This window comes from Caproicibacter fermentans (assembly GCF_009746625.1).
GTDB classification, from domain to species: domain Bacteria; phylum Bacillota; class Clostridia; order Oscillospirales; family Acutalibacteraceae; genus Caproicibacter; species Caproicibacter fermentans.
In genome coordinates this window covers 114,978-172,648 of sequence record NZ_VWXL01000047.1, presented here as the reverse complement: position 1 = coordinate 172,648, position 57,671 = coordinate 114,978, and the positions used below count along the sequence as shown (strand labels likewise).

Below are 57,671 nucleotides of genomic sequence, written 5' to 3'. Positions count from 1 at the left end.
GTGACAATTCTAATTCACTGGATAAAGAGGTCTTGGAGCAGGCGCAAAAGATAAGCGGTGTAAAACGCGCCTTTGGCCGTAGGATTAAAGGTGATTTATCTATAGCAAGCGTCAATGGTAACGCTAAAGTCAACTTAATCTCTTACGAAGAAAATCAATTTAAATGGGCGAAACAGGAATTGGTCTCCGGCGATATTGATACCGTGATAAATGAAAACAATGCTGTTTTAGTCGTGCATTCGGATAACTTTAACTTGCAAGTTGGTGACACTTTTACAATAAAAACGGCTCATGGCGAAAATACCGCCCATGTTGCCGGGGTACTTTCAAACAGTTCATTTGTCAGTGAAGCAGGGATACAGACCGTTATTTGTTCCGAGCAGACATTTCAAGGTTTAACTGGAGAACAAGGATATTCGGTAATAGATATGCAGCTTGCAAGAAATGCAAACGAGGATACAGTCACACAACTACGCGGGCTTACTTCATCGGAACAGACTTTTTCAGACCGGCGAGAAGCCAATACAGGAGCCAAAGCGGCATACTACTCGTTTGCATTGTTTATTTATGGCTTTCTGGTAATAATTGCGTCCATTACGGTATTCAATATCATTAACAGTATGAACAACAGCATTTCTAACAGAATAAACAAATATGGTGTAATGAAAGCAATCGGGATGACGGGAAAGCAACTCCATCATATGGTGATTGTCGAAGCGGCAACCTATGCGACATGCGGTTGTCTGGCCGGACTTATGATCGGTCTGCCTGTTCACAGGTTGATATTTCAAATGATGATAACTTCAAAATGGGGGCTTAATTGGCAAATACCCTTTGGGATGCTTGCAATTATAATCGGCCTTACTATATTATCAACGGTTTTGTCTGTCATACGTCCGGTAAAAACACTTAATAAAATGAGCGTTACAGATATTGTCAACGCACAATAAAGTGTATCAAAACGTGGTGAGCAATGAAAGATATACGGAAAATCCGAATCATCGAGGATGACAGCACTATTCGCACTATCCTATCGCATGTATCACTGTGCAGCTAATACTTTCCGATAATATACATTTTGTACCCTCCAACGGTAATAAGGCTGTTGTTTTGGCGGTGGTATGGCTGTGCCTTTTAGAACAACAATGTCTAACGGCGGTTTTGAAATAAACATTCAAAGCCGCCGTGTTCTTTTTTAAAAATTGAATTGCGGAGGGTGTATTAGCTTTCGTATTTATCTCGACCCAGATAAAAGCCGTGAGTATCTGTTTTCCCGGAATAGGCGAAGGGATACGGGTTTGTGACCGACGACGCGGGATGTAGGGGTTTGTTTGATAAAGAATAGAGTTCAGATGGACATTATTATCAGTTCTTATTATGACATCAGCTTTATTTGCAATTTATTTTACCGCACGCAGGAATGATTCTTAGGATAGTTTTCAAGGAACGCCCTTACAATAAAATGAGACTGTATATTTTCATCATACTATTCGGAACAATATCATGCAAAATTACAGATTTATATTGCATATTATTCCGATAGCGGCGTATAATGAAATTGTTGAAAATCAGGAGGTGATCTGTTTTGAATTATATCAGTGTAGGGCAGGCAGCGGAACAATGGGGAATTTCCGACCGTCGTGTTCGAGTGCTTTGCGGGCAGGGGGAGATTCTCGGTGTAGTGAGAGAGGGAAGGTCTTACCGGATTCCTGCGGACGCGGTGAAGCCTGCCGACAGGCGCAGGACGCGACATAAAGATATTCCAAGGAAATATGCCCCTTCGTTCGCCAGAATTGACGGTTTGAAAGAGCAGTTGGATCAACGCCGTCCGCTGACTTCTGGAGAACTTCAGCGTCTGCGTGACGAGTTTATGGTGGAATACACCTATAACTCCAATGCGATTGAGGGCAACACCCTGACTTTGCGGGAAACCGCGCTTGTTCTGGAAGGTGTCACCATTGATAAAAAACCGTTGAAGGATCATATGGAAGCGGTCGGTCACCGGGATGCGTTCCTTTATGTACAGGAGTTTGTACAGAATAAGGGAACCTTCTCTGAATCCATTATTAAACAGATTCACACGCTGGTACTAATGGACGGACCGGAAGACCGTGGCGTTTACCGGCGTATTCCAGTGCGGATTATGGGCGCTTTCCATGAGCTGCCCGATCCCGTAATGGTGCCGGAGTTGATGGAGAAACTCGCTGCGGAATTTGATAATAAAAAACTGCACCCCATTGAGAGTGCAGCGCTGTTTCATCTGAAATTTGAGGGGATTCATCCTTTTGTTGACGGCAACGGCCGTACCGGGCGGTTGATTCTGAATTTGTTCCTGATGCAAAACGGTTATCCTCCTGTTAATGTAAAATTTGCGGACCGCAGACGGTACTATGATTGCTTTGATTCTTTTTATCGCGACGACAATGCGGCACCCATGGTCAAGATGGTAGCGGAGTATGTGGAAGAACGGCTGCGTTGGTATCTAAATCATACGGCATAACATTCTGTCATTCATGATATTGCGGAACGGAGTAAATTCGGTGTCGCCCTCGTCGCTGTCCATGCCGTCCGAAACGGCAAGCAGCCATATATCGTGGGCGGGGAAAAATACTTCGGTATAATAGCCTGCTTTCAGATAACCGCGCCCGAGGCGGGAGAGGTCTTTCACATGAACAGCCGAAATGTAATCTGCTTGAATTTATCATTTGATGAAAATCGGGACGGTCGAGCGTCGTACCGCTGATCCCATCATCAACGAAAAACAAGGGATCGGCATAGTCTTCCCCTTGCCACCTTTTTCAGCAGGTTTTTCTGATCGGTGATGCTGGTGGGCTCGCTGCCCAGATTATCGTTGCGGCTCAATCCGCAATACAGGGCGGCGGTATTGATCACGTGCTTTTTGCTGTTTGACTGTTCCAAAGCAGCCTCCTTTCCGGCAGTCAAACAAGCGTATTTACACTTATAGGAACCCGCTTCCGTCCGCCCGTGTTAAGGATGCCGCCGCACAAACCCGTTCCGTATCAGCTTCCTGTGTTGCCGCGTGGTCGCCATCTGTGCCAGAGCCTGCATATTACTCGGCATAAGCTTTCCTCCTCAAAAAAAAATAAGCCGACTGGCAGAAACCAATCGGCTATGTACGGAATATTCAATTATGTGTTCAACCCGAGAAACGGGAATTTGTCAGTTACTGTCCTGTTCCGTGATAAGCTCAGCCCATGCTGGTAAGAAACCCGCTTTTATAGCGACACGCTGTGATGCGATATGCGAAAGCGCGGTTCCGTAAAACGGCAATATTCCCTTATCAAGCACTGCGTTTTTCAGTATTTCTACAAGCGCAGTGCCTATGCCGTTTCCTCTGGCTTCCGGTATGGTATTGATGCCTATTTGATACATTTTCGGACTGTCGCTGCTTGCTCCCGACATTCCCACTATGCGGCCATCCCGATATGCCGCAGCGCCGAGAACATCCGGTGCGGTTTTACTAAAGGCAAAAGCTTCATCAAATCTGCTGTCGCCAGCAAATTGTAAAATTTCATCTTGCGTATACCATACTATATCGAAATCATTCGCTGTAACGATAGTCTTTTCAGCCGCGACGAAAAACGGATGCGCTTGTTTGATGTGAAAACCGTAATCGGAAATCATTTTATTCAGTTTTGCAAGTGCTTTTGCTTCCATAAACCATTGGCCGTCAGCATTTTTTAATTCTTTGGAGAGGACAGATATAATATCTTCACGTCCGCAGCAAAGGATTTTCCCGTTTGCCGCGGCGATTTTTAGAAAACATTTACCGTCATCATCAAATCTTCGTTGTCCTTCGGAAGCGTGGAAAACGGTAAATATGTTTGTACCGTTCAATACGTCTCCAAACGTGCAGCAGTAGTCAGATGCCAATTGAGAAGCCACGATTCTATCCATTCATTTTTCCTCTCAAATTCCGATTTATAGGACAGAAGCCCCGAATAGCTTCTACTATATTTTACCGCGACACTGTATCTTTTTCTACCGTTTATTCATCAAAATCCGGGAATAGGTGAGCAGCGGCATACAGCCGCTGCTACGGAAAATTCATCAATGCGGATGATGTCAGCATTTTAGGGGCAACACACCACCATCCTCAAATTTTAGGCTGGAATTATTCAATGCCAAAGCTTTTCTCATAACCGGGAGTTTTCGTATGACAAAAAAGGCTTTTCATCCAAACTGTTTTTTGTCTTTATTCCCCTATGCCGGAATCGATCAGGGCGACAAGACCTTCGACGGCCTTTCGTTCGTCCTCGCCTTCCGCGCTGATTTTTACACGGTTACCATTCGCAAGGCCAAGCGTTAAAATCATGATGATCGACTTGGCGCTGCATGAAACGCCGCTTTCCAGGTTGGAAACAGTAATTTCGGACTTATACTTTCCCGCTGCTTTTACAAAATCGGAAGCCGGACGGGCATGCAGCCCGGTCGGATTAATAATTTTAGTTGTTTTCTCGTACATGGATAGGCTCCTTTTTCCTTATTATTCCGGCAGAAAATCTGCAAGCTGTCTTTTTAAATACACCTGCGCTTCCTCCGCCGTGTCCATTTCACAGACCGATTGCGCCAACTCGGCGGCGCGCCGTGCGTCCATGGCGCAAATGTTCTTTTTGATCTGCGCCGCATTCGATAGCCCCATGCTGAGGCGGCGTATGCCAAGTCCTAGCAGAACGACGGAGGCGAGCGGGTCTCCGCCCATCTCTCCGCAAACACCGACGGGTTTGCCCTCCGCGCGAAACGCGTCCGCCGCCAGACGTATCAGACGAAACAGCGCGGGGTCATACATCCGGCAGTACTGGCCTACCTTCGGATTCATCCGGTCCGCCGCCATAGTATACTGCATCAGGTCATTTGTGCCTATGCTGGCAAAATCCGCCGCCCGCGCCGCCTTATCAGCCATGAGTGCAATCGATGGAATTTCGACCATGATGCCGACTTTTATGTTATCCGCATAAGGAATGTGGCTACGGTCCAACTCTTCTTTCGCCTTCTGGAGAAATTCTTTTGCGCGGCGTAGATCGGAAAGGCCTCCCACCATAGGGAACATCAGCCATAGTTCCCCATGGATGCTCGCGCGCAGCATGGCCCGCAGTTGCGTCATGAAAAGGTCGGGATATTCGAAGCACAGGCGGAGCGCGCGGACGCCGAGAAAGGGATTTTCTTCAGCCGGCAGCTCCAGACAATCCAGCTTTTTATCCCCGCCGACATCGAGAGTACGAATGGTAACCGGCTTCCCCTGAAATGCCTGAAGCACTCGCGAATAAGCCACTGTCTGCTCTTCTTCACTTGGAAGCGTGTCTCGGCCCATATAGAGAAATTCCGTGCGATACAACCCTACGCCGTCTAGGCTATCGGCCTGCGCCAGTTCCTGAGGAGTGGCCCGGCCTATATTCAGCTCAATATGGACCCGCTCTCCGTCTTTCATTCTGGGTTCCGCCGTTATCCACGCGCGCGTAAGTTCCCGCCGCCGGTTAAACCGCGCTTCTTTTTCCCTGTATGCTTGCAGCAGCGTCTCGTCCGGGTCCAACAAAATTTTGCCTTGCGTCGCATCCACAACGACCAAATTGCCCGGCTGAACTTTCCCGGTGATTCCGGCAATGCCGAGTACCGCCGGAATTCCGTAGCTGCGCGCGATAATTGCGCTGTGGCTGGTTGTGTTGCCGTCTTCGGTAAGGACCGCAAGAATTTTTTGGGGGTCCAGCGACGCCGTGTCGGAGGGTAACAAATCATGTGCAACAAGGATGACGGGCTTCTCAAGCGCGGAAAGGTCCCGTTCCGGCACTCCCTGCATGCACCGAAGCAGCCTTATCCGCACATCCAGAAGGTCGGCGCTTCTTTCTCGGATGACGGGATCGGGCGCCTGAGCCACCTGTTTGGCGTAGGCACCGAAAACCTGATAAACGGCTTCCTGTGCCGAAAAGGAATTTGATATGTTTTGCCGAATTTCTTCGCCGATTGCTGCGTCGCATAACATATCTTTGTGAGCGTCGAAAATCTTTGCCTTTTCCGGGTCGTTCTTTTTCATTCCGGAGCAGATTTTTTCCAGTTCTTTTTCGGCGGCGGCAAGACCGTCCTCGAACCGCCGCAACTCATCTTCCACGCGGCCTTTTTCTACCTTTTTCTGCCAAGGCCCGGGAACAAAAGGCTCATAGAGCAATGGCATACCGATCGCGATGCCCGGTGAAACGGGGATTCCCAGAAACATGGTTTTTCCTCCTTCCGGAACAGCTCTTTGTGACTTTACCATTCCGCCATAGTACCATCGTAATTGTGCCACTTGGGGTTTGTCCAACGCAACCCTTCCGCGGCCACTTTTTTGACCGTTTCCTCATCTATTTCTATGCCGAGGCCCGGCTTCTCCGGCACTTCCACAAAACCGTCTTTATATTGAAATATGTCTTTGTTTTTCACAAAATCGAGCAGATCAAATCCCCTGTTGTAATGAATGCCAAGGCTTTGCTCCTGAATAAACACATTGGGAGAACAGACGTCCACCTGAAGCGTGGCTGCAAGAGCAATCGGGCCGTAGGGTGCGTGAGGAGCCGCCGCCATATCGAAGGCTTCCGCCATTGAAATAATTTTTTTGGTTTCCAAAATGCCGCCCACCATTGCCACATCCGGTTGAATAATGTCGATTATGCCCTCTTGAAACAAGTTTTTGTACTGCCAGCGACTGGTTAGCCTCTCTCCGGTGGCAAGCGGTGTGGAAACGTGCAGCGCAACCTCGCGAAAGGCTTCTTCGTTTTCCGGCAGAACGACTTCCTCCAGGAACATCAGCTTATAAGGCTCCAGTTCATGAGCCAGCACCTTCGCCATCGGCTTGTGGACGCGTCCGTGAAAATCGACGCCGATGCCGAAATCATAGCCGCAGGCTTCTCGAATGGAAGCCACGCGGTCCACAACGGCTTGCACCTTTGCGAAGGAGTCGATGTAGTGCAGTTCTTCCGTCGCATTCATTTTCACCGCGTCGAATCCTCGGTTCTTGCGGTCTATCGCTTCACGTGCCACATCATCCGGGCGATCGCCGCCAACCCAGGAATACACTTTAATGCGGTCACGCGCTTTTCCGCCGAGGAATTCGTAAACGGGCAGTTTGCAGAATTTCCCCTTGATATCCCACAGCGCCATTTCAAGCCCCGATACAATCGTGCCGTTAATCGGGCCGCCGCGAAAAAAGGATTTATACAGCTCCTGCCACAGGCGCTCGATCTCAAAAGGATTCCGCCCTACGAGATATTCCCCCATCTCCTTGGCGCCTGCGACAACAGTTTCTGTTTTGGTGCCGGAAATCATCTCGCCCCAACCGTCGATGCCCTCGTCGGTGCTGAGTTTGACAAAAATCCAGCGTGGTTTTACTTTGTACACGGTAATTCCAGTGATTTTCATAGTTACCTCCCGGTTAACAGGAAAGCCGGACAGCGCAGTTTTACGCCGTCCGGGTTTAAATATGTTGTTTTAAAAGCTGTTAATGGAACAGTCCGGAAATTAGGTTCAGCAGGTAAGAAAGCAAATGGGTTCCGGCGTCCTCTGTCGATACAAGCGATGCACCCGCAAGGTTGTAGCCGCCCGCAACCGCAAGTGACGTGTGAACAGGGGCCAGAGCAGTGGCGATAAAAAGCATTATGCAGGTAAAAATTACACATGAGATGTAGCTGCGCACCACGTTGCCCTTGCTGAAAGCCACCGGATAAGCGGAAAGCCACATGGCCTGATAGGCGATATCCGAAATTGGCAGCAAACGGTTAAAGGGCAGGGCGGCCGCCAGAAGAATAGTGGTCGGAACCATCAGGATGCCGACCGCGATGCAGCTTGGATTCGCAATGGTCAGAGCGGCGTCGATTCCAATATGAAAGTTATTGCCGGCAAATTTGCTGTTCAGCAATTCTTTAATTGCGTCCGCGAAAGGGATCAGGCCTTCCATCAGAACCTGCATCATCTTCGGTGTCAGGACCATGGTCGCGGCGGTATACATGGCGACTTTCAGAACGCCGCCCACATCGTTGCCGCCCAAAATGCCGAAAGCCGCGCCAAGAATTGTTCCGATCATCAGAGGTTCACCCAAAACGCCGAATTTCTTCTGAATGGACTCCGGGTCGGCGTTTACCTTATTCAGGCCGGGGATACGGTCATACAGCTTATTGAGCAGATAAGCCAACGGCGCCCAGCTGATGCTGTTGGATGTTGGGAACGAGACGCCGGGTAATCCGAACGCTTTCTCAACGACCGGCTGGGTCCAGTCCGCAAGTTTAAAGGTGATTGCCGCGCAGACCGCGCCGGCAACAAGGCCCACAATGGCGCTGCCGGAAGCATAATAACAGATGGCGGCGCAGAAGATAAAGTGGTTGTAGCTCCAGAAATCGACCATGACGCAGTTCGTCAGTTTCAAAACAAGCATCAGGATATTCAGGCCCAGAATAACGAAAACGACAACCGCGGCCAAAGGATACGCCCAGGTGGCGGCGGCGCGCGCGGGCCAGCCCACATCCATGATATCCGTGTGCAGTCCGAAGCGCTTTACCATTTCGGTCACACTCGGGCCGACCTCGCTGATAAATGTGTTAATAATCAGATTAACCCCGCAGAAACCGACGCCGGTGGTGATGCTGCTTTTTAGCAGTGTGCTGAGTTTGACCCTCATGCACAGACCGATCACGAACATGATAATCGGCATCATACACATGGGCCCAAGGCCTGCAATCCAGTTTAAACCATCAATGACAACCTTCATAATACAAATTCCTCCATTTTTATTTGGCAGCGGGAAAAATCCGCAGCGCCGCTAAGTAAAAAACACCTGTGCTTCCATCTGAACGATTCAGGATTTCTTCAGGATTTCCAGAATCCGGTCAATCGCTTCCTTTTCACCTACACCGGTTACAAAGCATGTGCCCCGCACCACAGGAACGGAGTCTGTCAGGCTATCCTTGAGGGCGCCGGTGGGTACAATCACATTAGGATGCTCCATTTTAACAAGACTCTGCACTTCGGCAAACTTGCATTGGATAAATTTCACATCCGATATACCCGCGTCGCTTACAACCTTTTTGAGCTTGTTAATCGCCAGGGTCGAAGTAATCATAGACGATCCGCAGCAAACCATAATCTTTTTCATAACGCTTAACCTACCTTTCTAAGAATCATTTCAATCTCTTCCGGCGAACCGGCCTTCAGAATTGCGTGAATCATATCTTTTTCCAGCACCATTTTCATGATGCTCTGCAGCACTTCAATCTGCTTTCCCTCTCTGCCCAGTGCGATGTTGAAGATAATCCGGACTTCCGTCGTCAGGTCGTGGTTATCCATCTGCCGGAATAAGACCGGCTCGCGCAGAACCGCTATGCCAAGAGCGGAAGAATTCACATGCTCCGGAACCACATGCGGAATTGCAACATTGCAGTGCGGCAAAGCCAATCCGGTGGGGTATTCGGTTTCGCGCTTTAAAACGGCGTTATAGAAGGACTCTTTTACTTTTCGGGCCTTATAGAGCGCTTCAAAGATCTGCCTGAGGGCGTCTTCTTGATCGGCAGCCCGCACATCCGTCAAAATGCAGTCACGGAAAATCATGTCTTTCAGTGTCATTCTCTCATCTCCTTACAGTTACAGTTTCAGGGCAGTCTCAAAGGCACGGACGGATTCCCGCATGGCACTCGTATTTCCCGCGGCGACGTCTTCCCAGCGGAACATTCCAGACCCGATGCCGAGATATTCGGCGCCGGCGCCGATAAATTCCGCCGCGTTATCAGCGCTGATACCGCCCACCGCCATCAGGCGCCGATGCCCCATCGGACCGGACAGCTGCTTGAAATAAGAAGGGCCCACCGTGACCGCAGGAAAAATTTTTACAATATCCGCGCCGCGCTCGAACTGTGCCGCGACTTCGCTCGGGGAGAAAGCGCCCGGCACACTGATAACGTTCTTTTCCCTGCAATACCGCAGCATTTCACGCGTGAAGGTGACGGGAGAAAGAACAAAATCAACACCCGCGTCCACCACATCTTCCAAGGCTTCCTGACAGGTAACCGTTCCCGCGCCGAACAGAATACGGTCGCCGTATTTTTGAATCGAATCCCTAAGAATTCTGCTGGCATCCGGCGTGTTATAAGCAATTTCGACAGAACGTATTTTACTCCTGCAAAGAATTACAAGAATACGATCCGTCTCCTGTGCGGAAAATCCGCGCAGAATACAGGTGACGCGCGGAAACTGGTCCAAACTCGACTTCATTGACACGCTCCTCTCAAGGGTAAAAAAATAGATAGACATAAGCGGATCGCTCACATCTATCTATAAAAGAGCAAATACTATGCCAGATTATTGGCTGTTTTTGTTCAGCTTGTCATAATTTCATATATTTTTGCAGATGATTCGGCGTGGCGCAGGCTGTAGAGCCGTTGTTCATCCTGAATTATCCGGTGAAAAATTTGTACGGCCTGCGTGCAGCTTTCATCCAGAGCGAACAAAAACACCAAGTCAGGCACAAAATCTTCCGCCCATTCGATGGGCCGGCGGGTTTTTGCGACACAGATTGCAGGTTTTGTGACAAAAGCCGTGTCCCCATGAGGAATGGCAATTCCACCTGAGAGGCAGGTTACCCCCATATTTTCCCTTTTGTAAACGCTGAGCAGATAATCCGAAGTGACACATCCCGAACGGAAAAGCTTCTCCGTCAAAAAGTCAATCGCCTCGTTTTTATCCGTGAAGTCGACATCACAGAAAATCAGTTCCGGCCGAAGTAGCCCCGAAAGACCGCTTCGAACCTGGCCGCAGTCGGCAAGCAGGTTGGTCAGAGTCATCGTTCCATGACCGGAAAACACATAATTCATGGAAAGGAAAGGGATTCCGGGCAGATCCGGATTCATAGTGCCCACGACGACAAGCACATCATATTCTTTTCTGATCCGCGCCAATTTTTCGAGCATTGCGCGTCGGTCCATAATGCCGAGCTCAATAATATGAATGCTGCTGCATTCCGGAATCGTGGCTTCCATAAAGCCGCGGATTTTGCGCGCGTTTCCCTCGCCGGTCGCGCACACGGTCAGAACCGCAGACGGTTTTCCGGTGCGTCTGTCACTGCGGAAATAACCCGCGTTCAGCCGCCCGGATTCCAGCGCGTCGGCCATCTCGTCCAGTGTGCATTCCTCGCTCAGCCCCGCGCGCCTTACGGCATCCAGAACCATCAGGGTATCCACACGGGCAACGCAACGCACCGGGATTCCGGTGCGAAGTTCAATTTCCGGCGCGAAAGTCGCCGGAGAACCCATATCCACCAAAAGCAGGCAGCCCTTTCCCTCATCGATCTCCCGTATCTTGCAGACGGCGTGTTCCAGAGCCTGATCGCGCTTTTCATCGAGTCCCATCGCAATACCGACGGCATTGTCATCCCGAAGCAGTCTGTTTGCCACATCCGCCATAGCCGGCCCAACTTCTCCGTGGGTCAGCACGACAATTCGGACCCTGCTGGCAGGCTGACTGGAGGAAAAAGCATGCAGGTACATCGTTAGAATTACAGTCTCTTCTTCCGGCAGGTTCAGACCGATCTGTCTGGAGCAGGACTCAAGCATCGCGCGGGATGCCCTGTATTCCTTCGGGTATTTTTTTCGTAAATTCGCGGGGTCTTCCTTCGGGCTGTACGTGCCGGACGCCAGATTCCGCACAACGGCATCCAGATGAATGGCAAGAACGCTCTGCAGGTTTTCGTCCAGGTGGGAAAATTCCGATTTCAACGGTTCCACCGCCTGCTGCACAGCAAACCACACCGTCGGGTCCACCAAGCTGCTCAGCATTTGTTCGCCGTCCTGCGGCCCGGCGCCGCTTTCCCTTTGGTCCTGGTAAAACAGGCGAATCTGCCGGGAGAGTCTGGCTCTTGCCACGCGGAGGCCCTCCTCGTCGTTCATACCGTTTTTCTGCAGTTCCAGCAGGGTATCTCGGATCATCTGATAGATGCCTTCCTTGGGAAACTGCACTTCCCCGCCGTCCAGTTCGTTCCCCGACAAAACAAGCTCGCGCCAGAAACGCCCGCCGTCCTGTCTGCGGTGACTGCGAAGCTGTGAATCGGTCCGCAGCAGGTATTCCACCAAGTCCGGACCGATTCGAACCTCATTTTGATTTGAGGACATGCTTTCCAGAAACGCGTTCGCACAGCACACCTGAATATCGCTGTGAAGTTGGCCGACGTTGCCGGGGCATGGGTATTGCAGCAGAATATTGACGGCCTGCGGGTCGACAATTAAAGTCTTTTTCAGCTTGGCGGCCTCCTGGGCGAAAAAATAACGCAGAATGGCATACCGCTCCTGAACCGATCTGTTTTCAAGATCCGGCATCGTAATCAGCATCGGGATACGCCTGCGAAACGTCAGCAGAAGGCTGGACTCCGGTGCGGAGGTGGTCGCGGCGATCAGTCGGACGCTGACCCTGCGGGCCGGACCGGAATCGCCGAGCCTGCGGTAGGCACCCTTGTCAATCAGATAAAACAGTTGCTCCTGCCCCTCGCTTGGAAGCCGGTGTACCTCATCCAAAAATAGGATTCCTCCGTCCGCTTTTCCCACAAGACCGTCCCTCGTCTCGTTCGCGCCGCTGAACGCCCCTTTCGCATAACCGAAAAGCTGACTGATCAGCAACTGCGGATTATCCGCATAGTCCGCACAGTTAAAAGCAATAAACGGCGCGTCCGGAGGAAGGTATCCTTGATGGACGGCGTATTGGTACATCGTCTCCGCCAGAAATGTTTTACCGGTGCCGGAAGGGCCGATAATGAGTGTGTTCAGCCCGTTGGGAGGATAAGCCACGGCCGCTTTCGCCTGGTTAATCTGGGTTTTCAACCCGCTGTCCCATCCTATGATACCGGAAAAATCCTCTTCTTTTCCCGTCTGATTCTGTGAAGAAGACTGCTTTTTTTCAGTTTTCCCCAAGGAAGGCGCCGGCAGTTCTTTCCGAACCATATTGACAAGATACCGTGAAACAGCGTACCCCATTTCGTTCAGACCTATAGTCAGCGCACGGTCGGAGAGGGAACCATTCTTCTCAAGAAGGGCCGTGCAGTCCTTTCTGAGTACGGGTTTGATTCGCTCTCTGGAATCCGGTATCCCGCTCTCATGACGGAGAGTAACCACACGTTCCCGCCGTATTCCCAGAAGAGATGCCAGCTGACTGTCGGTATACGGTCGGCGCGGATTTTCCTTTTTCAGATATTCCATTAATTTATTCTGCATATCACGTTCCCTCTGCAAAATCCCACAACAGGCCCACCGGCGTTCATTGCCCCGTAAAAAAGCGCCTTGGATTTTCCACAACCATCCGGTCAAATTCGTTTTCTGAAAGATAATGCATAAGCTCCCGCCTGAGCCCCGTAAGGATATATGCAAGCCCCGGGCGGCCGCCGTAAGCCGGAAGATAATTCACCTTGCCCATATCTCCCGACAGGGTAATATGGTCGATACAGCCAGCCTCCAGCAGCTCCAGAATCATCTTCACACGAACCCTGTCGTGATCCGCAAGCTCCCGGCCCACATGGTCGAAGCAGATATTGGCTCCTCTCCTGCACAGATCGATTGCATACCGGGCATCCAGCTTACTGTCGATATGGCAGAGCAAAACATCGGACGGATCCACTCCGAGCTTTTCGAGCCGGTCCAGCTGCTGCATCCCCATGGTGCCCTTATCACAGTGGGTGCTTACCGGAATTCCCGTCTCAAGGTGCGCGCGGGCAGCCAATCGGATGGACCGCTCCTCATTCGGCGTAATCTCGTTCAAACTGGTGCCGAATTTGATAACTCCCGGATGGATCCCGGTTCCGTCCATACCGTTTTCCATGTCGTTCAGCAGCAGGCCGTACAGCTCCTCGTCATTTTTCTCCCCAAACCAGGGCGGCATGAATTCCTGTTTATGAAAACCGGTGCAGCAAATCACCTGGATGCCGGCAGCATGCGCGATTCTTTTACAAGCTGCCGGATCCCGGCCGTAATTGATCGGGGTCATTTCGACGATCGTTTTACCACCCGCTTCCCGAAAGCTTTCGGCTTCCCGAGTGGAAGCCCGTTCATTCTGGAGCGTATAATCGGCAAATCGGGGTTCATCCAGTTGGGGCTTTACCATCAGATGTTCATGGACATAGGTAACGCCCAGCTCATCGGCCCCGACCCACCCGTCCACTGTCATTGCTTTATTCCACTTATGCACAAAAGTCACACCCTTTCCCAGTCAAATCCTATTCAGTATAGCATAGCAAGATTTGCTTTTCAATCACGCACGGCTCCGACCATTTTAGGGACGAAACCTTTTTCATTGCAAGCTTGATTGTATTGAAAAATTTAACATGATATAACGCGGCGGAAGGAAAGCAGGGATAGAACACGGGAGCTCTTGGCGCAGTACCGGGAAAACATTTTTTGGGTTACCGCTATTACGATGCCCGGAAAATTGAGCCGCTGTTCGAGTTTGGTTATCGGTGAATTCCTGAAAACCACCCTGGACCTGAACGGAATTTCCACCCAAAATCTTGCCAGGACCGACCGGGTGCACACCACGCTGGTTTTTGTTCAGCTGGACGAAAAAGGGGACCGGTCCTTTATTTATTGCCGCAATCCAGGTGCGGATATTCTGCTTACGCCGGAGAATGTTCATTCGGATCTGCTGTGCAATACGCAGGTAAAATCCGAACACGGAGGCGGCTGCCCCCTGTTCGGATTTTTTTGTCATGCCAAGCGCCGTTAGGCGGAGCAAAAGGCGGCGTTTCACGCTTTCAGAATAAAAATGGACCCCAGAGCAGTTGAGCATTCGAACGGCGGCTTACCGTGAAAGAAGGAATAGTAATAACGTCACAAAATGACTTGTTTTCCCTATGCGAATTACAGCCCGAAATTAAAACCATTAAGACAATCTCGCAAATTCATAGCCTTCTTCTTTCGCCTTGTCGATAAAGGAACCCAATATATCCGCATTATCTTTGGAAACGGCATGAAGGAGGTAAATTGCTCCGTTATGAAGACTGTCCACCACTTTCTTATACGCCTTATCAGCGCCCATCTGTTTTTGAGGATTCCAGTCGACATAGGCAAAGCTCCAAAAAACAGATTTGTACTTTAGACTTTGTGCTAAAGCAAGCGTTCTTTCAGAGAATTCGCCCATTGGCGGGCGGAATAATGTCATGGTGTAATTGAAATTTTCCTTGATATAGCTATGCATCTTCGTGATTTCATCGGATGCTTTAGAAAGACTCAGAGTCGGCATAGACGGATGGGTATAACTGTGATTTCCAACAATATGCCCTTCTTGAATCATGCGTTGAACCAGGTCCTGGTTCCTCTTTGCATAATCATAAGTCACAAAGAATACGGCGGGTACTTGTTTCTCTTTTAATGAATCCAGTATTTTTGAAGTATATCCGTTTTCATACCCTTCATCAAAAGTCAGGTATATTTTTTTCGTATTGTCCCCGATAAAAACGGCGCTGTATTTTCCATATTTATTTTGAAATTGCGTACAGGATACGGGGCGTTTATCAGAGTCAACCTGCGTACCTTGCCCCCAGCCTTGTTTTGTATTGTCCAAACTCCCTAAATCTGTTAAGGGACCAATGGAGCTTGAGCTTTCATTTTTTGCTTGTGCTACGGCGCTCTTATCTGCGTTTGCTGTCACTGCTGATGACTCTTTTTCCGATGCAGCAGAAGAACTGTTATCGTCAGTAGAATTTTTACCGCATGATGTCAAAAGAATCAACATACAAAATATCAATGGAATCACTGATTTCTTCATCTTTTTCACTTCCCTTCAGTTTAGTATGCATGAATTAAGTTTGATTATTTCTGTGAAAACATGGCAGGTCTCATGCAAAATTGGCGCTGCGGTTGCAACCTTTCTTTATATGGACCCAAAAAATGCGGAAAGGGAACTGATCTGAAAAATATGTTTCGACTTTTGTCTTATAATTGCCATCCAGTATCCTTTCAACGCGGAAGGCAGGCCATTGAGTTAAATATCGCATTTCATCTTCTGAAAATGTTTTATCCGGTAAAATCAGATGCAAGATCAACATGGTAAGCATAAATATAAACGGAATTACACGTAGGATGCTCTGTAAAGCAGCAGAAGTGGTTTTTCTAATTATTCGCATTGTAATCCTAATCCTCCAGATTAAAATCGAAAATAAATAAACGGGTTGTAGGTGGAACCAACCATATACGCCGTTGAAAAAAATATGAGTGCGCAATAATACGCGTTTGCCGCTATTTTATAAAGATTGCATGGAACCCTTTTTAGTGATAACGCCAGTTTCTTCGGCCAAGGTGTGGCCGCTATGATACATACAAGATACAGGACGGTATACGGTTCAAGCTTAGCGATTGTTTGGGCATCAATCAATACATTGCCTCTCGCTCCTAACAGAATTCCCAGATAACTCAGCGCATCCGTCAGGCTGGAAAATTCAAAAAACACCCAGCCTATCACAATTAACAGCAGTGAGTATGTGAGACGGATAGCTTTAGGCCATCGTTTCATCCGCTTTTGCAAAAACATTCTCTCTAATACTATTAAAATGCCAAAATAAAGTCCCCATAAAACGAAATTCCAGCTTGCGCCATGCCAGAGTCCCGTAAGCAACCATACGATGAGTATGTTCCGAATTAGCTTCCATTTGCCCTCACGGTTTCCGCCAAGAGGGATATAGACATATTCCTTAAACCATGTTCCAAGGGAGATGTGCCACCTTCGCCAAAACTCCGAGATGCTTTGCGAAATATATGGATACTTAAAGTTTTCTTTGAAATGAAAGCCAAACATTTTTCCTAATCCGATGGCCATATCAGAGTATCCGCTGAAATCGAAATAAATTTGCAAGGTAAAGGCAATGATCCCGCCCCATGCCATAAGTACAGATATTTCTGTACCGGGCATGGCTTTTACTTCAGACCATAGCGGACCTATATTATTGGCGAGCAGCACCTTTTTGGCCAGACCGCACAGGAAGCATCGAAGCCCCGTGCTGAATTTTCGGAGAGTCGTGTGTCTTTCGGCTAACTGTGATTCAATGTCCGCATAGTTCACAATCGGCCCGGCGACCAGCTGCGGGAACATCGAAATATAAAGTGCAAACAGGATCAGACTTTTCTGCGGCTTTATTTTCCCCCTATATACATCAATTACGTAGGATAGCGCTTGAAAGGTATAAAATGAAATCCCGATAGGAAGCGCCGGCGCTGCCGTATTCAGATTCCCGCCGCCGATGGCTGCTATTGTACCGATTAGCATACCGAAATATTTGTAATATGCGAGACAGCCTAAATTAAGCACCAGACTTATTGCTAATAAAAGCTTTCGTCTTCGCTTGCCGGTAGTATCTTTGTCTAAAAAAGAACCTATGCAATAATTTATTATGATGGAGATGAACATCAATAATACATAGGCAGGCTCTCCCCATGCATAGAAAAACAGGCTTGCGGCAATCAGCATGAGATTCCTTAAATGCTGTCCATTGGCCCACGGGCGAACCGTTCGAGGAGTGAGCGACCCGCATAAAGAATAATATAAGATTACCGTGACTGGCAAAAAAGCGAATGTAAAAAACAGGCTGCTGAATACCATATGCCCACCGTTATATTGATTCGGAGAGCTTCTTCAGCCACAGCTGATAAAATTCCTTTTTGAAATGAACACCATCTTCGGCAAACAAATCGGGGTTTTCATTTACTATAGCCGCTATGTCCACATAAGTAACGGATAGCTTTCCCGCCATTTCTTTCAGTAGCTGATTATATTCGTCTATTTCTTTATAGCGCGGGTACTGCTTTATCGCCTCCTGTGTTACGGGCATTATGGATTGGAGATATATTTTTATATCCGGCACCTTCTCCTTTATTTGATCAATCAGCTTTGTCAAATCAATTTCAAATAATGCTTTCGGATCATCTACCGGCATGAGCATATCGTCCGATCCTAACAGGATAAAGACGTTATCCGGTTTCTTATCGGCTAAATCATCCATGTACTCTTCATAGACATATCCGGCCGTAGCTCCCGCCCCAGCCATTATATTTTCGCTCGGCAGGATCTCATTAAAAGCAAAACCTTCGGTAATGGAATCTCCCAAAAACACACTGTTTTCAAACTGAGCCTTAATATCATCATCTTCGGCTGCTTTATTTCCGGCAGGTTTATTTCCGCAGGCAGCCGTACCAATTAGAAGAATGCCTATCAGGAAACATATCATTATTTTTTTCATAAGAAATACCTCTTTCCTTTTGATACCTGGATGTTACAGCAACAAAATGCAGAACAGGTGCAGAAGGGATGAAGTTTGGATGTTGTTTTTCCTTCCTGCTTAAAAAAACAGCCGCGAAGGATATCATCCTTCACGGCTGTCACGTTTTTTTTACGATATCAAGTTAAGGCCAACTATTGTTTTATGGCTGTACCGGCAGTATAAAGAAAAATCGGACGCCGTCTTTTGTATTTTCCACACCATAAGATACATGATGAAGCTCCAGTATTTCCTTGGATATGGAAAGCCCAAGACCTGTACCTGATTTGGATGATCTTTCCTCAACACGATAGAATTGATTCCATATCTTTAACCTATCTGCCTCTGAGATCGGATTTCCCTGGTTTTCTATGTTGATTTCTGCTGCTTGTTCATTGCTTTTTACGGTGATTACAATCGCATGTCCATTTTCCGTATGCCGGATCGCATTACTGAGAAAATTGAAAATTACGCGGCTTATTAGACCTTTATGACCGAAGACCGTTTGGGGAGAAAGCTCTAAGGTGAGCGCGATATTTTTCTCCTCTATCTGCCCGGCCAGCGAAGCGGTGACGTCGTTTATCGCTTCATCAATCTTAAAAGGAGACATTTCAGGCTTATAGGTGCCGGATTCAAATTTAGCCAGATCCAGCATGTTGACGACTAACATGTCCGTCCTTTGTATTTCGTCTTCCATCGCCTGAAAGTAATGGTCTCTTTTTTCAGCCGCAATTCCGTCTTTTAAAATAGAGAGACAACTTTTCATAACAGCAAGAGGTGTTTTCAGCTCATGAGACACGCCGGCAATGAATTCCTTCCGTGTGTTTTCCAACTGCTTTTCTTTATCAAGATCCTGCTTCAGCTGATTAATATACGTTTCTATCTGGCTCGACAGGTAATTGATGTTCCTGGACAACTGACCGATTTCATCCTCGGAATGCACGGGCAGCTTTTCGGAAAAATCCATGTTTGCTATTTTTCCCGTAATCTTATTGATGGATATCAGCGGTTTCGCCAGCCACTTGGAAAAAATAAATGCTAAAAACAGAACGCATAGTAAGGTAAATCCAAAGAAGTAAGGATAGAATTGCCGTATGACCGCAATCGCCTCATCGACGGGCTGAAGAGAAATCATTGCGAAAATATACTCCGTTACCCCGTTTTTCTTTACCGGTTCTATGATGATCCTATATTCGGCAAAATTTTCTGTTGAACTCAGCTCTTCCGTCTCCTGAAGGAGTTTGGCATCATCAGCGAACAGACCGGTCTGAAATTCTTTTACCTGCTCCAAAAAATAACGATCCTGATAAGGAAACGGCAAATTCCCGGTTTGTTCTGGAAATACGGTTTTCGTTATGGTTCCCCTGTACAGACCGGTTTCAAGGTTACGGTACGCTTTATCGGCATGAGGCCCATTCAGTTTGTTTGCAATGTTTAAATTTACGAAACCCATTGGACCCGTCTGTATTTGATAAGGGATCTGTTCATCCGCTAGATTAACTGCGTCGATCGTTACGTCATCGCCTTCCTTTAGTAAAGAATGCACGTCGGATGAAAACTCTCCTTCAAAGGAGTACATTGGAATTCTCCAAATATTCTGGGATGCGTCTTTTAGTTTCACTTCAAGATAGTAACTTTTTACATCGCAGATCCGTCCGTATTTATCCAGTTTGGTTATCCAGACGTGGTTATTCTGATAAAGATCGGCCGATGCCGCTTCCGATCTTTTTTTGCAGCCAGATCAGAATATGTGTCCATGTACGTCTTGAGAGTATTTAATTTTTCATTGATGTAATACTTTTCAAAAAAGTAATTTTGCGCGATGCCAATGAATAAAAGCACAGTGGAAAAAATAAAAGCCAGTAATAGAAACCATTTATAAACGATACTTTTTCTCATAGCGGTTCCTCTTGGAATTTATATCCAGATCGGATCACGGTAACAATGCAGTTGCCTTTACTGCCCAACTTTGCACGCAGATTTCTGATATGGCTGTTCACTGTCTTTTCATCACCATAAAAATCATAGCCCCATACCTTTGTAATCAGCTGCTCTCTGGTAATTACAATTCCTTTATTTTGCATTAAATAAGCTAAAATTTCAAATTCTGTATGTGTCAAATTAATTGTAATGCCATCTGCATAAACAAGTCTTGATTCCATATTTATGACAATACCGTCGGATGATAAAGGCGTTCGTTCTATGGTATCAGCGTGTTTTTCAAGAAAGCGTTTTACTTTTGCCATTAAAACGCGGGGACTGTATGGTTTGATCAAATAGTCATCAGCGCCCAGCTCATACCCCAGAAGAGAGTCATCCTCATCGGAACGGGCAGTTAAAATGATTATGGGAATACCGGAGCTTTTCCGTATCCTGCGGCACACGGACCAGCCGTCAAGCTTCGGCAGGACAATGTCAAGGATTACTAAATCAACGGGATTTGAGTGAAACTGTTCTATAGCTTTCTCTCCATCGGCGGCCTCTAGTACCTGATATCCATCCGCGATCAAATAATCTACTATCACTTCGCGCAGAATATCTTCATCTTCAACAACCAAAATTTTATACATCATATAGCCTCCATAATGGAAAGGTGTCGGCGCTGTATTTTTATACATGAGTTCTTTTTACTATTGTACCATACTGCTACTTTCAACCCTTTTTATCGGCCCGATTTTTGTTTCGGATTATTCGGATATTGGAAATATCTGCCTTGAATTTCTTGATAATGATGAAAGGCAACTGATGCGGCCGCGTGATTTTCCCTGCCTTTTTACTTTTTATGCAATCGATTTTGGACGGCTTCCAAGCATCCTTCTGTGAATCCGTCTTTTCGTACGAAGGAATATACTTTATTGGAGAATTCCATGATAAAAAGATTGTCCGTTTGAACAATTCTCTTGATTTCTGTATAAAAAAGAGTTTGAACCGTTTCTTCACCGACCATTGTCCCTAAACGATCCCAATAAAAGATCATTCGCCCTGTACTGTTGTGAGTCATACAATACTGCTTATAGCGTACTCCACCAAGCCAATGCGGAAACACAGCGTACACGAAAATGGAAATGATCAAACAAAAAGTCATCAAGATCAGTAGTCCTTCTGATACGATGTGGGTTTTCAGCAGGGCTGATACAATAGCAGCCGAATAGATAACTGCCACACAAATAATGACTATAATAAAAGTTACTTTACCCGAATTTTTCCTGATTGCCTTCTCAAATTCAATGAAATCCGATTTGCCTAGCGACAGATTGTTTACCGCCAGAACGTCATTTTCATTCATGTTTTTCGCTTCCTCTCTCTGCACAAACGAATGCATCGCATGTTACCGTATGTTTTATAAGCACAATAATGTACGGAGTATAAATCGGACTAAACGGATTGATTAATCAAACCTATATGAGTGTCTGCCACAAAACTGTTTTTTTGATTTGATTTTGCAGCATTATTCCAAGCCTCATTATAGATACCCAAAAGCTCGGATTCACGGGCGTTCTCCGCCGTTGTTCCATAGGAAATCCACCTGCCGTTTGAGTAAGAGGCCACCATTTCACCAGTGCTGTCGTAAAATTCAGCATAAGACACATCAGCTGCTTCCTTACAATACTTAACGCTGCCAAGCAGATAGTCGATCAGGTTAAGTGTTTTAGGCTGTGGATTGCTATTTTTGAATATTGCTTTGAATCCCCTGGAGATAATATTCTTTCTGTCCGGAGAAACAGCAGAAACATAACTTTTTACCAGGCTTCTAAACCCAGCGGAATCCGACTGAAATTTTCCGGCAGACTGGTCTTTTTTTGCCTGTTCTATGATAGCTTCCCTGAATTTTTCATCGCTCATGGCAAGAGGTTTCTTCGTATTAAAGTCAAAATCGTTATAATTCGGCGAAGGTACATTACCGGTTTTCCTAGAGCCGGATAATAAGCTGCCTTTTGCGAAGGTGTCGTAATTTTCTACCCGCATATAATATCTCCTCTTTCACTTTTCATTTCAACACATAGAAACAGATCATATCTGTAAGTTCCTGAATCAAGGCAGATTCATCACAAGAACGGCCAAATATCCGTATGCTGTGAACGACCTCTTCTACACTCTTAAAAATCAGAAAGGCAGCGTTATTTGTATCGGTAACTCTTATTAATCTTCGGTTTTCATTTAACAGCTGCGCAATATGGTTAATCATTTCTGCCTCGTAATGATTGACGATATTCCGAATTTCTTCATCCGAATATGTCATGGCTAGAATTTCTCTGTGAAATTCGGGAGAATAACTGTGAGCGTCAAGCACTGCGAGGATATACTGCCGAATGATAATTTTGGGATCGTCATCCTGAAGGGGCTTCACCTGAACTTGGGCAACAACATGTTGATTGTATTCGTGAAGGATTTCAATAAATAATGCCTTTTTGTCGCTGAAATACGAGTAAAAGGCCCCAATGGATGATCCGGCAGCTTTTACGATTTCATTTGAAGATGTATTATAATATCCCTTTTCAGAGAACAGCTCTTGCGCGGCTGCTTTTATTTTTTTCTTTATTTCAATACTGCGCTTTTGCTTTGGTATTCTAACTTTATCAGCACTCATGCTGAGTCCACCACCAATCCTGTTTTATTTTACTATAGCAAGGGTGCATAAGTCAACAAACATGAGTCTGCGCTCTTGTTTGTTGACAAAAGGAATAGCTTCTGCTATTCTGCAATAAGAGCACTAGCTCTTATTTGCGAAATGGGGGATTCATGATGAGTAATTACATCCGGTTGAATTTAGGAATTACGAAAGTGTATCTGTTCCCGTGTACGAATGGTTATTTGCTAATTGATACCGGTTATGAAACCGATTATAAAAAGTTCAGAAACAGGCTGGAAAAGGCCGGAATCGAAATTGACCAGATCAAGTATTTGCTGCTTACCCATTACCACGACGACCACTCCGGTTTTGCAAATAAGCTCAAATACGAATTTGGGATTCCCTTGATTGTGCAAAAAAAATCTGTCCCTCTTTTGGCTCAGGGGGACAGCGGTGAGGAAGAAGAAGGACATTACATAACCCGCCGTATGCGGCTTTTGTTCTCCGTTTTCGAATTATTCCACAAGGATTTCAAATATCCGCCTGTTCTCATCAATAATCGGGATATATTGGTTGACGGTGATGATCAGAGAATCTTGCGGGCACTTGGCATTCATGCTGATATTTTGTTTACGCCGGGGCACTCTGCCGACTCCATGAGCGTTCTGTGCGATGATGGTGTTGCTATTGTGGGGGATGCGGCTATGAATTTTCTGAAATTCACCGGTACTCATTATCGTCCGATCTATTACAGTAACCTTGAGCAAACCTATCAAAGCATTCAAAAATTGATTTCTGCCGGAGCTCAAACGATATTGCCTGCTCACGGCAATCCTTTTCCCGCTAAAAAGCTTAAAAACATGCTTGCACGTTTTAATATTAGTTAGGGTTTTTCCCGGGCGGTTGGAGAAGGTGACAGACTTGCCCAAGAAGCATCCTTCCTATGGTTCTGGACCTTTCCGGATCTGGCGGGTGTTCTCGTTCCACTGCTGCCGATCTCCTCAATCCCTTTTTTACGGCAATGACCAATGAGCCTCAAATCATAAATCCTGGTACAAGTCATATTCAAATCATCGCCATAGGGATTTCATTTTCTATTGGGTCTCCGCTATTTTAATGGCAATCGGTCAGAAGGAAAAAGGTCAAATGTCCCCGAGTAAAAAAGATCTTATGTAATGCCGGGATAGGACTTTATATTATCCAAGCCGAATAAATTCAGGCATAGCAAAAGGCCGTCGAAAAAAAAAGTCGACGGCCTTTTCCGTGCAGAATTCAGATGTTATTAGCAACTTCAAAAGCATCCCAGATGGCATACATGATATTTGCCACATTCTTTGCGTCTCCCAGCAGATAGATTTCAGATACATCAAATTCGAGCTGCCGGTACAGCGAATTTTCAGGCTTGTAGCCGACCGACAGAATTACACTGTCACATTCCAGCTCTTTTGTTTCTCCGCTCAGGACCACTGAAAGTTTTCCGCCGCCGTAACCTGTGACCTTTGCGGAGGTAATTGTTTCAATGTTGTTATAGGGAATCAGACGTTCGAGCATTTCTCTATTTGCGTGGCAAAGAGGCGCGTTTACAGCTAGAAGTTTGTCAAGAGCTTCCACAATTTTGACTTTCTTGCCCTGCCGTGCCAGCCACAGTGCGGTCTCGCATCCAACCAGTCCGCCGCCGATGACGACCGTCGACTCGCCGGGATCTTTTTCTCCGTTTAGAACGTCCGCCGCCGTATAAACGTGGGCATCGTCTCCCAGAGAAAAGACCTTCGGGGTTGAGCCCGTCGCGACAATGACAGCGTCATAATCGCTCGAAAGGACGAATTTCTTTGTGACCTTGCGAAGAAAGTTTACCGGAACATTCAGCAGTTTCAGCTGATTCCGATACCATTCCGCTAATTTCCGGTCGTCTTCCTTAAAGTCCGGGGCGCCGCCGGGAATCAGGTTTCCTCCCAGCTTATCGGTTTGCTCGAACACCTCCGGCATATGGCCGCGCAGGGCGAGAACACGGGCCGCCTCGCATCCTGCCACACCGCCGCCGACGATAAGCACTTTTTTCGGTTTCACTACCGGGTTATAGGCTGTGAAGCGTTCACGGGCTGCCTGGGGATTCACCGCGCAGTTGATTGCCGAATATTCCTGAATGCGCCCCATGCAGCCTTCCTGGCAGGAAATGCAGGGGCGGATCTCGTCCACCTTGTTTGCTCTTAATTTGTTGACGTAACAAGGATCGGCCAGAAGCGGCCTGCCAAGGCTGATGATATCGCAGACGCCTTCTTTGATTGCTTCCAGCGCCATATCCGGGTCATCCATTCTGCCAGCACAGGATACCGGGACGTTGACCGCCTTTTTTACCAGCTTTGCATACGGCATATAGAGGCCCTTTTTCTGATACATAGGCGGATGGTTCCACCACCAAGCATCGTAGGTCCCGACATCGACATCCAGCGCATCATAGCCATACTGAACCAAAAGTTTCGCAGCTTCCAATCCTTCCTCGATATCGCGGCCCTTTTCATCGAATTTTTCACCCGGCAGAGCGCCCTCGCGCCAGTCCTTAATCATGCTCTTCAGGCTAAAGCGCATTGATACAGGAAAGTTTTCGCCGCAGCGCGATTTGATTTCCTCAACGATCTCTCTCGCAAAGCGAAGCCTGTTCTCCAGTGACCCACCGTATTCGTCCGTTCTCTGGTTGAACATTGAAATAGCAAACTGATCGAGCAGATAACCTTCATGAACGGCGTGAATCTGAACGCCGTCAAATCCCGCGCGTTTCGCGTTGAAGGCTCCGTCGCCGAACGATTTGACAATGCTTTTTATCTCTTTCACTTCAAGTGGGCGGCAGGTTTTGTTCAGCCACCGGTGTTGAATCGGAGAAGGCGCGACGGGCGGAAATTCCCCCAGGTTCGTAGGAATCGTCACACGACCGAATCCCGCCGACATCTGAAGAAAAATTTTGCTTCCGTAAGCATGAATTCGTTCGGTCATTTCTCTGCCGGTTCTCACGAAATGGACCGGGTTGTATGTGGAATTCGGGCAGTTCGGCATGCTTTGTTTCTCAACTTCACAGTCCGAAAAGGTGACGCCTGTGAGGATGAGGCCCGTACCGCCTTTCGCTCTTTCCACATAATAATCGATCCCGCGCTGGTTGAAGCCGCCCTCCGTGTCGGAAAGTCCGAGCGGACCCATGGGTGCCAGACAAAATCTGTTTTTCAATTCGACTCCGCCGATTTTGACCGGCTCAAATAGGACTTGATACTCTTTGTTCATTTAAGCCACCTCGTTTTCAATTTTGTTTAACCTGAAACTCTGTTTCTATCGTTATTAATTTAATCAATGCCACTATAATGCCAATAGCCACTACTGAGTCAAGGAACCTGATATTTATAATATCTTCACTTTCAAAAAAGTGCAGAGCGCCCGGCGTCATTCCAAGGATCCGCGCGACATCGCTGATGCGGTATTTGATTTTGATCACTCCCAAGCCTGTAGCGACTGTTGACTTTACTTGGATTTGCTGAGTTGCTATTCTTATTACTTGTTACTTGGTTTGCGGGGCACTAATTATATCAGAGGATTTTCCACAAAGCCGATTCCTATTGCTCCAGGACCTGAATGCGCTCCTACGGTAATCCCCAGGTCACTTTTATAAATTTGGCCGGCAAAATTGCTTATTTCTCTTAAATAATTGATGATATAGTCCGCATCTTCCTGATATTCAGCGTTTTGTATTATAACAATCATTTTATTGATATCACTTATTCTTGAAACCGCGATATCGATCATCGTTTTAAGTGAGTTTTTTCTTCCTCTTACAGCTTTGACCGGGTGAACGACGCCATCCACAAATTCACAGATCGGTTTAACGTTGGTTAGTTTTCCAAGGAAAGCGGCCGCGCCTCCGATTCTGCCACCGGATTTCATATATTTTAAGCTGTCCACCGCAAAAAGCGTGGTTGTATTTAAAACCATTTTATTGGCCGTCTCAACAATATCCTCAAAGCTCTTACCGCTTTCGATCATTTTAGCGATCCCAATTTCCAATGAAGCCTGTCCACAAGCGCAGATGTTTGAATCGATCACCTCTATTTGGATATCGCTATTTTCTTCTTCAAATAGTTTTTTTGCAGATATGGCCGTTTGAAAGCTTGAAGACAGTTTGGAAGAAATTGTCGTCACAATATATTGTTTCGCGCCCCTCGCATACTGCTGCTCAAATATGGTTAACCAATCATAAATATTGGGACAAGCTGTTTTGGGGACCTGATGGGGATATTCTTCCATATGCTTATAAAAATCAGTAATGTTATAATCGATATTTTCGCGGCAGTAATCGGGGTTGTTAAATTTAAAATAGAATGGAACCTCACTGATGTTTTGCTGGTTAATAAAACTTCGTGGCAGATTACCCGAGGAGTCTACTATTTGGCATATCGCCTTGCTCATTAATTCACCTTCAAAAACAATTTATTACCCGTTGTGAAGCCTGTGGCAAAGTTGATTCAACTTTTATCATTTATATCATAATACTTATTTTGACAATAGGCAATCATTGGCTGAAATCTTATTAAGAGCGCATTCCGACGACGCCACCGTTTCATAGCGCAAGTTGGAGACTGAATGTGGAAACGCAAAGTTATTCAACCGATTGCTTCTTGTGACCGCGCACATCCCGGCGCTTGTGGACTAAGTGTGGACCGAATTTGGCAAATTTTTGAAATTGGTTCCTATATCGAGTGCCATTTTAGCTCTCAGCGAAAAATATACTTCGTGAATTATTGGCCTTCGTGATGTGGATAATACTGTTTTAAAATCAATATCCTTAATATTTTTCCCTGTAATAACACCGGGCTATCCGTAGGTGTTTTTAAGGCTGCGTGAAATGGAAATAATTTACTGTAGAATGCGATGCTATCCCCTTGATAATATGGCGCGCGGTCGCCATGCGCCCCTCCTTTCCTGCAAAAATCAAAATGGCTTTCTCTATAACAAAACACCAGATACGCCGTGATTTGGCTATAGAGCCATTCAAGGACGTGCTTTATGCCTTTGGCGTCGTTGCTTGGGGCGATTTGCTATCACAAAGCTGAGTATCCCCCTCTTACTTTAAGAACGTTTTTTCTTTGCATGCGGTTTCTGTTTAGAGTATTTTCACATAAATTTATTTATGTCATTGACTTTATATAACACTTTTGTTATGATATATATCGTTATATAACATTATATATCAAGGGAGGAAAACGCATGTCCTGGCTTTATGATATGTTTCATACGGAAAAACCCATTATTGGTTTGCTGCATTTAAAAGCACTGCCCGGCGATCCGTTGTTTTATAAGGATGGAAGTACCTTGAAAGAGGTTCTTAATCGGGCGAAATCCGACCTTGAGTCCTTGCAGGCCGGGGGAGTCGACGGAGTGCTGGTTACCAATGAATTCAGCCTTCCATATCAGAAAAAAGTTTCTCCCGAGACTCTGGCTGCCATGGCCTATGTGGTGGGAGCATTATCGGAAGATTTTACGGTTCCTTTCGGCGTGGAGGCAATTTATGACCCTGACGCCACAATCGAAATCTGTGCGGCTACGGCTGCGCAGTTCACCCGATGCATGTTTGCAGGAGTATGGGCGGGGGATCTCGGTTTGATTGACAGGGACATTGGAAAGACGATCCGGTTAAAAAGTGCGCTTCGGCTGGACAATCTGAAGCTGACTTATTTTATTAACGGGGAGGGGGAAGCGTGCCTGGGAAACCGGGAGCTTTCCGACATTGCGAGGACACTGCTTTTTAACTGCCGGCCGGACTGCCTGGTGGTTGCGGGAGGAATGGCCGGAAGTAAGCCGTCCTTGTCCCAGATGTCGCAGATCAAGGCGACCGCCGGCGATACTCCGGTTTTTTGCGGAACGGGCTGCAATCTTGAAAATGTAGAATCCATACTTGGCGTCGCGGACGGGGCCTATGTCGGGACGACGTTTAAGGAAGGGGGAAAAATTACAGGGAGAATCAGTACGGACCGGGTTTCCGAATTTATGAAAAAAGTCGATGAATTCCGGAAAAAGCACGCATGAAAAGAGGGATAACATGGAATCACGCTATTTTATGGGGATCGATGTAGGCACAAATGAAACAAAGGGAGTCCTAATTGATTCCGGCTGCAATGTGGTCGCATATTCCGCAAAAAAACACGAAGTGGAAAATCCTCAGCCGAATTTTTTTGAGCAGGATGCAGAGAAGATATGGTGGGGGGATGTCTGTTCCGTCAGCAAAGCCCTTATCCGGGAATCCGGCGTCAGCCCGTCTCAAATTATCTGCATGGGGGTCAGTGCCCTTGGATGTGACTGTCTGCCTGTTGATCAGAACTGCACTCCTTTATGCAATGCAATCTTGTATGGGATCGATTCGAGAAGCTACCGGGAGATTGAATATCTGAATCGATATTATGGAGAAGAGGCGGCTCAGAGACTATATGGCCATCCCATATGTTCCTCTGACATTGCCCCCAAAATACTGTGGATAAAAAATCATCTTCCCGACGTTTATTCCCGAACATATAAATTTCTGACGGCGTCGTCCTATATTACTGCCAAATTGACCGGGCGCTATTGCATTGACAAATATCTGGCGGAGGATTTTGCACCTCTGTACGATTTAAAAGCAGACGCGGTGAGTGAAGAGAATTGTTCCCTTTACTGCGGGCCGAATCAATTGGCCGAGGTCATGCGAGCAACGGAAACGGCCGGTACCGTTACTGCGAAGGCATCAGCTGAAACGGGACTGAATGAGAACACCAAAGTTCTGGTAGGCACCGGCGATTCCGGCGCGGAAGCGATCAGTACCGGTATTTTTGAACCCGGTGATATCATGATTCAGCTTGGTTCTTCCTGCTATTTCATTTATTTGGCGGACAGGCTGATCCAGGACCGCAGAGTCTGGCCCGGCACGTTTATCATTCCGGATACGTACAGCGTGTGTGCGGGAACGAATACGGCGGGGACCTTGACAAAGTGGTTTCGCGATGAACTCTATTTTGATATGGTTGCCCGGGAAAAAGATGGAAAGAATGCTTTCGACTCCATGGCGGAAAGCGTTGAAACCATACCGGCAGGAAGCGACGGCTTAATAACCCTGCCCTATTTTGCGGGGGAAAGGACCCCCCTTAACGATCCATTTGCAAAAGGAGTCTTTTTTGGACTTAAGCTCGGCCATACGAGGGCACATCTTTATAAATCGGCTTTGGAGGGAATTGGGTATTCCATAGCCCAGCATTTTGACATTCTGGAAGAAAATAATTTACCCATTAAAAAGATAATGGCTGTGGGCGGCGGAACAAAAAATGAGCCGTGGCTTCACATCATTGCCGACATTCTGGGGCGAACCGTTTGCACTGCCAGGGTTTCGTTTGGGGCTTCCTACGGAGATGCGATTATGGCCGCCTTAGCCGGAGGGGCTTACCGCAGTTGGAGTGAAATGGAACATGTGATTCAGCCGGAACTGCTCATTGAACCCAACATGGAAAACCATGCCGTTTACCGGAAAAACCGGAAAATATTTGACGAGCTGTATCAAACGACAAAAGAGATGATGCACAGCCTGTCATAAGTCATGCAGTGGCTGTTTAAGGCAAAAATCATTCAACCGCTTCTATTGAATCCACAATATTCATTTTTGCGATTTTTTCCAGTGGAAAGCAAGTTGCAGCTAAACTAGCTGCAATCGAAAGTACCGCCGCCTCTAAAATAGACAGAACTGGAACGGTGACAAATTGTATTCTATCTGTAACGGCTGCGTTTACAAAAACTGTGCAGATATATCCTGCGACACCGCCAATTACCGAAGCAATTATGCCATAATAAGCACCTTCCCATAAGAAAGTTCTATAAAGGCTTCCGGCACTCATACCTATCGCCCGCTGTACCCCAATTTCTGTTACTCGCGTATGAATATTTGTATAAACGGTGTTGATGATATTCAAAATACCAATCATACCAATGAACAAAATTATGCCCCATGCAAGCAAACGGATTTGCTCGTAACTTTCTTGAAGCTGTTGGTCGGTATTTTCATAGGAAAGCCATGACCCACCTGTTCGCTCACACAGCGACTTTATGGCTTGTTCTACCGTTTCATGATTTGCGCCGCTTGAAAGAGTAGGATAAAGCTCTGTGTAATTGCCTTCTCCGGTAATATGGTCATACACAGTATCGTAGACAATCACCTGAATGCCATTCGTGAAACCGGAATTGTCCAGCGTAATCGGGTTATTTACTATTCCAAGAACTTTGAGTGATTTCCCATTAACTGAAATCGTTTCTCCTTTTTCAATTTTAGTTGAAGTGGTAGCTTTATCCCCATAAGCTATCGAAATCGGATTTTTAATAAGACAGGCCGTACCATTTTGAAGTGCCTGTAAATCCTGTTGCGAAAGCGACGGCAGCAATGACTGTATCCGTTTTTTGTCAATCCCAACCACTTGAAGGGATTCCCCCGCTTGCAAAGGAAAAGACAATTTCATATTTGAAATGCTTCCTGCTTTATCCGGCAGATACAATTTATATTTCAAAGTCGATACTGAACTAACACCGGAAACAGATTTTAAGTTTTTGACTTCCTCCGGTGAATACCCGGAATGTTGATTTGTAATCGAGTAATCTCCAATGTGCATTTTTTGAATTTTTGCGGAGGCGTCTAAAAGTCCTGAAAAACTCTGCAAAGCGACAAACACGGTGATGCTCATAACAAGAGATAAAATTGTTATAACCGTTCTGCCGCGATTGCGTTTCATGTTCATATGGGCATAAAATGCCTCAAAGTTATAAACATGCCTCAACTTGCGACTTCTACGCTTAACATCTGCGATTTGTCCGGACATTGCAATCGTGGGGGATACTTTAGCAGCGTAGCGGGCTGCGGGCATCGCGGCAATAAAAGCAAATAAAAGAGTAATAGCCGCACTAACGACAAGCGGAAAGACTTTGCCTCCGGCATTTTCCGCTATCATAGTTGCCAACTCATTCTGCCAATTTGCCATAAAAATTTTAGGAGAAAAAAGTCCTGTTGCAGCGATAGTGATACCTTTCGCTGACAATAACCCAAATAATATGCCAATGGGAATACCGATACCGCAAAGCGTGAAAAGTTGCAAAGATACGATTGCATATAGTTTGTTACGACCAGCGCCGATTGCCCGTAATGTCCCATATTCCTTTACTCGTTTTGTAACAGCGATTTTCAAAATATTATAGATAACCAGCCCCGCAGCAAGCAAAACAAGCGCACCGATCAATATGCCTACCATTGTCATAAAAGAGAATCCAGAAGCGGTATCTGACGATTCTTCGGCCCGATAATCTATTCCAAGAGCAGAAAGTAAAGTGTCATTATACTGAATGCAATAATCCGGGATGGAGTAATTCTGCGCTAAGTTATCTACCGTACTCTGAAATGTCTTTTTGTCCGCTGTCCGGATGTCAACAGAATAGAGCAAATACTTTTCTGGAAGTATTTTTTCGGCCGTACCTGTACCAACAATGCCGATAGCAGTTCCACTTACAAAGCCAATATAATTTGCTTTCAGAATGCCCGTTAAAATAAATTTGTGGGAATATTCATATCCAGGATCGGTATCATGTAGTAAGGAATCGTTAAGATCAAGAGAAATTGTATCGCCAATTTTTCCCCGAAAGCCCATCATACTTAGAATGTCTTGTGACAGGGCGATTTCTTCTGCTTGTTTTGGTAAACGCCCGCTTTCAAGCTGTGAATTGTTTTTGTAAGCAGACATCGAATTGCCCTCATACTCCCAAAGCTGAATAGAAATACTGCTGTTTAGAATCTTCGAAGTACCAATAGTTATCATCTTTCCGGTATAGGAAAGTCGGCTATCACCAGAAAGCAAATCGGCCTGTTCTTTCGCAAGCTGATGAAAAGTAGCATAGCGGTTGCCGTTTAGGTATGCTGCCTGTTGGCCGCGCATGGCACTTAAAATTCCTATAGACTGTCCAATTACGGTTGTCATCATGGTAGACAAGATAACCGCAATTAGAATAAGAATTGAAGTTATTTTTTGAGTCCGCAGTTCCTTCCATGCAAGTGTACGATAGGATTTCATCTTGCCGTCACCTCCGAGAGAACCCCATCCATAATGACAAACTGACGTTCTGCCATTTTTGCAATGCGGTTGTCGTGGGTAATGATAACGAGTGTTTTTCCCGTTCTATGCCAAATGTCGCGCAGCATGTCCATTACTTCACCACCGCTTTTGCTGTCAAGGTTCCCTGTTGGCTCGTCAGCAAAAACAATATCCGGCTGTGCTATCAGAGCACGGGCAATGGCAACACGCTGCTGCTGGCCTCCTGATAATTCATGGGGTAAATGAGTGAGCCTTTCGCTGATACCAAGCAATTCTGTAAGCAGTTTCAGATAAGCTTCATCTGGCTGCTTCTTATCGAGAAGTAAGGGCATAATTATGTTTTCCTTTGCTGTAAGAACGGGCAAGAGATTAAATTGCTGAAAAATAAATCCGATACGCTGCCGCCGAAACGCGGAAAGCTCCCGGTCGGCAAAACCATAAATATCTTTGCCGTCATAGGTAAGGCTCCCTGATGTGGGTTTGTCAAGCCCGGATAATAAGTGTAACAAGGTGCTTTTTCCGCTACCGGATGGCCCCATAATAGAAATAAAATCGTTTGCAGCAATTTCTAAATCAACTTTATCGACTGCAACAATCCTGCTTTCGCCACTGCCGTAGACTTTTGATAGCTCTTTTGCTTTAATTTCCAAAAAAAACACTCTCCTTTTCATGATCTAAGGAGAGTGTAATTTATAAATCTCAAAAATCTCTCAAGGGTTCAAAACAGAAAAAACAGCGATTGCTTTCGCTCCGTTTGGAGTGTTTTTCAACGATAGGCTTCCTCCGTGCTTCTCGCATAGCAGCCGACACACATAAAGCCCCATACCGAAATGTTCCTGCCCGTCAGCAAGATCATCACGAAGAAACGGGGTCGCACCTTTTTGAAGAATTGTAGAAGAAAAACCGGAACCATCGTCCGAAATAGTTAGCACTATCCGGTCTTGCTTATAGGTAAAGTCAACCGATACTGCCTCCTTCGCATAGCGGAGTGCATTGCCAACTAAATTCTCCGCCGTACACTGAATGATGGACTGGTCAGCAAATATTTCTCTATCCTCACCACGACTGGAAAACTCAAACTTTTTTTCCATATTAACATTCAGAAGTGTCAAAGAATCTTTTAGGCTATTCGCTAATATCCTCCAATGGGTCAACTTCGGGATACATTTCAATTCCTCCAACTTTTGTGCATTGGTCATGGCTTCCACGTAGTTTTCAATGCGCCCTGCATACTGCGTAATCAAGGCAATGGTATCCTCGGCCTTTTGAGCCGTTAATGCTCCTTGTTTCAGTTCCTTTTCCAAAAGTTTTGCGGAACCTTTCAACACTGTAACAGGGTTTCGCAAATCATGGGAAAATGCCGCATTCAACCGTTTTCGTTCCTCCATTTGCCGCCAAAGTTCCTGATTGTTTTTCAGCAGTTCTGTACGCATCATTTCAAACGCGGAGCATAGCGTACCAAGCTCGTCGTCAGAGCATTTTTCGACGGTGAAATCCAAGTCTTGCCGCTGTATTCGCTCTGCACTGCTTTTCAAAATGGCAAGCGGCTTTTTCAGCTTTATTCGGTAAAATACCAAATCGGCAAGCAAAAGCGAAAGAATCACGAACAAAACCGGAAGCACAATTTGAAAGACGGATATTGCCATTACACGCCAATCATTGCTTAATCCGGTAACCTGAATGGATGGATTAGAGGGTGATATTTTACCAAAATCAACGGTGAATTGTCCTGAAGTGGAAAGGTTGTCGCGCGAAGCAACACATCCGAAAAAAGAAGCAATCCCAAGAATTACTCCAATCAGCAGGAATAACGCGGTAATGGAAAAAAATGATTTCTTTATGTTCGCCTGTTTTATCCATTCCATTTATAACCTACCCCCCATACTGTTTCAATGTATTGATGTAGTGAAAGCGCCGCAAACTTTGTACGTATTTTTCGAATATGCTCCATAATTGTATCGCTGTTTCCATCACCATCTAAGCCCCATACCACGTCATAAATCCTTTCCCGATCAAACACTTGACCGGCATTTGTGGAGAGCAATTCCACAATATCAAATTCTTTCTTGGAAAGGGCAACTTGTACTCTGGCAATTTCGATTTCACGTTTTGAATAATCTATTGTCATATCATCAAAAAATCGCAATTCAGATTGCCCTTGTTTCCGGTTTTCTCGCCTCAGATGTGCGGCTACTCTTGCCCCTAATTCATCAAGATCGAAAGGTTTTACAATATAATCATCTCCACCAACACCAAATCCATTAATTTTATCACTTGTTTCAATACGAGCAGTCAAAAATAAAATAGGGCATGACAAATGCTCGCGGATACGCTGGCATACAGAAAGGCCGTCCATTTCAGGCATATTGATATCAAGCAGAATGATGTCAGGCTTGCAAACTACTTTTTGCAGCGCCTCTTTCCCGCTAAAGGCAGTGTAGACTTTATAGTCGGACATTTCAAAATAACTTTTCATCATAGCGACAATGCCTTTTTCATCGTCCACCAATAAAATTTTTTTATTCATAAGGTTACCCCTTTCATTTAATGGCTGAATTTAAAAGTTTACAAAGAAAATCTCAAATTTTTCTCAAGTAAACCGCTTCAGCCGTCTTTTGTTTGCGATGGCTTTCAAATGGCACCCGCAAATGAAGCCTTTCCCATATTTTATAACGCAGAGCGGCGGCAGAAATGCCGCCGCTCTGCGCCATTGCTGTGGAAAAGATACTACCGGCTATGCCGTGGAGTTCAGAATAAACTCGGGTGTTTTTCCGGTATGCGATTCTTTTCATCATCTGAAAAATCCGCATGTTTGCATATGCCGCCCGGTACCGCGTGATTTCGGCTTTCTTTTCGGCAAGATAACCGTTGAACACGGTTCGGGCTTAGGCATGGCGGCGTTCAACGTGCGGTTTGATCTGGACGCAAAAACAGAATCGTCGAAATTTATTGTGTCCGAAGAAATCTCCAAACATATTATAGTATTGTTAATACAGAAATAGAAATGGGGATTACCATGCCATATAATGATAAGGAATTACTCGCAAGGCTGATTCAATGCGAAGCGGGCGGTGAAGGCGACAACGGTATGTACGGTGTTGCTTCTGTTCTTGTAAACAGGAGGAACGTCCCTTACGGGGAATTTTTTCGTGTGAGCAACGGAGGAAACATCAGGGCCATCATCGAACAGCCGGGGCAGTTTACCTGTATGAAAACAAGCGTTGGCGGCGCTTATAACCCGCAAAATGTTTACAATATGGATCCGGAAGAAATCCACTATGAAATAGCTGACTGGGCGCTTGCCAACAATACCTTTAATGCCGTCGGAAATTCTCTTTTTTATTATAACCCGTACAACCCAAATTGCACCAGCTATTTTCCGGCGGGCGGAGTTGGTATTATCTACACCAGAATTAATCATCATTGCTATTACGCTCCAACCCAAAAATATGCAAAGACATAAAGAGGTGAAATATGATGAATCCACAAATTCCCGGTTACAGCGCAGTGTATGCGAATCCGGGTGTGTGTTCCAATTGCCAGCAGACCGGAATGGGCGCGTACAATAACGCGATGACAATACAAATGCCCGGAAAAACGAAAGCCGATCCTTCTTCATCCATGGATACCTCCATGCAGGGAGCAGGCGCCGGCGGTTCCATGCAGACGGCCGTGATTCCTTCGGCAATGCAGCAGCCTGCGATTCAGGGAGCCGTAATGGGAACCGCAGGTGTCGGTCAAGCGTCAACACCGGCCACCGCTCAGCTGATGCCTATTACGGATATGACCCAATCGGCGCCGATGACGGCAGAAAGCATTGAATTTTTAAACGGCTTTTTAAGGACTCAGATTGGGAGAAGAGTTCGGGTCGAATTTTTAATCGGAACCAATACTTTTACCGATAAGGCCGGCTTATTGGTCGGAGTCGGAGCAAACTACATCCTGCTTCGAGAAGCAGAATCCGATGATATTTTAACATGCGACTTTTTCAATATTAAATTTGTAACTATATTTTACTAATCGGAGAAATGAGATTCCTCAGACAGGGGTCTCATTTTTTATGCGGAAAGCTCCTCCTCAAAGGCCGCTCCATCGCCGACTTATGAAAGTTAAAAAAAATATCATGCAATGACTAGAAAGAAATATGCCGGACTTAACTTTTTAATGTACATGATGGAATTATCTTGAAACTTAAAAAATATTATCTTACAGGATTGACAAATTAAAAAAAGCTGTGTATGATAATGAATCATAAATACTTTAGCTCTTTCAATCATTAAAAAATTAATATCATCGCTTTAACAAGGGTGTTTGAGCCAGCGGCAGCAAAGCTGGTTTCAACGCCCTGTTTTTATTATATTTTATTTTCAGGAGGTTTCGTTATGCACAAGAAGTTGGTTGCACTTGCATTAAGCGCTGCAATAGTAGCATCGTTTACCGGCTGCCAGAACGCATCGGGCAGTTCTTCCGCGGCGACATCGGCAGCGGCGTCATCCGCAGCAAGCGGTTCCGCATCATCCGGCTCATCCGGCGCGGCTCTTTCCGGCGAGGTGAAAATCGGTGCCGTCATGCCGCTGACAGGTTCCGTTGCGGCGTTCGGCCAGTCCGGACAGAAAGCTCTGCAGCTTCTCGAAGACCAGGTGAACGCGGACGGCGGGATCAATGGGCAGAAGCTCACGTTCGTTTTTGTCGACGACGAGGGGAAACCCGCCACCGCGGCAACCGTCGGTAAAAAGCTGATCGACAACGACAAGGTAGTGGCGATTGTAGGACCCTTGACCAGCAACTGCGCGCTTTCTCTGGCGCCGATTGCTCAGCAGTACAAAATTCCAATGGTGACCGGTACCGGCACAAACGAAAAAGTGACAAAAGTCGGCGATTTTATTTTCCGCACCTGCTTTATCGATCCGTTCCAGGGCAAGGTGGTCGCGAAGCTCGCAAGCAGCGATCTGAAAGCCCAAACCGCCGCCATGCTGTATGACAACGGTAACGACTATTCCAAGGGCCTGGCACAGAATTTCCAAAAGAGCTTTGAAGCGAACGGAGGAAAAGTCGTTTCTTCCGAGACGTATCTGACGGGCGACAAAGATTTTAACGCTCAGCTGACCAAAATTGCCGCGACGAATCCGGATGTCCTGTTCCTGCCGGATTACTATTCCACAGTTGCCGTGATCGCGAAGCAGGCGCGCAGTGCCGGCATCAAGGCGACTTTCCTGGGCGGCGACGGCTGGGATTCGGCGGATCTGTTCAAAATCGGCGGAGACGCGGTCAACGGCGCGTATTTCTCCAACCATTATTCTCCGGACGATACCTCTGCGGAGGTTGTGCAGTTCATCAAGGATTTCAAATCGAAATATAATACCACGGATGCTCCGGACGCGATGGCGGCGTTGAATTACGACGCGGGGAAAGTCCTCGTTCAGTCAATTCAAAAAGCAGGATCCACCGACTCCGCTGCCATTCAGTCAGCTCTGAAAGCATATGACGGCACCGTTGTTTCCGGCCATATCAAATTTGACGAAAACCGCGACGCGATCAAGTCCGCTGTTATCATCAAGACGGACGGCGGGAAGGAGACCTTCTACACCAAGGTTGAACCGTAAGCTTCATTAACTGGGCTTTTGATGAGTCGGACAGAGCATACTTCCCCGCCCGGGGGAGTATGCTCCTGATTCATAAAGCTAAGGGGGAAAACAAATTGTCTCTGATCGAATTCCTGCAGCAGCTGATCAACGGCGTGTCCCTGGGAAGCGTCTATGCTTTGATTGCGTTGGGATACACAATGGTTTACGGAATTATCGGACTGATTAACTTTGCACACTGCGATATTTATATGGTGGGGGCATACATTGGCTTTTTTGTCGCGACCTACGCGCGTCTGCCGTTTATTCCGGCGCTGCTGATTGCAATGCTCGGCTCGGCTTTGCTGGGCGTTGTGATTGAGAGAGTGGCGTATAAGCCGCTGCGCAGAACCACTAATATCAATTTGCTGATCACGGCGATCGGCGTTTCGCTTTTGCTGGAAAACGGGTTTAACGCCATGTTCGGCGGCAACCCCAGAACTTATCCGGGCGATATCTTGAAGCAGCAGACGGTCATGTTCGGCCCGATCCGCTCGGACGCTCTGCATCTGATCATTCTGGGGATTTCCCTGCTTTTGCTGGTCCTTTTGAATCTTTTTGTAAATCACACAAAAATGGGAAGAGCCATGCGGGCCACTTCGCTGGATAAGGACGCCGCGGCTCTCATGGGAATCAATGTAAACACCACCATTTCAATGACCTTCGCGATTGGGTCGGCGCTGGCGGGCGCGGCCGGAATGCTGGTTGCCATCTTGTATTCCAGCCTGGACCCTTACATGGGCATGATGCCGGGAATTAAATCGTTTGTCGCTGCGGTTCTCGGCGGAATCGGATTAATCCCCGGCGCGTTTGTCGGCGGAATTATTCTTGGTGTTGTGGAAACGTTCATGGCGGCCATCAATTCCAAAATTGCCGGCGCCGTTGCGTTTGTGATTCTGATCGTCATTCTGATCATCAAGCCGACCGGCCTTTTGGGCAAGGCGGTAAAAGAGAAAGTGTAGGTGGCCGGTTTGAAATCTTATATAAAACGCGGTGTGATTTTTCTGGCCGCTTCTCTGGTTGTATTCTGCGTGTTGTTCGTCCTGATTCAAACGGATGTTATCAATGCCTATTATTCGCAGATCCTGATGGTCATCTGTATTAATATCATTCTTGCGCTGAGCACCAACCTCATCATTAACTATACCGGGCAGCTGACGCTTGGCCATTCGGCCTTTATGGCCATCGGCGCTTACGCGTCGGCTTTTATCCAGATGAATACAGGGCTGCCGTTCTTTTTGTCGCTGCTCTGCGGAAGCGTCGTCGCGGCTGTTTTCGGCTTTCTGATCGGTCTTCCCACCTTGAGGCTGAAAGGGGATTACCTTGCCATTACAACGCTGGGCTTCTGCCAGATCGTTGTTGTGGCCATCCAGAACATCGACGCGCTCGGAGGGGCGCAGGGCCTTGCGGGGATTCCGCCGAAGACGACGTTTGCCTGGGTGTTTTTTTCCATGATCGCCACCATTGCGATTCTCTATAATATTGTTCATGCCAATCAGGGCCGCGCGATGATCTCCGTACGGGAGGATGAAATTGCCGCGGAGGCAATGGGCATCGATACAACCAGATATAAAATCATGTCGTTTACAACCGGAGCTTTTTTTGCCGGGTACGCGGGCGGGCTCTACGCGTTCCTGATGATGTTTATCGACCCGAACAGCTTTAATTTTCTGAAGTCCATCGACTTTGTCATCTATGTTGTTCTTGGCGGCACGGGCGGTTTCGTCGGGTGCATTGCTTCCACCAGCATCCTGACGCTGCTGCCGGAAGTGCTTCGGTTCCTGGGCGATCTGAGAATGGTAATTTATCCGCTGCTGTTGATTGTCATTATGATTCTCAGAGTCAAGAATATCCGTGTGACCAGTTTTCTGCGCAGAAAATCCGGTGCGGCGAAACCGAAAGAGAGGGGTGAAGACCATGCCGCTGCTTGATATAGAAAATATTACCATCAAATTCGGCGGTTTAACGGCGGTTTCGGATTTTTCCATTTCCATGGAGGAAAACGATCTTTTCGGTTTAATCGGGCCAAACGGCGCGGGTAAAACAACCGTTTTTAATATGCTGACCGGGGTTTACGCGCCTACAAGCGGAAAAATTGTCTTTAATGGGGAAAGCATTCAGGGAATACAGCCTCATCAGATTACAAAAAAGAAAATATCCAGGACCTTCCAGAACATCCGCCTGATGAAGAACCTGAGCGTGATGGATAATATCAAGGTTTCTTATGCGTATCAGGCACATTATTCACTGGTTTCCTCCATCTTTCGCCTGCCTTCTTATTTCAGGCAGGAAGAAGAGATCGAAAAAAAATCGCTGGATCTGCTGAAAATATTCGGCCTGCTGGAATTGAAGAATGAAAAAGCCTGCAACCTGCCTTACGGGCAGCAAAGACGTCTGGAGATTGCCCGCGCGCTTGCGACTCAGCCGAAGCTGCTGCTGCTGGATGAACCGGCGGCCGGAATGAATCCGCAGGAGACGCAGAACCTGATGGATTTGATCCAGTGGATCCGCCGGGAATTCAAAATTGCAATTCTGCTGATTGAGCATGATATGAAACTGGTTATGGGAGTATGCGAAAACATCGTTGTGCTGGATTACGGAAAAATCATCGCTCAGGGGCCTCCGGATGAAATTAAGACCAACAAAAAAGTCATTGAGGCGTATCTGGGAGAGGAGGCCGCCGATGCTTAAAATTCAGAACCTGAACGTCTATTACGATGCGATTCACGCGCTGACGGATATTAATATTGAAGTAAAAGAGGGCGAAATCGTCACATTGATCGGTGCGAACGGCGCTGGAAAAACCTCGACGCTTCGGGCGATTTCCGGTCTTGTTCCGGCGAAAAGCGGAACGATTACCTTTGAAGATAAAAAACTGAACGGGTATCCCGCGTACAAAATACCTTATCTCGGAATTTCTCATGTGCCGGAGGGCCGCCGTATTTTCTCGAACCTCACGGTGATGGAAAACCTGCAGATGGGGGCCTACTGCCGGAAAGACGATGCCGGAATCAAAAAAGATTTTGAAATGGTTTACGCCAGATTTCCAAGGCTGAAAGAACGCATGAAGCAGCGCGGCGGGACTTTGAGCGGCGGAGAGCAACAGATGCTCGCCATGGGACGGGCGCTGATGGCAAGGCCGAAAATTCTTCTGCTGGACGAACCTTCCATGGGTCTCGCTCCGATTATCGTTCAGGAGATCTTTCATATTATCAAAGAAATCAACGGTTCAGGAACTACCATCCTGCTGGTCGAGCAGAACGCGAACATGGCGCTTTCCATCGCAAACCGCGCCTACGTGATTGAGACGGGCAACATCGTTCTGGAAGGCAAGGCTTCCGACCTATTGCAGGATGATTCTGTAAAGCAGGCTTATCTGGGGGGGTAATCCGGACCCATAGGAAACAAACGATATGCATGGAATGAAACCGTTTTCGTTAAGAAAGCGGTTTTTGCATGCCGAAATGAATTCACTCTTGTAATTACCTGATATCGGCACTATAATAGTTACAAAATCTGCCATATAATTTCTGAAACGACGTGTACCAATTCGTAAAACGAGATTTATCCGCGAATTGTAATCCGGCGGACAAAGGAGGGTGTTTTAACACGACTTCAATCAGAGTTGAGCAAAAATTAAAACTTGCCGCCAAACGCCTGGCCGCACGCGTAGTCCTTTTCTTTTTGGGACGTGCTTTTCAGGTGCTATCCCGCCGCGACAAAACAGTGCGCGGGGAAATTAAAAGCTGGGAGCCGGGTTTTGTACTTTGCATGAAGGCTTCTTTCAACGGACCGTCCGTGACACTTGCCCGCGGGGACGATGGGATCCGTATGATAAAATCCTCCGGCAGGCCGCGGGCCGATATGACCGTCACGTTCCGCAGCATTGACGCGGCGTTCCTTGTCCTGAGCGGCAGAATCGGAGTCGCCCAGGCTTATGCTCAGCACAGGTTTTTACTCAGCGGCAGTATCTTTGACTGTATGACGCTGGTCCACTGCGTGGATGTGATCGAAGGGTATCTTTTTCCCAGATTTATCGCCGGCAAGATTCTTAAGAGGTTTCCACAGAAGGAATGTTCCACCGTTTTTGTCTATTGCCAAGCCCTGTTAGGAGGCTGATAGTAAATGCTGCCGGATTATTTTGAATTCTGCAATCCGCCTAAATTGCTGTCCGGTCAATTTGCATTGGAAAATATCCCGAGCGTTCTGACGGATCTGAGGGCGGAAAAACCCCTTTTGTTATCCGATTCCATGCTGGAAAAGATCGGAGTTCTCCGGACGGTCAGCGACGCGCTCCTTTCCGGCGGAATACCTCCGCGCGGATGTTTTACGGAAATTCCGCCAGACTCCTCCTCCGCCGTTGTCAACCGTGCCGCGGCGCTTTACAGAAGTCTTGGCTGCGACAGTTTGATTGCGGTGGGCGGCGGTTCCGTTCTGGACACGGCAAAAGGGGTTAAGCTTCTGATTTCCCAGGGAATCGACGATATTCTTTCTGCAATGGGGTGTGAAAACATAGACTGCGGCGCCCGTATCCCGTTTATTGCCGTGCCGACCACCGCGGGAACGGGATCGGAGGCCACTATGGTCGCAGTGATTCTCGATCCGGAAAAACAGATCAAAATGGAATTTATCTCCAGCCATCTTCTGCCGGACGCGGCGGTTCTGGACCCGAGAATGACGCTGACTCTGCCCGCGCGGATCACCGCTTCCACCGGAATGGACGCGCTGTGCCATGCGGTGGAGGCCTATACCTGCCTTCAGAAAAACCCGCTGAGCGACACGTTTGCGGTTTCGGCAATCACATTGATCAGGGACAGCCTGTCCGTTTCCGTCAGGAACGAGAAAGACCAAAAGGCGCGCTACGCAATGGCAAACGCGGCGTTTATGGCGGGCGCGGCCTTTTCGAATTCCATGGTCGGCATGATCCACGCAATCGGTCACGCGCTGGGGGGCGTCTGTCACGTACCCCATGGGGAAGCCATGACCATTCTGATGCCGATCTGCATGGAATATAATTTTGATAAAATCGGGGATCTTTACGGGGAGCTTCTTCTTCCGCTTGCGGGGCCGGAGGCTTTTGCAGGAACGCCGGAGGGGAAGAGAGGGCGCGAAACCATTTCCGTGATTCGCCGTATGACGGCGGAATATCATGATTTATGCGGACTTCCCATGTCGCTGCGGGAAACACCGGCCAAAAGGGAGGATTTTGTTTCGGTCGCGAAAACCGCCTTGAACGACGGGGCCATGATCGTCAATCCGAAGTATGTCGGAGAACAGGAGATACTGGAAATTCTGGAAAAAGCATTCTAAGGGAGGTGGTAATTACGGACCTTGTTACATTAACGCAGGCGCAGAGATCTTATTTTTTAACGGACGAGACAAAGCCTGTTGAGCGCCGGATGGAGATGCTGAACATTCTGAAATCCGGAATTCTAAAAAGAGAAAAAGACATTTACGCTGCGCTGAAAGCCGATTTGAACAAGTCGGAATTTGAAAGCTATATGACGGAAGTCGGCATGGTCCTGGATGAGCTGCGTTTCATCACAAAACATTTGCGCGGCTGGGCGCGCCCCAGGAGGGTGCCGACGCCGCTGGCACAGTTCCATTCCAGAAGTTTTCAGATTCCGGAGCCCTACGGTGTCGTGCTGATCATGTCCCCGTGGAATTATCCGTTCCAGCTCAGTCTGGAGCCGCTGATCGGGGCGATCGCCGCGGGGAACTGCGCGATTGTCAAGCCGTCGGCGTACGCTCCCCGCACTTCGCAGGTGATTGCGGAGCTGATCGCCGACTGCTTTTCCCCGGAATATGTTTCCGTTGTGCAGGGAGGCCGTCAAGAGAATCAGGACCTTTTAAAGCAGAGATTTGACTATATTTTCTTTACCGGGAGCGTCGCGGTCGGAAAACAGGTAATGGAAAGCGCGTCGCGCTTCCTGACCCCGGTCAGCCTGGAGCTCGGCGGGAAAAGCCCCTGCATCGTCGACCCGACCGCGGACCTGAAAATTGCCGCGAGACGGGTCGCGTTCGGAAAATTCCTGAACGCGGGGCAAACCTGCGTGGCACCGGATTACCTCCTGATTCAACAGACGGTGAAAGACGAGTTTCTGCACGATCTGATTGACGAAATCAAGGGCTTTTACGGTGACTCTCCGCTGGACAACGACAGCTATCCCAAAATTATCAATGAGAAGCATTTTACCCGGCTGAAAAACCTGATGGAGGGAGAGAGTGTTGTCACCGGGGGGCGGACAAACGATAAAGGACAAATTGCGCCCACCATTCTGGACGGAGTCACCGCGCAGTCGCCCGTGATGCGGGAAGAAATTTTCGGGCCGGTTCTGCCGGTGCTCGTCTACGACGATATAACGGAAGCAATCGATTTTATCAGACAGAGGGAAAAGCCCCTTGCACTTTATCTTTTTACAAAAGACAGAAAAACGCAGAACCGGGTGCTCGGTTCTCTCTCTTTCGGCGGCGGCTGTGTAAACGATACCATCATTCATTTGGCAACCTCCCATATGGGATTCGGCGGAGTCGGAAACAGCGGGATGGGAAGCTACCACGGAAAGGCGAGCTTCGATACGTTCAGCCACTATAAAAGTATCGTCAAAAAATCATACTGGATCGATCTGCCGTTTCGGTATCCTCCGCACACAGCGTTTAAGGCGAGACTGATTCGCATGTTTTTACATTGACAGGACAGAGATAAAACAGCACCGCGCGGCGTTCCGAACCGCGCGGTGCTGTTTTATCTCTGTCCGTTGGAGGTTGCTTCATCATCGTCCGTCACCGGCGTCTTTCCTCCATTCAGCCAGTGAGCGCGTTCCGCGGCCTCCTCGGGCGTATACCATACGCTTTCGGCCCGCCATTCTCCCTCTTCTGTAAAATCTCCGACGGACCATTGTCCGGGCTCCGTCTTTATATAGGAATACATATCGAAACCAATCCTCTCCAATTATCCGGAAAAATTCATATCGGCCGGGGGAAAACAGCATTCGATCACAAGGCTGCATTAATTTTTCCACTTAAAAAGCAGAACGCCGCCGATCATCAGCACGACTCCCGCGAATTTCTGCCAGCAAAAAGCAATGCGGTCCGTGTCGAACCAGCCGCAGCCGTCGATGAGCGCGGCTACAACAAGCTGCGAAATCAGAATAATGGAAATTGCAACGGTCGGTCCCAGTCCTTTGATTGAGAGCATCACGGTAATCGTTATGACAATCCCGAGAAAACCGCCGAGCAGGTAGATTTTGTTAATGCCGCCCAGTTCCGCAAAATTCCCTTTTCCAAGGAACAGCAGGACAAGAACGGACAGCAGAAACGCAATTCCCTGTACCAGAACATTTGATTCATAAAGGCCGATACGGTCGCTCAGGCGAGTATTCATAACCCCCTGAACGCTCATTGCGGCGCCCGCAAGGATGCTGAAAAGAACAGCCACCACGTGAGAAACCTCCCAGACGATATTGCTATTATCCTTTCCTCAATCGAGCGCCGCATACCTATAAAGACCTCATCACAGGATTCTGCTGAGAAATTCCTGCGTCCTCTGTTCCTGCGGGTGGTCAAAAATCTCATCGGGGGTGCCGGATTCAATCAGACGTCCCCGGTCCATATAAACAACTTTGTCGGCAACCTCGCGGGCAAAGCGCATTTCGTGCGTGACGACCATCATCGTCATGCCGTCGCCGGCCAGGTTTTTCATCACCTCGAGAACATCGACGACAAGCTCCGGGTCCAGCGCGGACGTGGGCTCGTCAAACAGCATGATTTTAGGCTGCATGACAAGCGCGCGGGCAATGGCGACCCTTTGCTTCTGCCCGCCGGAAATCATCGCGGGGTAAGTGTCCGCTTTGTCCAGCAGGCCAACCTTGTCCAGCATGCTTTTTCCCAATTCAACCGCCCTGCTCTTCGGTATTTTTTTTACCTGTGTCAGTCCTTCGATCACGTTATTCATGACCGTCATGTGCGGGAACAGATTAAAATGCTGAAATACCATTCCAACCTCCTGGCGCATCAAATTCAGCTTTTTGCTTTTCTGCGTATAGACTTTTCCGTCGATCGAAATGGTGCCCCGCTGTGCTTTTTCCAGAAAATTGACGCAGCGGAGCAGGGTGCTTTTTCCGGAGCCGCTGGGGCCGATGATGACCACCACTTCGCTCGGGTCCACATTCAGGCTGATATTGTCCAGAACCTGATTTTTTCCGAACCATTTGCTCAGATTTTCAATTTTTATCATATGGAACCCTCCTTACGCCTGACGGCTGCTGGTTTTTAAAGCGTGTTCGATCAGGCCGGTAATAATCGTTAAGACGGAGGTCATTACCAGATAGAAAACGGCCGCGACCGAAAGCGATTCCATCAGCTTGAAGTTCGCGGACCCGATTTGCTTCGCTTTCAGCAGCAGCTCCGGGACGGCGATGGAACTGGCGAGGGAGGAATCCTTCAGCGCGATGATGAACTGATTGCTCAGGGAAGGCAGAGCTCGTTTAAAGGCCTGGGGGAAAATAATGCGCCGCATGACCTTCCGTCTGGTCATCCCAAGCGAAACCCCGGCTTCCGTCTGGCCGCGGTCCACCGACTGGATCGCCCCGCGGAAAATTTCCGCGATGTACGCGCCGTTGTGAACACCCAGTGCGACAAAAGCGGCGGGGAGGTTATCCATTTTCACAACGCCGACAAGACCGTAATAAATCAGCAGGAGCTGCAAAAGCAGGGGAGTGCCTCGGATCACCCAGATATAGGCTTTAGCCGGAACGGCCAGCGCCCGGTATTTCGAAATGCGCATCAGGGCAAAAAACATTCCGAGCAGAATCCCGATGAGGATTCCGAATGTTGTAACCTTCAATGTCATCACAGAGGCAGGGACAAAGACTCTGAAATATTTCGTAATATATGTAATCCATTCGTTCAAATAAAACTCACCTTCCACGGCGATAGGGCCCGTTCACGGACCCTGTCGTGTCTCTCTCGTTTTTGGACCTACTGAACCGTAATGTCCGCGCCGCCCTGCCATTTTTTGCTGATTTGCGTCAGTGTTCCGTCGTCGTGCATGGCCTGAACGATTTCGTTCAGCTTGTTTAATAGGGACGTGTCGTTTTGATTCACTGCGATTCCCATTTTTTCAACGCGCATAACTTTGCCAAGCAGTTGAAACCGGTCGCCTTCCTTCATTTTGCGTTTGGCTTCCAGCGCCACCAGCCGGTCGGTAATGACTCCGTCAACCCGACCGCTGATTAGCTCCAGCATCGTCGAATTGTCGTCATCGTAAAGAGCACTCTCCGCGCCCAGGGCGTTTACATCCTGCTCGAAATTTGTGCCGGTCGCAACGGCGATTTTCTTACCTTTCAGTTGATTGGGATCGGTGAAGCCTGAATCGCTTCTTACCACTAATTGAGCCCCCGAATAATAGTACGGAGTCGTAAAATTGACGGACTGGAGCCGCTCCTCCGTGATCGCCATGCTTCCAAGGATCGCATCGTATCGACTGTTGCGCAGCCCTTCGATCAGACCGGACCACTCACTGGTAACGTAATTCAGTTTGACGCCCATCCTCTTGGCGATTTCTTGCCCAACGTCCACATCAAAGCCGATGACATTGCCGCTGTCATCTATGTAATTAAAGGGCGGGTAACCGCCGCTGCCGACCACCGTTAGCTTGCCTGCGTCTAATACGCGCTGAAGACTGGTGTCGCCGCTTTTCGGCGCACTGGCCTGGCTTCCGGATGTGTTGACGGCCGACTGGCCGTCCTGCATTCCGCTAGAGGGAGAACATGCGGACAACAGCATGCATACCGAAAGAGCAGCTGCGATCATCCGGCCAATTCTTTTCATAATCATTTTGGTCTCCTTTCAAATAGCAACTTACAATTTTTAACTTTGTTGTGAGTTGTAGCATCTATTAAAAATATAGTTCCAATTCATTCTTTAAGAACTAATTGGAAAATAATAACAGGCAACTTACATATTCTGTAAAGTTGTCTGTTATTATAACGGATTTTTATCAAAATGTCAAATTTGCCGTATTGGTTTCCTGTTGCATCGGGTTCGATGCAGGCTGCGATATCAGTCGTATCGCAGCGTACAGATTATATGCTGCGGTTTGGGACGCCTTATCGAAGCGGATCCGGGTAGCGGTATTGCTTCCCTTCAAAATTTTTCATGACGGTTTCCCGGTTGTCCATGTGAACAATGTAATCCATAGAGGCGGGGGTTTTCCCTCCGCCTCCGGGCAGATCAATCACAAACTCCGGTACGGCGAAGCCGGAAATATAACCGCGGATTTGCTTCATCATTTCGATGCCTTCCGCAACAGGAGTTCGAAAATGGCCGATGCCGCTGGAAAGGTCGCACTGATACAGGTAGTAGGGGCGAACGCGGATTTGAACCAGCCCGGTAAACAGCCTGATCAGGGTGTCCCGCCGGTCGTTAACGCCGCGAAGCAGAACGCTCTGGTTTCCCAGGGGAATGCCGGCGTCCACAATTTTTTCGCAGGCCCGCGCGGAATCGGGCGTAATTTCGTCCGGATGGTTGAAGTGAGTATTGATCCAGATCGGCTGGTACTTCTTCAGCATGGAAAGCAGATGGTCGGTAATCCGCATCGGCAGTACCACGGGAGTCCTGGTTCCGATGCGGATGATTTCCACATGAGGAATGGAACGAAGCCTCTGAATGACTTTTTCCAGCCACTCATCCGATAATACAAACGGATCGCCGCCGGAAAGAAGAACATCCCGAACCTCCTGATGCCGCTCTATGTAGCCGAACGCCTTGTCGAGATCATCGGCGCCCAGAGAAAAATCTTCGCATCCGACCATTCTGCGCCGGGTGCAGTGCCGGCAGTACATGGAGCATTGATGGGTCAGAAGGAACAGAACTCTGTCCGGATAGCGGTGCACCAGCCCGTTTTCGGGGGAATAGCGGTCTTCACACAGGGGATCCGTCTGGTCGCAGGGATCAACCTGAAGCTCGCGGATGGACGGAACCGCCTGCTTTCGAATCGGACTGTCCGGCTGGTTCGGATCAATCAGGGAGGCGTAATAAGGTGTGATCGCCATACGGAAGCGCCGAAGGCATTGTTCGATTTCAGCCTGTTCTTTGTCGGGAAGGGGAACGACCTTTGCAAGCTGTTCCGCGGTTGTGATTCTGTTGTGCATCTGCCATTTCCAGTCGTTCCACTGTTCAGCCGCAACCCCCGACCAGGGCCCGGCGTTATGATAACTGTTTATGGAAGATCCCCTCGATTCAGAGCGACCGGGTTCATCCCGTATCGCACAAGCGCGCTGTTCAGAACGCTCAAAATCAAGGTCCTGTAATCCATGCCGCAAAACTCCGCCAGCATGGGGTAGTCGCTGTAATTGGGGGCCAGACCGGGCAGAGGGTTGATTTCGATAAAATAGAGAGTTTCATCCTCTGAAAGGCGGAAATCGATCCGTGAAAAATCCCTGCATTCCAGCGCTTGATAGATTTCTTTTGCCGTTTTTTTCATGAACTCGCATAATTCCGGGTCAAGACTGGCCGGGCATTGGTATTTGACATAATGCCGATAGTTTTTTTTGATCCTGTAACTGTAAATCCGGTTCCCAATCCCTTGCTGAAGATAGCAGATTTCCATCGGTTCAAACACGGTCAGCCGGTCTTCGTTGCCTAAAATGCCAACCGTGAATTCACGCCCGGGGATGTACTCCTCCAAAAGCATGGGTTCATCGTAAAGGCTGAAATTCCTTGCAAGGACTCCGTCTAATTGTTCCTCGTTTTCCACCACGGCAAGCTCGGTGATTCCCTTGCCGGAGCCTTCGGAATCCGGCTTGACGATCAGCGGAAACCGGAGGGAAGCGTTTCGCCGAGCCTGCGGGTTTTTCAGATACTGATAATGGGGGGTTGTAATCTGATAGGTCGAAAGATATCGCTTGGCAAGCGCTTTGTCCAGCGATACGGCAAGCGTCGTTTCATCCGAGCCGGAGAAGGGAATGCCCAAAAAACTCAAAATGGCAGGGATCTGCGATTCCCTGCCTCTGCCCTGGGTGCCTTCGGCGATGTTGAAAACAAGATCGACCCCGGCGCTTTTTACTTTTTCAATAAATTCAGAGTCGGCTTCTAAAAGCTCTGCGCGAAGTCCCGCAGATTCCAGCGCTTCCCGTATGGCTTTGATCGTTTCGAAAGAGTCGTATTCCGCCTCCATGTCTTCGGCCCCAGATGAAGAACCCTTTTGCAGATTATAAGCAATTCCGATTTTTAACGGGGGAGGAAAGCTGTCATTTTCCATTCAAAACACTCTCGTTTTCTTTATAAATTTTGAGAGAACCACCGTTTATTTTTGCTTGCTTCATTATAGCAAAATGGATGTAAAAGAAAATCTTGAAAAATCGCCGTTTCTTCACAAATGCGGCAATGTGGAATCGTTTTTCTCAAATATCCGGCTGGCCCTGTTACTTTCGAAAAATGTCTGGGTCAATCATCGAATGTCAAACTTTGTTTTTATTCTCCTGTGACAGAAGCGCATATTTGGGAAGAGAGTGTTCCGCGCGATTCGCCTTGTTCTCCGGGAATTGAAAAAAATTAAACCGTCCCTTGTTGAACTGCCGGTTTTTCTGAAGTATAATTAATTGTGATTTCTGAATAAAATACCTTTTTTTCAGACGAAATCATTGGCTTTTCGTTCGCTTTTACTTCCGTGAAAAGGTGGCTGGTCCTATCAATATCCGCAAAGACCTGAACTTGAGATTTACCGTTTGGTATTCCGCGGCGCAGGGCTTTTACTGGTCTGCGTTTTGCAGCAGCCTGAATTTCGCGTCGGTGTTTCTGCTGTCTAAATCGTTCAGAAACAGCCAGATTGGCATTGTGCTTGCTGTCGCGAATATTCTGGCGGTATTTTTGCAGCCTTTGATTGCCGGACTGGCCGACAGATCGGAGAAAATTACGATAAACGGCATCATTATTGCGATGGCGGGAACAGCGGGCGCCTTCGCTGCGGCTCGGTGCTTTCTTTCACATGTTTCCCCCGTCCTGGCGGCTCTTTTTATCCTTGAGCTTACCGTTCTTTTTAGTTTGCAGCCCTTTCTGAACTCCTTGGGAATGAGGATCATTAATCAGGGCATTGAAATCAACTTCGGCTTTTCAAGAGGATTCGGATCCCTGTCGTATGCCGTGCTTTCCGTTCTTTTGGGAATTCTGGTTCAACAATTCGGCACGAATTCGCTTTCCGTTATTTCGGTTGGACTTTATTCGGCGCTTTGTTTGGTGATTTTCTTTTTTTCAAAGTGCCAGTTTGCTTTGAAATCCGGAACAGTCCAAACGGAATCTTCCCAAGGACAAATGGAGTCTAAGAGCGCGAATCCGGAGTCTGTGCTATCATTTTTGTCCCATAACAAACGATTTGCGGCATTGATGGTCGCGGTTTCTCTTACATTTTGCTCTCACTCCATGATCAATAACTACTTTATACAGATTACGGAGCATGTGGGCGGCACCTCGAAAGAAATGGGGATCGCAACCGGGATTGCGGCGGCGATTGAATTGCCCGCGATGATGCTCTGCGATTTCCTTGTCAGAAAGATCCGCTGCAGCTCAATTTTAAAATTTTCTCTCGTTTTCTTTACGGTGAAAACAGTGATCACTTTGATGGCGACCAGTGTCCGGATGCTCTATGCCGCGCAGGTGCTGCAGTTCTGCTCTTATGCGCTGTTCATTCCGGCTTCCATCTATTATGTGAATGAAGTGATCAAAGAAGAAGACCTGGCCAAGGGCCAGGCCTTCATGACGGCCGCAACCACCTTCGGCGGAGTTACGGCCAGCTTGTTCGGCGGACTTCTTTTAGACAGCGAAGGAGTCGGAACCATGCTGCTGGTGGGGGTAATTGCCGCCGCGCTGGGCGCCGCAATCGGGTTTTACGCAACTCAAAGGGTTGAGGTTAAAGAATGCGCGCCGGACAAAACGCAGCTTTAACCATGGCAGTGGGCGGTGAAATATGAAAATCGCAATTTTAGGGTATAGCGGCAGCGGCAAATCGACTCTTGCGAAACGATTAGCCGAATTTTATGGGATTCCCGTACTGTTTCTCGATACCGTCCAATATTTACCCAACTGGGTGGAAAGGGACCGGGTAGAGAGCTGCTCCATTGTCCGGAATTTTATGAGCAATGAGTCCTGGATCATTGACGGTAATTACAAAGAATTTCTGCAAAACGAGCGATTGCAGCGGGCGGACCGAATAATTATTTTAAATTTCCCCCGGGCAGTTTGTTTCTGCAGAGCCGTCAGAAGGTATCTGCAAAATAAAAACCGAACCCGTGAAAGTATGGCGGATGGATGTATTGAAAAGCTTGATCCGGAATTTATCTGGTGGATTCTTTATCGGGGGAGAACCAGAAGCAGGCGGGACCATTATCGCCGGATAGCTTCGCGGTATCCTTCCAAAACCGTAATATTGAAAACCCGGAATCAGATTGAACGTTTTATTCTGGATGTTTTTCGCGGATCACGCTGAGTGCCGTTCTCCGCATTCCTGTCGGGGATAAAAGTGAATCCGGGGCTTCGATCAGCTTTATGTTGGCTTTTCTTTCACAGGGTTACCGGAAGACGCCCCGCCGCGGAAAGTTCCCCGGAAAGAACCTTGGCGACAGCGTCGCACGCGGCCGCGCTGTATTCATAAGCCGCGAGAGAATAAATATCCGCAGACAGTTTTTTCAGTTCGTACGGTTCGCGCAGTGATACCGCAATGGTTGGAACGCCGGTTTCGGCCAGAAGATTTGCCGCTTTCAACTGCCCCGGATGCTTTAGGCCATAGTTGAGTCCAAACACAAAACAGCTGAAGCGGCCGGCATTTGCAAGAACAGGTTCAAGGTCCGCTGGGACCGGGTCCACCGGTGTGACGAGAGCGTGGCCGCCGAATCTCTCCGCCATTCGGCTCGGAAAAGACAGAGACCCGTTCGCAGTTTCCGCAACGACTGTGGTCTGGTGGATGGAGCTTCCGACAAAGCATGGATTTTTGCCAAGCGGGGGCAGCGTTTGGCCCGGTCTGCCGACCGGCGTAACGGACTTGGCAGTCATCTCCCGAATTGTCTCCCGGTCCGATATGCGGATTGCTTCAAGCGTTCCCTGCGGAGCTTGCGCATAAATCTCTTTCAGCTTTAAGATTTTTTCAACGGAAGCGTCTGATTCACTCAAATCCAGCTTTCCGCACCGCAGTGCGTCTTCTATTGCGAGAACCGCTTCCGACGCCAAAGCGTTGCTGTGAGAGATTAGAACCATATCGGCTCCGGCTCCGGCCGCGGCTACTGCGCCGTTGATGGTCCCGTAAAAGTCCTGAATGGCTTTCATCTCCAGACAGTCCGTAATCACAAGCCCGCCGAATCCCAGTTTTTCTTTCAGCAGCCCGGTCAGAATCCTGCGGGACATCGTCGCGGGAATTTTTTCGGGTTCGAGTGCCGGAAAAAGAATATGGGTGCTCATCATTGCCGGGAGCCCGTGCAGGATCGCCTGCCGAAACGGGACCAGCTCTGTTTCGAGCAGCTCCGGCAAGGACTTTCCCACGCAGGGCAGATTCAGATGAGAGTCCGCGTCGGTGTCTCCGTGACCCGGAAAATGTTTCGCGGCGCACAGAATTCCCGCCTCGAGAAGTCCGCGCATCATCTGAATACCAAACCGCGAAACCGGGTCCGGGGTATCCCCATAGCTTCTAACTCCGATAAGGGGATTTTCCGGGTTTGAATTCACATCCAGAACGGGGGCAAAATTAAAATTGACTCCAAGAGCCTTCAGCTCCCGGCCGGTGATTCTTCCGGCTTTGTAAGCATTCAACGGGTCTCCGGTCGCGGCGATCGCCATGGCGCCGGGAATGTTGACGGAATCGGAGGGCAGGCGCGTTACCGTGCCGCCTTCCTGGTCTATTGCAATCAAAGCTCTGCTTCCGGTTTCCGATAAAATCAGATCCTGAATTTCCCCGCACAGACGGGCGAGCTGAGACCGATTTTCAATGTTGCGGCGGAACAGGATCACGTTGGAAATCTGGTATTCCCGCACCATGGAAATGAAATCCGGATCCGGCGTGGTTCCCGCCAGGCCGGTCATGACGCGCTGGCCGGCTTTTTGCCGAAGAGTTAACTCTTTTCTCATAACGGCTGACCCTCTTTCCGGTTCCGGGCGTTCAGAATGGCTGCCTTCAGCCTGCCGCCGCAGGCCGCGAGAGCTTGGCGCGCATGAGTGGCATCCAACCCTGTTTCAATCATCAGGATGGCGGTTTTCCCATGCATGTCGGCCAGCTTCAGATATTTTTCGGCTGTTTCCGCATCCGCATGGGTTGCGGTCCGGATGATCCGGACCGAACGGTCGTACAGCTTCTGATTCCCGGCTTTCAGGTCGACCATCAGATTGTTGTAGACTTTTCCCATCTTGATCATGACAGCGGTAGTCAGCATATTGAGGACCAGCTTTTGCGCCGTTCCGCTTTTCATTCTGGTGGAACCGGTGATTACTTCCGGTCCGACGATGGGAGCGATGCAAACGTCGCAAATCGCGCCGAGCTTTGTGTTTGCATTGTTGACCAAGCCGACGGTTGTCGCCCCCAGTTCCCCGGCCCTTTTTACGGCCCCAAGAACAAAAGGCGTCCCTCCGCTTGCGGTAATGCCGACGACAATATCGTTTTCGGTAATACCATGGTCCATAATAAGGCGCTCGCCCGCCTCCGCGTCGTCTTCACAGCCCTCAACCGCTTCACGCAGGGCGCGGTCTCCGCCCGCGATAAAGCCCTGAATCAGGCTTGGGTCGGTTCCGTAGGTAGGGGGGCATTCGCTGGCGTCAAGTACGCCCAGACGACCGGACGTACCCGCGCCCACATAATACAGCTTTCCGCCGCGTTTCAGCGCTTGGAAACAAAGATCCACAGCCCGGGCAATGGGAACCAGCTCTTTTCGGACCGCCTGCGGTACGGTTTGGTCTTCTTCGTTCATCAGGGCCAGAATTTCTTCGGTTTCACATTCGTCGATATGAAGGGTTCTGGGATTGCTGCCTTCTGTTGTAAGACCCGACAGGTATTGATCCATTGACCATTCACCTTCTTAGATATCATAGAGAGTTTGGAGTTTTTAAAGGGATTTAAGCCTGCCCGTTCAAAAAGAAAAGACCAACCCGTTTTGCGAGTTGGCTTTCAAATACCGCAATATCAAAGACCGCCAATCATAGCTGCCCAGTTGCAGCCTTATATTGAACTTAATTATAAATTGAAGAATTCGGGTTGTCAATACAAGTCAAAATAATATTTTATAATGAAATTTTATTTCAAATCCTTTATTTATTACAGGAAAAGGTACAAAATAGTTGAAAAAGGATAACTTTTCATATAAGATATGAATAATTCTTGCCAATAAACTTCATCGAAACACCTGACAGAGGGAGTGAGTTTCATTACACTGGACGATAATATTTTTTTAAGGCTGCGGGGCATCCGTAATTCCCTGACGCCGGTGGAGAGAACCATAGAAGAGTATGTTTTTGCGAACAAAGACCAAATTCCGCATCTTTCCGTGAAAGGGCTGGCCCAAAAAAGCCACACCAGCGACGCTTCCGTACTGCGATTTTGCAAAACGCTTGGGTATCGCGGCTACCGGGACTTCATCGTGGCGGTCTCCGCGGCGCTGGGCTCGGCCGACAAAACGGAAAGCGAGTATACGGATATTCAGCCGGGGGATGACTTGCAGACGATCATCACAAATGTCTCCCGAAATAACCGGAAGTCCATCGAGGATACCATGAGCGTGATTGACCGGGATGCGATCGGCCGCGCCGTAGAACTGCTGAGAAAGGCCAGCCGCATCGATTTTTATGGAATCGGAGCTTCCGGACTGGTCTGCATGGATGCCCAGCAGAAATTCACGAGAATCGGAAAAACATGCTTTGCCTATACGGACGGGCATTCTCAGCTGACGGCCGCAAGTATTTTAAAATCCGGGGATGTGGCCGTGCTGATTTCAAATTCCGGAGATACGCTTGACATTCTAAACACGCTTGAGGTGGCGAAGGAATCGAAGGCCACGATTATTGCCATTACAAGATATGTAAAAAGCGAACTGGCGAACGAAGCGGATCTTGTGCTGAACTTTTCCACTCCGGAGATTACGATTCGCAGCGGGGCCATGGGGTCGCGCATTGCGATGCTCAACATCGTCGATATTCTGTTTACCGGCGTTGCAAGCGCGAATTATAAGAACGTGAAGGCCCTGCTGACAAAAACGCACAATGTACTGGCGGGTAAGCATAAGCATCTGAACTGGGACAAAGGCTGAAGACTGGACTGTTATTCAGGCGAAAGCCTTCTTGCGATGAAATAAAAATTCAAAAATGATTGATGCTTTGAAAGTTTATGTTGACAAATAAAACGTGAATGGCTACACTGATTTTAATTTAAGTCCGGTTTCAAAGAAAATGGCATGAAACCTGGGTACATAAGAGGGAATCCGGTATGTTATTCGGAATTGATCGATTGGAAGAATATGATAAACTGTTTCGCGGGAAAAGACTGGGGCTGATCACTTCGCCGACCGGGATTGACAGCCAGGGAAAAACGACCATTGAACTGATTCACAAAAGATTCGGCCTGCGCGCGCTTTTTTCACCGGAGCATGGGGTGCGGGGGAATCTTGCGGCGGGCGAAACGGTCGATTCTTACCGGGACGAAGAGACGGGCGTGCAGGTTTACAGCCTTTACCGAGAAAATTCAAAACGGCTGACGGAGGAGATGCTCCGTCAGGTTGACGCGGTGGTTTATGACATTCAGGACGTCGGCACGCGGTATTACACGTTCCTTTATACTCTTCAGTATGCTCTGGAGGATTGTGCAAAGGCAGGAAAATCCCTGATTATACTTGACCGCCCGAACCCGCTGGACGGCACGACGGTGGAGGGAAACTGCCTTCGGGAGGAATGCCGCTCGTTTGTAGGCGGCTATCCGCTTTGCATGCGCTACGGGCTGACGGCCGGAGAATTTGCGGCCATGGTCAACCGCAGAGAGCGGCTGGACTGCGATCTTCACGTTGTTCCCTGCCATGGCTGGCAGAGGTGTATGCAATTTCCCGATTACGGAACGGTATGGGTTCCGCCCAGTCCGAATA

At 47.9% G+C, this 57,671-nt stretch carries 57 protein-coding genes (2 of these 57 cut by a window edge); 20 read left to right on the top strand and 37 right to left on the bottom strand.

The window, feature by feature from the left end:
• Nucleotides 1–950 carry the 3' end of an ABC transporter permease gene (locus CAFE_RS07585; protein ID WP_066649106.1) on the top strand. Its footprint begins 1,378 nt before the window's first position, so 950 of the gene's 2,328 nt are visible here — the last part of the coding sequence; its start codon lies off the left edge, out of view; it ends in the stop codon at nt 948–950.
• Between the two features lie 635 nt (nt 951–1,585).
• On the top strand, nt 1,586–2,500 hold the full coding sequence (locus CAFE_RS07580; protein ID WP_066649104.1) for a Fic family protein: 915 nt from the start codon (nt 1,586–1,588) through the stop codon (nt 2,498–2,500).
• On the opposite strand, the gene CAFE_RS20025 is transcribed toward CAFE_RS07580, so the two are convergent.
• The 12 genes from CAFE_RS20025 to CAFE_RS07525 form a co-directional block, all read right to left on the bottom strand.
• Nucleotides 2,483–2,668 carry a recombinase family protein gene (locus tag CAFE_RS20025; protein ID WP_066649102.1) on the bottom strand — a complete coding sequence of 62 codons (186 nt, stop codon included), beginning with the start codon at nt 2,666–2,668 and terminating at the stop codon, nt 2,483–2,485. The genes CAFE_RS07580 and CAFE_RS20025 overlap by 18 nt on opposite strands.
• An 83-nt stretch (nt 2,669–2,751) precedes the next feature.
• Nucleotides 2,752–2,919 (bottom strand): recombinase family protein, encoded by a 168-nt coding sequence (locus tag CAFE_RS20020; protein WP_233452745.1) that lies wholly within the window; start codon nt 2,917–2,919, stop codon nt 2,752–2,754.
• A gap of 261 nt (nt 2,920–3,180) precedes the next feature.
• Complete coding sequence (locus CAFE_RS07570; protein ID WP_066649100.1) at nt 3,181–3,918, bottom strand: GNAT family N-acetyltransferase; 738 nt, start codon at nt 3,916–3,918, stop codon at nt 3,181–3,183.
• A gap of 298 nt (nt 3,919–4,216) precedes the next feature.
• Nucleotides 4,217–4,486: an HPr family phosphocarrier protein gene (locus CAFE_RS07565; RefSeq protein WP_066649098.1), complete on the bottom strand. Its 270-nt coding sequence runs from the start codon at nt 4,484–4,486 to the stop codon at nt 4,217–4,219.
• Between the two features lie 21 nt (nt 4,487–4,507).
• Nucleotides 4,508–6,229: a phosphoenolpyruvate--protein phosphotransferase gene (gene ptsP, locus CAFE_RS07560; RefSeq protein WP_156990246.1), complete on the bottom strand. Its 1,722-nt coding sequence runs from the start codon at nt 6,227–6,229 to the stop codon at nt 4,508–4,510.
• Nucleotides 6,230–6,264: 35 nt separating this feature from the next.
• Nucleotides 6,265–7,410, bottom strand: coding sequence for a galactonate dehydratase (dgoD, locus tag CAFE_RS07555; RefSeq protein WP_066649095.1), 1,146 nt, complete (start codon nt 7,408–7,410; stop codon nt 6,265–6,267).
• A gap of 79 nt (nt 7,411–7,489) precedes the next feature.
• A complete protein-coding gene (locus tag CAFE_RS07550; RefSeq protein ID WP_156990245.1) occupies nt 7,490–8,752 on the bottom strand; it encodes a PTS galactitol transporter subunit IIC in 1,263 nt (420 codons plus the stop codon).
• 87 nt (nt 8,753–8,839) lie between these two features.
• Complete coding sequence (locus tag CAFE_RS07545) at nt 8,840–9,136, bottom strand: PTS sugar transporter subunit IIB (protein ID WP_066649092.1); 297 nt, start codon at nt 9,134–9,136, stop codon at nt 8,840–8,842.
• A 5-nt stretch (nt 9,137–9,141) separates the two neighbouring features.
• Nucleotides 9,142–9,603 (bottom strand): PTS sugar transporter subunit IIA, encoded by a 462-nt coding sequence (locus CAFE_RS07540; RefSeq protein ID WP_156990244.1) that lies wholly within the window; start codon nt 9,601–9,603, stop codon nt 9,142–9,144.
• Between the two features lie 18 nt (nt 9,604–9,621).
• Complete coding sequence (locus tag CAFE_RS07535; protein WP_156990243.1) at nt 9,622–10,248, bottom strand: bifunctional 4-hydroxy-2-oxoglutarate aldolase/2-dehydro-3-deoxy-phosphogluconate aldolase; 627 nt, start codon at nt 10,246–10,248, stop codon at nt 9,622–9,624.
• 104 nt (nt 10,249–10,352) lie between these two features.
• A complete protein-coding gene (locus tag CAFE_RS07530; protein WP_156990242.1) occupies nt 10,353–13,232 on the bottom strand; it encodes a sigma 54-interacting transcriptional regulator in 2,880 nt (959 codons plus the stop codon).
• Between the two features lie 43 nt (nt 13,233–13,275).
• On the bottom strand, nt 13,276–14,199 hold the full coding sequence (locus CAFE_RS07525; RefSeq protein ID WP_156990241.1) for a phosphotriesterase family protein: 924 nt from the start codon (nt 14,197–14,199) through the stop codon (nt 13,276–13,278).
• A gap of 183 nt (nt 14,200–14,382) precedes the next feature.
• Between CAFE_RS07525 and CAFE_RS07520 the strand changes: the two genes are divergently transcribed.
• Entirely contained in the window at nt 14,383–14,733 is a 351-nt protein-coding gene (locus CAFE_RS07520) for a hypothetical protein (protein ID WP_166525083.1), read from the top strand.
• Nucleotides 14,734–14,889: 156 nt separating this feature from the next.
• On the opposite strand, the gene CAFE_RS07515 is transcribed toward CAFE_RS07520, so the two are convergent.
• From CAFE_RS07515 to CAFE_RS07475, 9 genes are all read right to left on the bottom strand, one after another.
• Nucleotides 14,890–15,774: a delta-lactam-biosynthetic de-N-acetylase gene (locus CAFE_RS07515; RefSeq protein ID WP_083210241.1), complete on the bottom strand. Its 885-nt coding sequence runs from the start codon at nt 15,772–15,774 to the stop codon at nt 14,890–14,892.
• Nucleotides 15,775–15,844: 70 nt separating this feature from the next.
• On the bottom strand, nt 15,845–16,003 hold the full coding sequence (locus tag CAFE_RS20015; protein ID WP_233452748.1) for a DHHW family protein: 159 nt from the start codon (nt 16,001–16,003) through the stop codon (nt 15,845–15,847).
• Nucleotides 16,004–16,152: 149 nt separating this feature from the next.
• Nucleotides 16,153–17,601: an MBOAT family O-acyltransferase gene (locus CAFE_RS07505; protein WP_156990239.1), complete on the bottom strand. Its 1,449-nt coding sequence runs from the start codon at nt 17,599–17,601 to the stop codon at nt 16,153–16,155.
• 10 nt (nt 17,602–17,611) lie between these two features.
• The gene (locus tag CAFE_RS07500; RefSeq protein WP_156990238.1) at nt 17,612–18,238 is read right to left on the bottom strand and encodes a GDSL-type esterase/lipase family protein; all 627 of its coding nucleotides are present in this window, start codon (nt 18,236–18,238) and stop codon (nt 17,612–17,614) included.
• Between the two features lie 181 nt (nt 18,239–18,419).
• Nucleotides 18,420–19,835, bottom strand: a complete 1,416-nt coding sequence (locus CAFE_RS07495) for a sensor histidine kinase (protein ID WP_233452744.1) — start codon at nt 19,833–19,835, stop codon at nt 18,420–18,422.
• A gap of 316 nt (nt 19,836–20,151) precedes the next feature.
• A complete protein-coding gene (locus tag CAFE_RS07490; protein ID WP_156990237.1) occupies nt 20,152–20,829 on the bottom strand; it encodes a response regulator transcription factor in 678 nt (225 codons plus the stop codon).
• Nucleotides 20,830–21,029: 200 nt separating this feature from the next.
• Complete coding sequence (locus CAFE_RS07485; protein ID WP_156990236.1) at nt 21,030–21,542, bottom strand: YcxB family protein; 513 nt, start codon at nt 21,540–21,542, stop codon at nt 21,030–21,032.
• Between the two features lie 89 nt (nt 21,543–21,631).
• The gene (locus CAFE_RS07480; RefSeq protein WP_156990235.1) at nt 21,632–22,222 is read right to left on the bottom strand and encodes a hypothetical protein; all 591 of its coding nucleotides are present in this window, start codon (nt 22,220–22,222) and stop codon (nt 21,632–21,634) included.
• A gap of 22 nt (nt 22,223–22,244) precedes the next feature.
• Nucleotides 22,245–22,844 carry a TetR/AcrR family transcriptional regulator gene (locus CAFE_RS07475; RefSeq protein ID WP_066649032.1) on the bottom strand — a complete coding sequence of 200 codons (600 nt, stop codon included), beginning with the start codon at nt 22,842–22,844 and terminating at the stop codon, nt 22,245–22,247.
• 152 nt (nt 22,845–22,996) lie between these two features.
• On the opposite strand from CAFE_RS07475, the gene CAFE_RS07470 reads away from it, so the two are divergent.
• Entirely contained in the window at nt 22,997–23,713 is a 717-nt protein-coding gene (locus tag CAFE_RS07470; protein ID WP_156990234.1) for an MBL fold metallo-hydrolase, read from the top strand.
• A gap of 385 nt (nt 23,714–24,098) precedes the next feature.
• Here the strand turns inward: CAFE_RS07470 and CAFE_RS07465 are convergent, their stop codons facing one another.
• Entirely contained in the window at nt 24,099–26,096 is a 1,998-nt protein-coding gene (locus CAFE_RS07465) for an oxidoreductase (RefSeq protein ID WP_156990233.1), read from the bottom strand.
• A gap of 294 nt (nt 26,097–26,390) precedes the next feature.
• Nucleotides 26,391–27,272, bottom strand: a complete 882-nt coding sequence (locus tag CAFE_RS07460; protein ID WP_066649022.1) for a DegV family protein — start codon at nt 27,270–27,272, stop codon at nt 26,391–26,393.
• Nucleotides 27,273–28,070: 798 nt separating this feature from the next.
• Here CAFE_RS07460 and CAFE_RS07455 point away from each other — a divergent pair.
• Complete coding sequence (locus CAFE_RS07455) at nt 28,071–28,889, top strand: BtpA/SgcQ family protein (protein WP_066649019.1); 819 nt, start codon at nt 28,071–28,073, stop codon at nt 28,887–28,889.
• 13 nt (nt 28,890–28,902) lie between these two features.
• On the top strand, nt 28,903–30,420 hold the full coding sequence (locus CAFE_RS07450) for an FGGY-family carbohydrate kinase (RefSeq protein ID WP_066649188.1): 1,518 nt from the start codon (nt 28,903–28,905) through the stop codon (nt 30,418–30,420).
• Nucleotides 30,421–30,448: 28 nt separating this feature from the next.
• Here CAFE_RS07450 and CAFE_RS07445 read toward each other — a convergent pair whose 3' ends face one another.
• From CAFE_RS07445 to CAFE_RS07425, 5 genes are read right to left on the bottom strand one after another with little or no spacing between them, the layout of a single operon-like run.
• The gene (locus CAFE_RS07445) at nt 30,449–32,929 is read right to left on the bottom strand and encodes an ABC transporter permease (RefSeq protein ID WP_066649016.1); all 2,481 of its coding nucleotides are present in this window, start codon (nt 32,927–32,929) and stop codon (nt 30,449–30,451) included.
• Entirely contained in the window at nt 32,926–33,600 is a 675-nt protein-coding gene (locus tag CAFE_RS07440; protein WP_066649013.1) for an ABC transporter ATP-binding protein, read from the bottom strand. Before CAFE_RS07440 ends, CAFE_RS07445 begins: the two co-directional genes overlap by 4 nt.
• 60 nt (nt 33,601–33,660) lie before the next feature.
• Nucleotides 33,661–34,815: a sensor histidine kinase gene (locus CAFE_RS07435; RefSeq protein ID WP_066649010.1), complete on the bottom strand. Its 1,155-nt coding sequence runs from the start codon at nt 34,813–34,815 to the stop codon at nt 33,661–33,663.
• A complete protein-coding gene (locus tag CAFE_RS07430) occupies nt 34,803–35,477 on the bottom strand; it encodes a response regulator transcription factor (RefSeq protein ID WP_066649006.1) in 675 nt (224 codons plus the stop codon). Before CAFE_RS07430 ends, CAFE_RS07435 begins: the two co-directional genes overlap by 13 nt.
• Nucleotides 35,478–35,529: 52 nt before the next feature.
• Nucleotides 35,530–35,745 (bottom strand): hypothetical protein, encoded by a 216-nt coding sequence (locus tag CAFE_RS07425; protein ID WP_156990232.1) that lies wholly within the window; start codon nt 35,743–35,745, stop codon nt 35,530–35,532.
• 221 nt (nt 35,746–35,966) lie between these two features.
• Between CAFE_RS07425 and CAFE_RS07420 the strand changes: the two genes are divergently transcribed.
• From CAFE_RS07420 to CAFE_RS07375, 10 genes are all read left to right on the top strand, one after another.
• A complete protein-coding gene (locus CAFE_RS07420) occupies nt 35,967–36,413 on the top strand; it encodes a cell wall hydrolase (RefSeq protein WP_066649186.1) in 447 nt (148 codons plus the stop codon).
• A gap of 11 nt (nt 36,414–36,424) precedes the next feature.
• Nucleotides 36,425–36,970, top strand: a complete 546-nt coding sequence (locus CAFE_RS07415) for a hypothetical protein (protein WP_228725039.1) — start codon at nt 36,425–36,427, stop codon at nt 36,968–36,970.
• A 362-nt stretch (nt 36,971–37,332) separates the two neighbouring features.
• Nucleotides 37,333–38,553, top strand: a complete 1,221-nt coding sequence (locus CAFE_RS07410; protein WP_156990231.1) for an ABC transporter substrate-binding protein — start codon at nt 37,333–37,335, stop codon at nt 38,551–38,553.
• Between the two features lie 104 nt (nt 38,554–38,657).
• On the top strand, nt 38,658–39,533 hold the full coding sequence (locus tag CAFE_RS07405; RefSeq protein ID WP_413814424.1) for a branched-chain amino acid ABC transporter permease: 876 nt from the start codon (nt 38,658–38,660) through the stop codon (nt 39,531–39,533).
• A 9-nt stretch (nt 39,534–39,542) separates the two neighbouring features.
• Nucleotides 39,543–40,502, top strand: a complete 960-nt coding sequence (locus CAFE_RS07400; RefSeq protein WP_139104143.1) for a branched-chain amino acid ABC transporter permease — start codon at nt 39,543–39,545, stop codon at nt 40,500–40,502.
• Entirely contained in the window at nt 40,489–41,262 is a 774-nt protein-coding gene (locus CAFE_RS07395; protein ID WP_066648996.1) for an ABC transporter ATP-binding protein, read from the top strand. The genes CAFE_RS07400 and CAFE_RS07395 overlap by 14 nt, the downstream gene beginning before the upstream one ends.
• Nucleotides 41,255–41,959: an ABC transporter ATP-binding protein gene (locus tag CAFE_RS07390; RefSeq protein ID WP_156990230.1), complete on the top strand. Its 705-nt coding sequence runs from the start codon at nt 41,255–41,257 to the stop codon at nt 41,957–41,959. The genes CAFE_RS07395 and CAFE_RS07390 overlap by 8 nt, the downstream gene beginning before the upstream one ends.
• 296 nt (nt 41,960–42,255) lie before the next feature.
• Entirely contained in the window at nt 42,256–42,690 is a 435-nt protein-coding gene (locus CAFE_RS07385; protein ID WP_166525094.1) for a hypothetical protein, read from the top strand.
• A gap of 6 nt (nt 42,691–42,696) precedes the next feature.
• Entirely contained in the window at nt 42,697–43,881 is a 1,185-nt protein-coding gene (locus CAFE_RS20010; RefSeq protein WP_066648977.1) for an iron-containing alcohol dehydrogenase, read from the top strand.
• Nucleotides 43,882–43,892: 11 nt separating this feature from the next.
• Entirely contained in the window at nt 43,893–45,263 is a 1,371-nt protein-coding gene (locus CAFE_RS07375) for an aldehyde dehydrogenase (protein ID WP_330593883.1), read from the top strand.
• Between the two features lie 53 nt (nt 45,264–45,316).
• On the opposite strand, the gene CAFE_RS07370 is transcribed toward CAFE_RS07375, so the two are convergent.
• The 7 genes from CAFE_RS07370 to CAFE_RS07340 all read right to left on the bottom strand — a co-directional run bounded on the left by CAFE_RS07370 (nt 45,317) and on the right by CAFE_RS07340 (nt 50,833).
• Nucleotides 45,317–45,502 (bottom strand): hypothetical protein, encoded by a 186-nt coding sequence (locus tag CAFE_RS07370; protein ID WP_066648976.1) that lies wholly within the window; start codon nt 45,500–45,502, stop codon nt 45,317–45,319.
• Nucleotides 45,503–45,580: 78 nt separating this feature from the next.
• A complete protein-coding gene (locus CAFE_RS07365) occupies nt 45,581–46,012 on the bottom strand; it encodes a DMT family transporter (RefSeq protein WP_083210239.1) in 432 nt (143 codons plus the stop codon).
• Between the two features lie 72 nt (nt 46,013–46,084).
• On the bottom strand, nt 46,085–46,807 hold the full coding sequence (locus CAFE_RS07360; RefSeq protein ID WP_066648971.1) for an amino acid ABC transporter ATP-binding protein: 723 nt from the start codon (nt 46,805–46,807) through the stop codon (nt 46,085–46,087).
• A gap of 12 nt (nt 46,808–46,819) precedes the next feature.
• Entirely contained in the window at nt 46,820–47,482 is a 663-nt protein-coding gene (locus CAFE_RS07355; RefSeq protein ID WP_233452743.1) for an amino acid ABC transporter permease, read from the bottom strand.
• Between the two features lie 68 nt (nt 47,483–47,550).
• Nucleotides 47,551–48,402, bottom strand: a complete 852-nt coding sequence (locus CAFE_RS07350) for a transporter substrate-binding domain-containing protein (RefSeq protein WP_166525092.1) — start codon at nt 48,400–48,402, stop codon at nt 47,551–47,553.
• Between the two features lie 278 nt (nt 48,403–48,680).
• Nucleotides 48,681–49,796 (bottom strand): KamA family radical SAM protein, encoded by a 1,116-nt coding sequence (locus CAFE_RS07345; RefSeq protein WP_330593882.1) that lies wholly within the window; start codon nt 49,794–49,796, stop codon nt 48,681–48,683.
• Nucleotides 49,793–50,833: a D-alanine--D-alanine ligase family protein gene (locus CAFE_RS07340; RefSeq protein WP_156990226.1), complete on the bottom strand. Its 1,041-nt coding sequence runs from the start codon at nt 50,831–50,833 to the stop codon at nt 49,793–49,795. The genes CAFE_RS07345 and CAFE_RS07340 overlap by 4 nt, the downstream gene beginning before the upstream one ends.
• Before the next feature lie 452 nt (nt 50,834–51,285).
• Here CAFE_RS07340 and CAFE_RS07335 point away from each other — a divergent pair, with 452 nt between their 5' ends.
• Nucleotides 51,286–52,512 (top strand): MFS transporter, encoded by a 1,227-nt coding sequence (locus CAFE_RS07335; RefSeq protein ID WP_166525091.1) that lies wholly within the window; start codon nt 51,286–51,288, stop codon nt 52,510–52,512.
• Nucleotides 52,513–52,534: 22 nt separating this feature from the next.
• The gene (locus tag CAFE_RS07330; RefSeq protein WP_156990224.1) at nt 52,535–53,053 is read left to right on the top strand and encodes a P-loop NTPase family protein; all 519 of its coding nucleotides are present in this window, start codon (nt 52,535–52,537) and stop codon (nt 53,051–53,053) included.
• A gap of 74 nt (nt 53,054–53,127) precedes the next feature.
• Here the strand turns inward: CAFE_RS07330 and nagZ are convergent, their stop codons facing one another.
• Together nagZ and murQ are read right to left on the bottom strand one after the other, a co-directional pair.
• A complete protein-coding gene (gene nagZ / locus CAFE_RS07325) occupies nt 53,128–54,681 on the bottom strand; it encodes a beta-N-acetylhexosaminidase (protein WP_156990223.1) in 1,554 nt (517 codons plus the stop codon).
• Nucleotides 54,678–55,607, bottom strand: coding sequence for an N-acetylmuramic acid 6-phosphate etherase (murQ, locus tag CAFE_RS07320; RefSeq protein WP_066648948.1), 930 nt, complete (start codon nt 55,605–55,607; stop codon nt 54,678–54,680). The genes nagZ and murQ overlap by 4 nt, the downstream gene beginning before the upstream one ends.
• A 351-nt stretch (nt 55,608–55,958) precedes the next feature.
• Between murQ and CAFE_RS07315 the strand changes: the two genes are divergently transcribed.
• The gene (locus CAFE_RS07315) at nt 55,959–56,846 is read left to right on the top strand and encodes a MurR/RpiR family transcriptional regulator (protein ID WP_228725041.1); all 888 of its coding nucleotides are present in this window, start codon (nt 55,959–55,961) and stop codon (nt 56,844–56,846) included.
• A 176-nt stretch (nt 56,847–57,022) separates the two neighbouring features.
• Nucleotides 57,023–57,671: the 5' portion of an exo-beta-N-acetylmuramidase NamZ family protein gene (locus CAFE_RS07310; protein ID WP_156990221.1), read on the top strand. The gene runs 491 nt beyond the window's last position; the window shows 649 of its 1,140 coding nt (coding positions 1–649); the start codon lies at nt 57,023–57,025; the stop codon falls past the right edge of the window.

Excerpts from the sequence above, each read along its gene's own strand:
- CAFE_RS07505 (WP_156990239.1), bottom strand. The coding sequence starts at position 17,601 with ATGGTATTCAGCAGCCTGTTTTTTACATTCGCTTTTTTGCCAGTCACG.
- CAFE_RS07460 (WP_066649022.1), bottom strand. The coding sequence starts at position 27,272 with ATGAGCAAGGCGATATGCCAAATAGTAGACTCCTCGGGTAATCTGCCA.
- CAFE_RS07485 (WP_156990236.1), bottom strand. The coding sequence starts at position 21,542 with ATGAATGAAAATGACGTTCTGGCGGTAAACAATCTGTCGCTAGGCAAA.
- CAFE_RS07530 (WP_156990242.1), bottom strand. The coding sequence starts at position 13,232 with ATGCAGAATAAATTAATGGAATATCTGAAAAAGGAAAATCCGCGCCGA.
- CAFE_RS07465 (WP_156990233.1), bottom strand. The coding sequence starts at position 26,096 with ATGAACAAAGAGTATCAAGTCCTATTTGAGCCGGTCAAAATCGGCGGA.
- CAFE_RS07470 (WP_156990234.1), top strand. The coding sequence starts at position 22,997 with ATGATGAGTAATTACATCCGGTTGAATTTAGGAATTACGAAAGTGTAT.
- CAFE_RS07395 (WP_066648996.1), top strand. The coding sequence starts at position 40,489 with ATGCCGCTGCTTGATATAGAAAATATTACCATCAAATTCGGCGGTTTA.
- CAFE_RS07550 (WP_156990245.1), bottom strand. The coding sequence starts at position 8,752 with ATGAAGGTTGTCATTGATGGTTTAAACTGGATTGCAGGCCTTGGGCCC.
- nagZ (WP_156990223.1), bottom strand. The coding sequence starts at position 54,681 with ATGAGAAAAGAGTTAACTCTTCGGCAAAAAGCCGGCCAGCGCGTCATG.
- CAFE_RS07360 (WP_066648971.1), bottom strand. The coding sequence starts at position 46,807 with ATGATAAAAATTGAAAATCTGAGCAAATGGTTCGGAAAAAATCAGGTT.
- CAFE_RS07500 (WP_156990238.1), bottom strand. The coding sequence starts at position 18,238 with ATGAAAAAAATAATGATATGTTTCCTGATAGGCATTCTTCTAATTGGT.
- CAFE_RS07450 (WP_066649188.1), top strand. The coding sequence starts at position 28,903 with ATGGAATCACGCTATTTTATGGGGATCGATGTAGGCACAAATGAAACA.
- CAFE_RS07435 (WP_066649010.1), bottom strand. The coding sequence starts at position 34,815 with ATGGAATGGATAAAACAGGCGAACATAAAGAAATCATTTTTTTCCATT.
- CAFE_RS07455 (WP_066649019.1), top strand. The coding sequence starts at position 28,071 with ATGTCCTGGCTTTATGATATGTTTCATACGGAAAAACCCATTATTGGT.
- CAFE_RS07390 (WP_156990230.1), top strand. The coding sequence starts at position 41,255 with ATGCTTAAAATTCAGAACCTGAACGTCTATTACGATGCGATTCACGCG.
- CAFE_RS07490 (WP_156990237.1), bottom strand. The coding sequence starts at position 20,829 with ATGATGTATAAAATTTTGGTTGTTGAAGATGAAGATATTCTGCGCGAA.
- CAFE_RS07540 (WP_156990244.1), bottom strand. The coding sequence starts at position 9,603 with ATGACACTGAAAGACATGATTTTCCGTGACTGCATTTTGACGGATGTG.
- murQ (WP_066648948.1), bottom strand. The coding sequence starts at position 55,607 with ATGGATCAATACCTGTCGGGTCTTACAACAGAAGGCAGCAATCCCAGA.
- CAFE_RS07480 (WP_156990235.1), bottom strand. The coding sequence starts at position 22,222 with ATGCGGGTAGAAAATTACGACACCTTCGCAAAAGGCAGCTTATTATCC.
- CAFE_RS07330 (WP_156990224.1), top strand. The coding sequence starts at position 52,535 with ATGAAAATCGCAATTTTAGGGTATAGCGGCAGCGGCAAATCGACTCTT.
- CAFE_RS07410 (WP_156990231.1), top strand. The coding sequence starts at position 37,333 with ATGCACAAGAAGTTGGTTGCACTTGCATTAAGCGCTGCAATAGTAGCA.
- CAFE_RS07350 (WP_166525092.1), bottom strand. The coding sequence starts at position 48,402 with ATGAAAAGAATTGGCCGGATGATCGCAGCTGCTCTTTCGGTATGCATG.
- CAFE_RS07565 (WP_066649098.1), bottom strand. The coding sequence starts at position 4,486 with ATGTACGAGAAAACAACTAAAATTATTAATCCGACCGGGCTGCATGCC.
- CAFE_RS07495 (WP_233452744.1), bottom strand. The coding sequence starts at position 19,835 with ATGTACTCCTTTGAAGGAGAGTTTTCATCCGACGTGCATTCTTTACTA.
- CAFE_RS07545 (WP_066649092.1), bottom strand. The coding sequence starts at position 9,136 with ATGAAAAAGATTATGGTTTGCTGCGGATCGTCTATGATTACTTCGACC.
- CAFE_RS07425 (WP_156990232.1), bottom strand. The coding sequence starts at position 35,745 with ATGATGAAAAGAATCGCATACCGGAAAAACACCCGAGTTTATTCTGAA.
- CAFE_RS20015 (WP_233452748.1), bottom strand. The coding sequence starts at position 16,003 with ATGCGATATTTAACTCAATGGCCTGCCTTCCGCGTTGAAAGGATACTG.
- CAFE_RS07430 (WP_066649006.1), bottom strand. The coding sequence starts at position 35,477 with ATGAATAAAAAAATTTTATTGGTGGACGATGAAAAAGGCATTGTCGCT.
- CAFE_RS07340 (WP_156990226.1), bottom strand. The coding sequence starts at position 50,833 with ATGGAAAATGACAGCTTTCCTCCCCCGTTAAAAATCGGAATTGCTTAT.
- CAFE_RS07515 (WP_083210241.1), bottom strand. The coding sequence starts at position 15,774 with ATGAAGAAATCAGTGATTCCATTGATATTTTGTATGTTGATTCTTTTG.
- CAFE_RS07370 (WP_066648976.1), bottom strand. The coding sequence starts at position 45,502 with ATGTATTCCTATATAAAGACGGAGCCCGGACAATGGTCCGTCGGAGAT.
- CAFE_RS07420 (WP_066649186.1), top strand. The coding sequence starts at position 35,967 with ATGCCATATAATGATAAGGAATTACTCGCAAGGCTGATTCAATGCGAA.
- CAFE_RS07570 (WP_066649100.1), bottom strand. The coding sequence starts at position 3,918 with ATGGATAGAATCGTGGCTTCTCAATTGGCATCTGACTACTGCTGCACG.
- CAFE_RS20010 (WP_066648977.1), top strand. The coding sequence starts at position 42,697 with ATGCTGCCGGATTATTTTGAATTCTGCAATCCGCCTAAATTGCTGTCC.
- CAFE_RS07535 (WP_156990243.1), bottom strand. The coding sequence starts at position 10,248 with ATGAAGTCGAGTTTGGACCAGTTTCCGCGCGTCACCTGTATTCTGCGC.
- CAFE_RS07445 (WP_066649016.1), bottom strand. The coding sequence starts at position 32,929 with ATGAAATCCTATCGTACACTTGCATGGAAGGAACTGCGGACTCAAAAA.
- CAFE_RS07475 (WP_066649032.1), bottom strand. The coding sequence starts at position 22,844 with ATGAGTGCTGATAAAGTTAGAATACCAAAGCAAAAGCGCAGTATTGAA.
- dgoD (WP_066649095.1), bottom strand. The coding sequence starts at position 7,410 with ATGAAAATCACTGGAATTACCGTGTACAAAGTAAAACCACGCTGGATT.
- ptsP (WP_156990246.1), bottom strand. The coding sequence starts at position 6,229 with ATGTTTCTGGGAATCCCCGTTTCACCGGGCATCGCGATCGGTATGCCA.
- CAFE_RS07415 (WP_228725039.1), top strand. The coding sequence starts at position 36,425 with ATGATGAATCCACAAATTCCCGGTTACAGCGCAGTGTATGCGAATCCG.